Origin of the sequence: Bacillus sp. YKCMOAS1 (assembly GCF_030268125.1) — a bacterium.
Taxonomy (GTDB): domain Bacteria; phylum Bacillota; class Bacilli; order Bacillales; family Bacillaceae; genus Bacillus; species Bacillus safensis.
The window spans coordinates 57,672-114,309 of sequence record NZ_BSEI01000003.1; the positions used below are offsets into that span (position 1 = coordinate 57,672).

The 56,638-nt window shown below is 39.6% G+C and carries 62 protein-coding genes (1 of these 62 running past the window's edge); 24 read left to right on the top strand and 38 right to left on the bottom strand.

Translation table 11 applies throughout. The features are described from left to right. Positions 1 to 85: 85 nt before the first annotated feature. The 5 genes from rhaB to QSJ46_RS09365 all read left to right on the top strand — a co-directional run bounded on the left by rhaB (position 86) and on the right by QSJ46_RS09365 (position 5,948). The gene (rhaB, locus tag QSJ46_RS09345) at positions 86 to 1,504 is read left to right on the top strand and encodes a rhamnulokinase (RefSeq protein ID WP_212039896.1); all 1,419 of its coding nucleotides are present in this window, start codon (positions 86 to 88) and stop codon (positions 1,502 to 1,504) included. 21 nt (positions 1,505 to 1,525) lie between these two features. Then, positions 1,526 to 2,794: an L-rhamnose isomerase gene (gene rhaA / locus QSJ46_RS09350; protein ID WP_107163751.1), complete on the top strand. Its 1,269-nt coding sequence runs from the start codon at positions 1,526 to 1,528 to the stop codon at positions 2,792 to 2,794. A 280-nt stretch (positions 2,795 to 3,074) separates the two neighbouring features. Then, entirely contained in the window at positions 3,075 to 3,791 is a 717-nt protein-coding gene (locus QSJ46_RS09355; protein WP_285604634.1) for a (Fe-S)-binding protein, read from the top strand. A 19-nt stretch (positions 3,792 to 3,810) separates the two neighbouring features. Beyond that, entirely contained in the window at positions 3,811 to 5,235 is a 1,425-nt protein-coding gene (locus tag QSJ46_RS09360) for a LutB/LldF family L-lactate oxidation iron-sulfur protein (protein WP_285604635.1), read from the top strand. Next, positions 5,235 to 5,948: a LutC/YkgG family protein gene (locus QSJ46_RS09365; RefSeq protein WP_107163748.1), complete on the top strand. Its 714-nt coding sequence runs from the start codon at positions 5,235 to 5,237 to the stop codon at positions 5,946 to 5,948. The genes QSJ46_RS09360 and QSJ46_RS09365 overlap by 1 nt, the downstream gene beginning before the upstream one ends. A gap of 119 nt (positions 5,949 to 6,067) precedes the next feature. On the opposite strand, the gene QSJ46_RS09370 is transcribed toward QSJ46_RS09365, so the two are convergent. The 3 genes from QSJ46_RS09370 to QSJ46_RS09380 form a co-directional block, all read right to left on the bottom strand. Further along, the gene (locus QSJ46_RS09370; protein ID WP_107163747.1) at positions 6,068 to 7,339 is read right to left on the bottom strand and encodes an MFS transporter; all 1,272 of its coding nucleotides are present in this window, start codon (positions 7,337 to 7,339) and stop codon (positions 6,068 to 6,070) included. A gap of 73 nt (positions 7,340 to 7,412) precedes the next feature. Continuing rightward, positions 7,413 to 7,727, bottom strand: coding sequence for an L-rhamnose mutarotase (gene rhaM / locus QSJ46_RS09375; protein WP_285604636.1), 315 nt, complete (start codon positions 7,725 to 7,727; stop codon positions 7,413 to 7,415). Between the two features lie 310 nt (positions 7,728 to 8,037). After that, positions 8,038 to 8,829 (bottom strand): DeoR/GlpR family DNA-binding transcription regulator, encoded by a 792-nt coding sequence (locus tag QSJ46_RS09380; RefSeq protein WP_047203123.1) that lies wholly within the window; start codon positions 8,827 to 8,829, stop codon positions 8,038 to 8,040. A gap of 362 nt (positions 8,830 to 9,191) precedes the next feature. Between QSJ46_RS09380 and rhaD the strand changes: the two genes are divergently transcribed. Further along, positions 9,192 to 10,028, top strand: a complete 837-nt coding sequence (rhaD, locus tag QSJ46_RS09385; RefSeq protein ID WP_047203122.1) for a rhamnulose-1-phosphate aldolase — start codon at positions 9,192 to 9,194, stop codon at positions 10,026 to 10,028. 42 nt (positions 10,029 to 10,070) lie between these two features. After that, positions 10,071 to 11,537 (top strand): aldehyde dehydrogenase, encoded by a 1,467-nt coding sequence (aldA, locus tag QSJ46_RS09390; RefSeq protein ID WP_285604637.1) that lies wholly within the window; start codon positions 10,071 to 10,073, stop codon positions 11,535 to 11,537. Positions 11,538 to 11,660: 123 nt separating this feature from the next. On the opposite strand, the gene QSJ46_RS09395 is transcribed toward aldA, so the two are convergent. Beyond that, the gene (locus QSJ46_RS09395) at positions 11,661 to 12,005 is read right to left on the bottom strand and encodes a winged helix-turn-helix transcriptional regulator (RefSeq protein WP_285604638.1); all 345 of its coding nucleotides are present in this window, start codon (positions 12,003 to 12,005) and stop codon (positions 11,661 to 11,663) included. A 122-nt stretch (positions 12,006 to 12,127) separates the two neighbouring features. Between QSJ46_RS09395 and QSJ46_RS09400 the strand changes: the two genes are divergently transcribed. From QSJ46_RS09400 to QSJ46_RS09415, 4 genes are all read left to right on the top strand, one after another. Further along, entirely contained in the window at positions 12,128 to 12,709 is a 582-nt protein-coding gene (locus QSJ46_RS09400; RefSeq protein ID WP_047203119.1) for an NAD(P)H-dependent oxidoreductase, read from the top strand. Between the two features lie 622 nt (positions 12,710 to 13,331). Next, the gene (locus tag QSJ46_RS09405) at positions 13,332 to 14,495 is read left to right on the top strand and encodes an MFS transporter (protein ID WP_285604639.1); all 1,164 of its coding nucleotides are present in this window, start codon (positions 13,332 to 13,334) and stop codon (positions 14,493 to 14,495) included. Between the two features lie 194 nt (positions 14,496 to 14,689). Beyond that, positions 14,690 to 15,025: a hypothetical protein gene (locus QSJ46_RS09410; protein ID WP_285604640.1), complete on the top strand. Its 336-nt coding sequence runs from the start codon at positions 14,690 to 14,692 to the stop codon at positions 15,023 to 15,025. Positions 15,026 to 15,068: 43 nt separating this feature from the next. Further along, entirely contained in the window at positions 15,069 to 15,194 is a 126-nt protein-coding gene (locus QSJ46_RS09415; protein ID WP_254966705.1) for a hypothetical protein, read from the top strand. A gap of 54 nt (positions 15,195 to 15,248) precedes the next feature. Here QSJ46_RS09415 and parC read toward each other — a convergent pair whose 3' ends face one another. The 3 genes from parC to QSJ46_RS09430 form a co-directional block, all read right to left on the bottom strand. Then, positions 15,249 to 17,687 (bottom strand): DNA topoisomerase IV subunit A, encoded by a 2,439-nt coding sequence (parC, locus tag QSJ46_RS09420; protein WP_285604641.1) that lies wholly within the window; start codon positions 17,685 to 17,687, stop codon positions 15,249 to 15,251. 2 nt (positions 17,688 to 17,689) lie between these two features. Next, positions 17,690 to 19,657, bottom strand: coding sequence for a DNA topoisomerase IV subunit B (gene parE / locus QSJ46_RS09425; protein ID WP_048240238.1), 1,968 nt, complete (start codon positions 19,655 to 19,657; stop codon positions 17,690 to 17,692). 417 nt (positions 19,658 to 20,074) lie between these two features. After that, complete coding sequence (locus QSJ46_RS09430) at positions 20,075 to 20,488, bottom strand: CoA-binding protein (protein WP_285604642.1); 414 nt, start codon at positions 20,486 to 20,488, stop codon at positions 20,075 to 20,077. Between the two features lie 155 nt (positions 20,489 to 20,643). Here QSJ46_RS09430 and plsY point away from each other — a divergent pair, with 155 nt between their 5' ends. Both plsY and QSJ46_RS09440 read left to right on the top strand, forming a co-directional pair. Continuing rightward, positions 20,644 to 21,225 carry a glycerol-3-phosphate 1-O-acyltransferase PlsY gene (gene plsY / locus QSJ46_RS09435; RefSeq protein ID WP_285604643.1) on the top strand — a complete coding sequence of 194 codons (582 nt, stop codon included), beginning with the start codon at positions 20,644 to 20,646 and terminating at the stop codon, positions 21,223 to 21,225. A 97-nt stretch (positions 21,226 to 21,322) separates the two neighbouring features. Then, the gene (locus tag QSJ46_RS09440) at positions 21,323 to 21,610 is read left to right on the top strand and encodes a HesB/YadR/YfhF family protein (RefSeq protein ID WP_024425145.1); all 288 of its coding nucleotides are present in this window, start codon (positions 21,323 to 21,325) and stop codon (positions 21,608 to 21,610) included. Between the two features lie 39 nt (positions 21,611 to 21,649). Here the strand turns inward: QSJ46_RS09440 and QSJ46_RS09445 are convergent, their stop codons facing one another. From QSJ46_RS09445 to acnA, 7 genes are all read right to left on the bottom strand, one after another. Then, entirely contained in the window at positions 21,650 to 21,961 is a 312-nt protein-coding gene (locus QSJ46_RS09445; protein ID WP_039178934.1) for a hypothetical protein, read from the bottom strand. 3 nt (positions 21,962 to 21,964) lie between these two features. Next, on the bottom strand, positions 21,965 to 22,387 hold the full coding sequence (locus tag QSJ46_RS09450; RefSeq protein WP_024425143.1) for an acyl-CoA thioesterase: 423 nt from the start codon (positions 22,385 to 22,387) through the stop codon (positions 21,965 to 21,967). A gap of 107 nt (positions 22,388 to 22,494) precedes the next feature. After that, a complete protein-coding gene (gene tlp, locus QSJ46_RS09455; protein ID WP_024427090.1) occupies positions 22,495 to 22,737 on the bottom strand; it encodes a small acid-soluble spore protein Tlp in 243 nt (80 codons plus the stop codon). Positions 22,738 to 22,751: 14 nt separating this feature from the next. After that, the gene (locus tag QSJ46_RS09460; protein WP_008357830.1) at positions 22,752 to 22,895 is read right to left on the bottom strand and encodes an acid-soluble spore protein N; all 144 of its coding nucleotides are present in this window, start codon (positions 22,893 to 22,895) and stop codon (positions 22,752 to 22,754) included. A gap of 51 nt (positions 22,896 to 22,946) precedes the next feature. Beyond that, positions 22,947 to 23,072 carry an FbpB family small basic protein gene (locus tag QSJ46_RS09465; RefSeq protein ID WP_003211002.1) on the bottom strand — a complete coding sequence of 42 codons (126 nt, stop codon included), beginning with the start codon at positions 23,070 to 23,072 and terminating at the stop codon, positions 22,947 to 22,949. Positions 23,073 to 23,146: 74 nt separating this feature from the next. Next, complete coding sequence (locus tag QSJ46_RS09470) at positions 23,147 to 23,650, bottom strand: TlpA family protein disulfide reductase (RefSeq protein ID WP_047203113.1); 504 nt, start codon at positions 23,648 to 23,650, stop codon at positions 23,147 to 23,149. A 66-nt stretch (positions 23,651 to 23,716) separates the two neighbouring features. Beyond that, positions 23,717 to 26,446: an aconitate hydratase AcnA gene (gene acnA / locus QSJ46_RS09475; protein ID WP_039178925.1), complete on the bottom strand. Its 2,730-nt coding sequence runs from the start codon at positions 26,444 to 26,446 to the stop codon at positions 23,717 to 23,719. A gap of 220 nt (positions 26,447 to 26,666) precedes the next feature. Between acnA and sspO the strand changes: the two genes are divergently transcribed. The 4 genes from sspO (at position 26,667) to QSJ46_RS09495 (ending at position 28,171) form a co-directional block, all read left to right on the top strand. Beyond that, positions 26,667 to 26,813, top strand: coding sequence for a small acid-soluble spore protein O (gene sspO / locus QSJ46_RS09480; protein ID WP_047203112.1), 147 nt, complete (start codon positions 26,667 to 26,669; stop codon positions 26,811 to 26,813). A 16-nt stretch (positions 26,814 to 26,829) separates the two neighbouring features. After that, positions 26,830 to 26,976 carry a small acid-soluble spore protein P gene (locus QSJ46_RS09485; RefSeq protein ID WP_003211331.1) on the top strand — a complete coding sequence of 49 codons (147 nt, stop codon included), beginning with the start codon at positions 26,830 to 26,832 and terminating at the stop codon, positions 26,974 to 26,976. Positions 26,977 to 27,078: 102 nt separating this feature from the next. Next, positions 27,079 to 27,480 (top strand): Hsp20/alpha crystallin family protein, encoded by a 402-nt coding sequence (locus QSJ46_RS09490; RefSeq protein WP_047203111.1) that lies wholly within the window; start codon positions 27,079 to 27,081, stop codon positions 27,478 to 27,480. A 262-nt stretch (positions 27,481 to 27,742) separates the two neighbouring features. After that, complete coding sequence (locus QSJ46_RS09495; protein WP_024427086.1) at positions 27,743 to 28,171, top strand: DUF2621 domain-containing protein; 429 nt, start codon at positions 27,743 to 27,745, stop codon at positions 28,169 to 28,171. Between the two features lie 224 nt (positions 28,172 to 28,395). On the opposite strand, the gene QSJ46_RS09500 is transcribed toward QSJ46_RS09495, so the two are convergent. Next, the gene (locus QSJ46_RS09500) at positions 28,396 to 28,878 is read right to left on the bottom strand and encodes a CcdC family protein (RefSeq protein WP_285604644.1); all 483 of its coding nucleotides are present in this window, start codon (positions 28,876 to 28,878) and stop codon (positions 28,396 to 28,398) included. Between the two features lie 94 nt (positions 28,879 to 28,972). Continuing rightward, the gene (locus tag QSJ46_RS09505) at positions 28,973 to 29,680 is read right to left on the bottom strand and encodes a cytochrome c biogenesis CcdA family protein (protein WP_047203109.1); all 708 of its coding nucleotides are present in this window, start codon (positions 29,678 to 29,680) and stop codon (positions 28,973 to 28,975) included. A gap of 208 nt (positions 29,681 to 29,888) precedes the next feature. On the opposite strand from QSJ46_RS09505, the gene QSJ46_RS09510 reads away from it, so the two are divergent. Beyond that, complete coding sequence (locus QSJ46_RS09510; RefSeq protein WP_369810454.1) at positions 29,889 to 30,062, top strand: aspartyl-phosphate phosphatase Spo0E family protein; 174 nt, start codon at positions 29,889 to 29,891, stop codon at positions 30,060 to 30,062. Positions 30,063 to 30,323: 261 nt separating this feature from the next. On the opposite strand, the gene QSJ46_RS09515 is transcribed toward QSJ46_RS09510, so the two are convergent. From QSJ46_RS09515 to yneA, 6 genes are all read right to left on the bottom strand, one after another. Further along, the gene (locus QSJ46_RS09515) at positions 30,324 to 30,542 is read right to left on the bottom strand and encodes a YneF family protein (protein WP_003212379.1); all 219 of its coding nucleotides are present in this window, start codon (positions 30,540 to 30,542) and stop codon (positions 30,324 to 30,326) included. Between the two features lie 84 nt (positions 30,543 to 30,626). Then, the gene (gene sirA, locus QSJ46_RS09520) at positions 30,627 to 31,073 is read right to left on the bottom strand and encodes a sporulation inhibitor of replication protein SirA (protein ID WP_024425134.1); all 447 of its coding nucleotides are present in this window, start codon (positions 31,071 to 31,073) and stop codon (positions 30,627 to 30,629) included. Between the two features lie 198 nt (positions 31,074 to 31,271). Beyond that, entirely contained in the window at positions 31,272 to 33,275 is a 2,004-nt protein-coding gene (tkt, locus tag QSJ46_RS09525; RefSeq protein WP_039178912.1) for a transketolase, read from the bottom strand. A 187-nt stretch (positions 33,276 to 33,462) separates the two neighbouring features. Further along, positions 33,463 to 33,693 (bottom strand): DUF896 domain-containing protein, encoded by a 231-nt coding sequence (locus QSJ46_RS09530; RefSeq protein ID WP_024425132.1) that lies wholly within the window; start codon positions 33,691 to 33,693, stop codon positions 33,463 to 33,465. 69 nt (positions 33,694 to 33,762) lie between these two features. Then, positions 33,763 to 34,410 (bottom strand): YneB family resolvase-like protein, encoded by a 648-nt coding sequence (locus QSJ46_RS09535; protein WP_285604645.1) that lies wholly within the window; start codon positions 34,408 to 34,410, stop codon positions 33,763 to 33,765. Positions 34,411 to 34,427: 17 nt separating this feature from the next. After that, entirely contained in the window at positions 34,428 to 34,739 is a 312-nt protein-coding gene (gene yneA, locus QSJ46_RS09540; RefSeq protein ID WP_024425130.1) for a cell division suppressor protein YneA, read from the bottom strand. 159 nt (positions 34,740 to 34,898) lie between these two features. Here yneA and lexA point away from each other — a divergent pair, with 159 nt between their 5' ends. Continuing rightward, positions 34,899 to 35,519 carry a transcriptional repressor LexA gene (lexA, locus tag QSJ46_RS09545; RefSeq protein ID WP_024425129.1) on the top strand — a complete coding sequence of 207 codons (621 nt, stop codon included), beginning with the start codon at positions 34,899 to 34,901 and terminating at the stop codon, positions 35,517 to 35,519. A 45-nt stretch (positions 35,520 to 35,564) separates the two neighbouring features. Here lexA and QSJ46_RS09550 read toward each other — a convergent pair whose 3' ends face one another. Then, the gene (locus QSJ46_RS09550; protein WP_107163737.1) at positions 35,565 to 36,014 is read right to left on the bottom strand and encodes a hypothetical protein; all 450 of its coding nucleotides are present in this window, start codon (positions 36,012 to 36,014) and stop codon (positions 35,565 to 35,567) included. 296 nt (positions 36,015 to 36,310) lie between these two features. Between QSJ46_RS09550 and QSJ46_RS09555 the strand changes: the two genes are divergently transcribed. Beyond that, entirely contained in the window at positions 36,311 to 36,853 is a 543-nt protein-coding gene (locus QSJ46_RS09555; RefSeq protein ID WP_039178902.1) for an IseA DL-endopeptidase inhibitor family protein, read from the top strand. Between the two features lie 32 nt (positions 36,854 to 36,885). Here QSJ46_RS09555 and QSJ46_RS09560 read toward each other — a convergent pair whose 3' ends face one another. The 7 genes from QSJ46_RS09560 to QSJ46_RS09590 form a co-directional block, all read right to left on the bottom strand. Continuing rightward, positions 36,886 to 37,734: an STAS domain-containing protein gene (locus QSJ46_RS09560; protein WP_039178899.1), complete on the bottom strand. Its 849-nt coding sequence runs from the start codon at positions 37,732 to 37,734 to the stop codon at positions 36,886 to 36,888. Between the two features lie 147 nt (positions 37,735 to 37,881). After that, positions 37,882 to 38,262: a NucA/NucB deoxyribonuclease domain-containing protein gene (locus QSJ46_RS09565; RefSeq protein WP_285604789.1), complete on the bottom strand. Its 381-nt coding sequence runs from the start codon at positions 38,260 to 38,262 to the stop codon at positions 37,882 to 37,884. Between the two features lie 258 nt (positions 38,263 to 38,520). Next, positions 38,521 to 39,429: a trypsin-like serine peptidase gene (locus QSJ46_RS09570; protein WP_041085128.1), complete on the bottom strand. Its 909-nt coding sequence runs from the start codon at positions 39,427 to 39,429 to the stop codon at positions 38,521 to 38,523. A gap of 194 nt (positions 39,430 to 39,623) precedes the next feature. Then, positions 39,624 to 42,767 (bottom strand): bifunctional cytochrome P450/NADPH--P450 reductase, encoded by a 3,144-nt coding sequence (locus QSJ46_RS09575; protein ID WP_285604647.1) that lies wholly within the window; start codon positions 42,765 to 42,767, stop codon positions 39,624 to 39,626. Between the two features lie 21 nt (positions 42,768 to 42,788). Next, positions 42,789 to 43,367, bottom strand: coding sequence for a TetR/AcrR family transcriptional regulator (locus QSJ46_RS09580; protein WP_039178892.1), 579 nt, complete (start codon positions 43,365 to 43,367; stop codon positions 42,789 to 42,791). 226 nt (positions 43,368 to 43,593) lie between these two features. Then, positions 43,594 to 44,304, bottom strand: coding sequence for a DUF421 domain-containing protein (locus QSJ46_RS09585; RefSeq protein ID WP_107163734.1), 711 nt, complete (start codon positions 44,302 to 44,304; stop codon positions 43,594 to 43,596). 64 nt (positions 44,305 to 44,368) lie between these two features. After that, entirely contained in the window at positions 44,369 to 46,585 is a 2,217-nt protein-coding gene (locus tag QSJ46_RS09590) for an RNA ligase (protein WP_285604648.1), read from the bottom strand. A gap of 110 nt (positions 46,586 to 46,695) precedes the next feature. Between QSJ46_RS09590 and QSJ46_RS09595 the strand changes: the two genes are divergently transcribed. Further along, a complete protein-coding gene (locus QSJ46_RS09595) occupies positions 46,696 to 46,887 on the top strand; it encodes a hypothetical protein (RefSeq protein WP_285604649.1) in 192 nt (63 codons plus the stop codon). A gap of 12 nt (positions 46,888 to 46,899) precedes the next feature. On the opposite strand, the gene QSJ46_RS09600 is transcribed toward QSJ46_RS09595, so the two are convergent. From QSJ46_RS09600 to QSJ46_RS09615, 4 genes are all read right to left on the bottom strand, one after another. After that, complete coding sequence (locus QSJ46_RS09600; RefSeq protein ID WP_285604650.1) at positions 46,900 to 47,808, bottom strand: DMT family transporter; 909 nt, start codon at positions 47,806 to 47,808, stop codon at positions 46,900 to 46,902. Positions 47,809 to 47,962: 154 nt separating this feature from the next. Continuing rightward, positions 47,963 to 48,814 carry an SDR family oxidoreductase gene (locus QSJ46_RS09605; RefSeq protein WP_285604651.1) on the bottom strand — a complete coding sequence of 284 codons (852 nt, stop codon included), beginning with the start codon at positions 48,812 to 48,814 and terminating at the stop codon, positions 47,963 to 47,965. Positions 48,815 to 48,915: 101 nt separating this feature from the next. Beyond that, positions 48,916 to 49,329: an Rrf2 family transcriptional regulator gene (locus QSJ46_RS09610; protein WP_059375422.1), complete on the bottom strand. Its 414-nt coding sequence runs from the start codon at positions 49,327 to 49,329 to the stop codon at positions 48,916 to 48,918. Between the two features lie 48 nt (positions 49,330 to 49,377). Continuing rightward, complete coding sequence (locus QSJ46_RS09615) at positions 49,378 to 49,851, bottom strand: VOC family protein (RefSeq protein WP_052773114.1); 474 nt, start codon at positions 49,849 to 49,851, stop codon at positions 49,378 to 49,380. A 165-nt stretch (positions 49,852 to 50,016) separates the two neighbouring features. Between QSJ46_RS09615 and QSJ46_RS09620 the strand changes: the two genes are divergently transcribed. After that, the gene (locus QSJ46_RS09620; RefSeq protein WP_285604652.1) at positions 50,017 to 50,460 is read left to right on the top strand and encodes a DUF2188 domain-containing protein; all 444 of its coding nucleotides are present in this window, start codon (positions 50,017 to 50,019) and stop codon (positions 50,458 to 50,460) included. Positions 50,461 to 50,678: 218 nt separating this feature from the next. Here the strand turns inward: QSJ46_RS09620 and ku are convergent, their stop codons facing one another. Next, positions 50,679 to 51,527, bottom strand: coding sequence for a non-homologous end joining protein Ku (gene ku / locus QSJ46_RS09625; RefSeq protein WP_285604653.1), 849 nt, complete (start codon positions 51,525 to 51,527; stop codon positions 50,679 to 50,681). Positions 51,528 to 51,642: 115 nt separating this feature from the next. On the opposite strand from ku, the gene QSJ46_RS09630 reads away from it, so the two are divergent. Together QSJ46_RS09630 and QSJ46_RS09635 are read left to right on the top strand one after the other, a co-directional pair. Continuing rightward, entirely contained in the window at positions 51,643 to 53,475 is a 1,833-nt protein-coding gene (locus QSJ46_RS09630; RefSeq protein ID WP_285604654.1) for a DNA ligase D, read from the top strand. A 67-nt stretch (positions 53,476 to 53,542) separates the two neighbouring features. Next, a complete protein-coding gene (locus QSJ46_RS09635) occupies positions 53,543 to 54,238 on the top strand; it encodes a YoaK family protein (RefSeq protein ID WP_106025124.1) in 696 nt (231 codons plus the stop codon). A gap of 40 nt (positions 54,239 to 54,278) precedes the next feature. Here QSJ46_RS09635 and QSJ46_RS09640 read toward each other — a convergent pair whose 3' ends face one another. The 3 genes from QSJ46_RS09640 to QSJ46_RS09650 all read right to left on the bottom strand — a co-directional run. Continuing rightward, positions 54,279 to 54,512 (bottom strand): hypothetical protein, encoded by a 234-nt coding sequence (locus tag QSJ46_RS09640; protein ID WP_024425111.1) that lies wholly within the window; start codon positions 54,510 to 54,512, stop codon positions 54,279 to 54,281. Between the two features lie 455 nt (positions 54,513 to 54,967). Beyond that, positions 54,968 to 56,080, bottom strand: a complete 1,113-nt coding sequence (locus QSJ46_RS09645; RefSeq protein WP_047203094.1) for a response regulator aspartate phosphatase — start codon at positions 56,078 to 56,080, stop codon at positions 54,968 to 54,970. Between the two features lie 241 nt (positions 56,081 to 56,321). Then, positions 56,322 to 56,638, bottom strand: the 3' portion of a protein-coding gene (locus QSJ46_RS09650; protein WP_060697775.1) for a BclA C-terminal domain-containing protein. The gene runs 76 nt beyond the window's last position; 317 of the gene's 393 nt are visible here — the last part of the coding sequence; the start codon falls outside the window, past its right edge; the stop codon is at positions 56,322 to 56,324.

Below are 56,638 nucleotides of genomic sequence, written 5' to 3' on the forward strand. Positions count from 1 at the left end.
TAAATCATTTCAGACATTATTTTCTCCTTTTAGCTGGCTTAATATAAAGACATAAGCAAACGCTTTCATGAAAAGGGTGATTAAAATGAAGAAATGTTGTTTAGCGGTTGATATTGGTGCTTCTAGTGGAAGATTAATAGCGGGTCATCTTGAAGACGGACTTTTAAATCTAAAAGAAATCCACCGTTTCGAGAATAAAATGGTCCAAAAAAACGGACAGTTATGCTGGGAGCTTGATAGATTATTTGAAGAAATAAAAAAGGGAATTCATCAATGTAGTGAAATGGGATTATCTCCAGAAAGTATCGGTATTGATACATGGGCAGTAGACTTTGTTTTACTAGATGAATGGAACAAACCTTTAACAGAATTTGTTGCCTATCGCGATTCGAGAACAGACGGGATGATGGATGAGGTTTTTAAAACATTCATGAAGGAACGTCTGTATCTAGAGACAGGCATTCAATTTCAAAAATTTAATACGATTTATCAACTTTATTCAATCAAACAAAATCATCCGGAGATTTTAGAAAATGCAAAATCTTTTCTAATGGTTCCTGACTATTTTCATTATTTATTAACAGGAAAAAAGGCAAACGAATACACAAATGCCACTTCAACTCAGCTAGTTAATGCTTTCACAAAGAAATGGGATCATGAATTATTAAATCAATTAGGCATTAACAAAGAAATGTTTCAAGATATTCATACACCCAAAACCGTGTTGGGTACATTGACTGAAGATTTAATAGAGGAATTCGGCTTTAATATGAAGGTTATTCTGCCAGCCACTCACGATACTGGTTCAGCTGTTATTTCGGTTCCTGAGCAGGAAGAAACAATCTATATTAGTTCAGGAACTTGGTCTTTAGTTGGTGTAGAAAATCATTTTCCAATTTGTATTACAAAAGCTTTAGATTACAATTTCACCAATGAGGGCGGCATTGATTATCGCTATAGATTTTTAAAAAATATTATGGGGCTTTGGATGATACAAGAAGTGAAAAGAAATTTTAAAGATCAATTTTCTTTTGCAGAATTAGTCGCCTTAGCTGGCCAGGCTCAAGAATTTAAATCCATCGTTCATGTAGATGATCCACGGTTTTTAAAGCCAGAAAATATGATTCAAGAGATTCAAAGTTATTGTCAAGAAACAAACCAGCCAATTCCATCTAAACCTGGAGAAGTAGCAAAATGTGTGTTTGACAGTTTAGTATGCAGCTACCAACAAGCAATTAATCAAATTGAGGAAATTTTTGAAAGAACATTCAATCAAATTAATGTGATCGGAGGGGGTTGCCAAAATGAAATGTTAAATCAACTAATTGCTGACGCAACTAAAAAAGAAGTATACGCTGGTCCAGTTGAAGCAACCGCAATTGGAAATATTGTATCGCAGTTAATGGCAGTTGGAGAAATTGAAGATATAAAAGAAGCAAGAACAATCATTAAGAACTCTTTTAAGGTTAAAAAATACACACCTTTAACAGTAACGACACCGTAAAAAAGAAAGGAAGAATATCAAATGACAATGAGAGAAAATTATGAGATTGCGAAAAAAGAATATGAAAAATGGGGAATCAATGTTGATGAAGTATTGGAACAATTAAAAAACGTTCCGATTTCCATTCATTGCTGGCAGGGAGATGACATTGCTGGATTTGAAGTAAATAAAGGAGAATTGTCAGGTGGAATTGATGTAACGGGAAATTATCCTGGTAAAGCAACGACACCTCAAGAACTAAGAAGAGATTTAGAAAAAGCGCTGTCTTTAATTCCTGGAAAACATCGTGTGAACTTACATGCCATTTATGCGGAAACAAATGGAGAAGTCGTTGAAAGGGATCAATTAGAGCCAAGACACTTTGAAAACTGGGTGAAATGGGCTAAAGATCAAGGTGTAGGCTTAGATTTCAATCCTACATTATTCTCACATGAAAAAGCAGCAGATGGTCTAACGTTGTCTCATCCTGATGAACGAATCAGACAGTTTTGGATCAATCATTGTATCGCGAGCCGCAAAATTGGTGAGTATTTTGGGGAAGAATTAGGAACAGCATCCTTAACAAATATTTGGATTCCAGATGGTTATAAAGATATTCCAAGTGATCGACTAACGCCTCGTCAACGGTTAAAAGATTCGTTAGATAAGATTTTTGAAGAAGAGATCAATGAAAACTATAATCTTGATGCCGTTGAAAGTAAGTTATTCGGTATTGGTTCTGAATCTTATGTGGTTGGATCGCATGAATTTTATCTTGGATACGCATTAAAGAATAATAAACTATGTTTATTAGATACAGGACATTTCCACCCGACTGAAACCGTATCAAACAAAATTTCATCTATGCTGCTTTACAGTGACAAGCTTGCCCTTCATGTTTCTCGTCCTGTTCGCTGGGACAGTGATCATGTTGTGACGCTGGATGATGAGTTACGTGAAATTGGTCTCGAAATTGTTCGAAATCAAGCATTGGATAAAGTGATGATTGGCCTTGACTTCTTTGATGCAAGTATTAACCGTGTTGCAGCATGGACAATTGGAACAAGAAACATGATTAAATCATTACTATATGCAATGTTAGTACCAAATGAACATTTAAAACAGTTACAGGAAGATGGAAACTTTACAGAAAGATTAGCATTAATAGAGGAATTCAAAACGTATCCTTTCGGTGCAATCTGGGATTACTATTGTGAAAAAATGGACGTGCCTGTAAAAGAAACATGGTTGGAAGAAGTGAAACAATATGAGCAAGATGTATTAACAAAAAGAAACTCTGTTTTAGCCTAAAAAATCATGAAAGGCTAACTAGTAAATTTACAAAGAGATACAGTCAGGGGAAGGGTCTAATAGATCAATTCCCCTGTTTATATTACAAGGATTCCTTTTTAGATGAATAGGTTACAACTCAATGTTTTTTCCACTCTACGCGTGCTAATTGAAGGGAATCATATTCATCTCACATGGAGAATACACAATAAAATACTTATGAGAGAAGGGGCCTGCTTTTACTTTTCAGTCATCAGCCGACCAGGTAAATCTAAATATTCGTTATGAGGAGGTTTTAAAATTGAAAGTGAGCTTATTTATTACATGTTTAATTGATACTTTCCAGCCGAATGTCGGTAAGGCAACAGTTGAGATACTTGAACACCTTGGTTGTGAAGTATCATTTCCTACATCACAAGTATGTTGTGGCCAGCCCGCCTATAATAGTGGCTATGTTGCCGAAGCCAAGCAAGCAGCGAAAAATATGATTCAAACTTTTGAAGATGCAGAGTATATAGTAACTCCCTCTGGTTCTTGTGCAGCGATGTTCCACGAATATCCACATATATTCAAAGGAGATGTTCAATGGGAGAAGAGAGCTAGGCGTCTAGCTGAGAAAACGTATGAACTAACTCAATTTATCGTAGAGGTTTTAAAGGTTACAGATGTAGGGGCACGTTTAAAAGGGAAAGCGACCTATCATACATCTTGTCATATGACACGTTTGCTAGGTGTGAAGGAAGCACCTTTTACGCTGCTTTCTAATGTAAAAGAATTAGAAGTTGAGCATCTTCCCAACGCCCAAAATTGCTGTGGATTTGGTGGAACTTTTTCTGTGAAAATGATGCCAATATCTGAACAAATGGTAGATGAAAAAGTAGAAAGTGTTGAGCAGACAGGTGCGGACTATTTAATTAGTGCAGATTGTGGATGTTTGATGAATATTGGAGGACGAATAGAACGTTTAGGAAAATCAGCGCGAGTCCTGCATATTGCAGAGGTATTAAATAGCCGTTAATTCAAGGGGGGAACAAGGCATGAGCATGAAAATTAGTGATAAAAAATTTAATGAACGTATTGATAAAGGAATCCAAGATTCTACGATGCGTGAAGCTGTGTCTACAGCTCAAGAACGCCTGTATACACGTCGTTTGGCAGCTAGTGAAGAGCTTGGGAACTGGGAAGAATGGCGCGATTTAGGGGAGCAAATCCGTCAACACACGCTGGAGAATTTAGATTATTACTTAATGCAATTAAGTGAAAATGTTACAAAACGCGGGGGACATGTCTTTTTTGCGAAAACAAAAGAGGACGCTGCTCAATACATTAAGGAAGTTGCAGAAAAAAAACAAGCCAAGAAAGTCGTGAAATCCAAATCAATGGTAACCGAAGAAATCGAAATGAATAAAACTTTAGAAGACATAGGTTGTGAAGTGGTAGAAAGTGACCTTGGCGAATACATTTTGCAAGTTGATGATCATGAACCACCTTCCCACATCGTAGCGCCAGCTCTTCATATGAAAAAAGAACAAATTCGTGATGTATTTCAAGAGAAACTGGGTTATGGAAAGTCGGAGGATCCTTACGAGATGACAAAATTTGTTCGTAAAATCCTGCGCGAAAAATTTCTTGAAGCAGAAATCGGTGTCACCGGTTGCAACTTTGCCGTTGCAAATACAGGATCAATCTGTTTAGTGACCAATGAAGGAAATGCGGATCTTGTAACTGCTATTCCAAAAACACAAATCGCTGTAATGGGAATGGAACGTCTTGTACCAACAATGGAGGAGTTGGATGTACTCGTTGGATTGCTTTGCAGAAGTGCAGTAGGGCAAAAGCTAACGAGTTACATTACAACAGTAGGGCCTAAATATGAAGAAGAGGCAGATGGTCCAGAAGAATTTCACCTTGTTGTCGTTGATAACGGCCGTTCTGAAATCTTAGGGTCTGAGTTCCAACAAGTATTACAATGCATCCGTTGTGCAGCATGTATTAATGTATGTCCAGTATATCGTCATGTCGGAGGACATTCTTATGGCTCTATCTATCCGGGGCCAATTGGTGCAGTATTAAGTCCACTTTTAGGTGGATATGACGATTATAAAGAACTGCCATATGCATCAACTCTTTGTGCAGCATGTACTGATGCTTGTCCAGTTAAAATTCAGCTACACGAACTACTTTTAAAGCATCGTCAAGTAATTGTTGAAAAAGAAGGACGTGCTCCTCTAGGTGAGAAACTAGCGATGAAAATGTTTGGAATGGGAGCATCATCTGCTGCTCTATACAAACTAGGTACAAAAATGGCGCCTACAGCTATGAAGCCCATTGTAACAGGAGATCGAGTCTCCAAAGGAATTGGCCCATTAAAAAATTGGACTGAAATTCGAGAATTCCCAGCTCCAAGTAAAGAACGTTTTCGAGACTGGTTTGATGAGCATAAAAAAGGGGGGAGTAAATAATGAGAGGAACAGCTCAAAATCAGGAAGTTTTTTTAAATCATGTAGCTAAACAACTGGGACGCGAAAGACGAATAAGTGGTGTTGTGCGACCAGAATGGAAGAATAACGTAAACTGGGATGTAATGAAGGGTTATACAGAAAAGGAGTTAATCGCTACGTTCACAGAGCACTGCAGCAAAATTCATACTACTGTTTTTGAAACAACAAAAGATCACTTAGCTGAAGCTTTAAAGAAAATTGTTGCTGAACATGGCGGGGGGCCTGTAATGACAGCCCAAGATTCACGTTTCAAAGAATATGGCTTAACAGATTTACTTGAAAAAGAATGGCCGGAAGAAAATATAGAGGTACATGTATGGGATTCAAAAAAAGGACGTGAAGCGAATCATTCCCTCGCCGAAAAAGCCAATATTGGTATTACATTCAGTGACTATGCACTTGCCGAGTCAGGAACAATTGTTGTAAAAACTCATGAGGGACAAGGGCGGGCACTTCACTTTTTGCCGACTGTCTATGTCACGATTATCCCGCGTGAAACGATTGTGGCACGTATTACACAGGCTGTTTCTGACCTAAACCAACGTGTGGAAAAGGGAGAGGCTGTTGCTTCTTGTATTCACTTTATTTCTGGACCAAGTAATTCTGCAGATATCGAAATGAATTTGGTCGTAGGTGTGCATGGACCTTTAAAAGCTTTTTATTTCATTGTGTAAGGTTGGTTGATATAAAAAATAGAGTTTCCATTTGGAATCTCTATTTTTTATTGTAGTAAGGAGAGCAGGGGGGAGGCAGAAAAATAGCCAAGCTTCTCAAAGAAAGCTTGGCTATTTTTTTAAGCGCTGTATCGTTCCTTTTCAATTTCTTTTAATGACTTTCCTCTTGTTTCTGGTGCCATGACTAACCCAATAATTGCAGCAATTAGAAGGAACCCAATCATAATAGTACCTGATATTTTAAATCCTAATGTAGAAATCATCGTTGGAATCACAAGTGATATAAGGCCAACGGCTACACGTGCTGTACAAAAAAGGAATCCTTGTGCTTTTGCTCGGTATTTTGTATGAAATAACTCACTTGACCAAAGACCATAAAATGCTTGAGCCCCAAAGCCTGCTGCCGTTCCCCATAATACTACAAATATCAGCAGTTCAGTCATGCCCATTCCGCCGTACGTAAGAGTAGCCCAAGCAGCAATGCCCATTGCCGCTCCTATGCCATACAATACACGTCTGTTCACTTTATCACCTAGTTTAATAAAGACAAAGTACGTTCCTAAAACGGTCAAAATCCATAAAAACGCTTGTAATAAATTTGCTTGTGATGATGAAAGCCCTCCAACGGTCTGATAAATATACGGCATGAAGTATCCCATTACACCAGCTACTAAGTTCCAAAAGCAATAGATGCCTAGTAATAAAATAATGGCATGACGATTAGCTTTGACTGTGAATAATTCTTTGACTGGACTTTGTAATTTTTCACCTTTTGCTTTTTGATCCACTTCTTTTTGTTTTTCTTCTTCCCAGATTTTTGATTCATTAATTTGTTGTTGCATAATCCAAGTAATTAAAGCGATTACAAATAATTGACCAAAAATAATTCGGCTTCCTAAAAGACCTAACGGAGCCAAGGCAACAGAGAGGAGTAACGAAATAGCTGGACCAACCGACCACGCTAACTGTCCCCATCCTACACGAGATGCACGTTCATTTTCAGGCGCTTCTTCTGCTATATACGTCCAAGCAGCTGGAATAGCAGCTCCTACAGCTACTCCAGTAATAATGTATCCAGTTAACAACATCGGAAAGTTAAAAGACAACATCGTTAATAAGACACCAAACATATAAACCAATAAATCGTATTTATAAATTAACTTTCGGCCATATTTATCAACCAGAACGCCTCCTATTAGGGCTCCTGCTGCTGAAGCAAATCCATTAGCACTCAACGCTCCTAGTAATCCCAGTTTAAAATCATTTAAATTTAAATATTCCATCCAAAGTGTCAGGCCGCCAGCAGCAGCTACGATGGATGCTGCCTCCAAATAGTTTGACATTGCTACAGTAATAGTAGACTTTAAACCGCCTTTTGCATTACCAGCCATTTTGAAACTCCTCTCAAGTACATTCAAACAATGAATGTCTGTTATTTTTTGCTGACTGTGTTTTCCTAAAGGATTATGCTAAGTGAAACAATTCATTTAATTCTACAGAGCGTGGACTATTATCTGAATTTGTCTCCATGATAGGCGCCATGTAGTCCCACCATTTTTTACAAATATCACTTTTAGCCATCTGGTTCCATCTATCTTCATTTTCGATTTCCAAATAAGCAAACAATTGACCACTGTCTTTTTCTAAGAAAATAGAATAGTTATGAGCACCATGCTGTTTTAATGCCTCTACCATTTCGGGCCATATTTCATCATGTCGGCGTTTGTATTCATCAAATTGATCCTTGTGTACAAACATTATACTGGCTTTTCTTATCATCTCTTTCGCTCCTTGTACCGTAGAATAAATGAAAATAAAGAAAGCGTTTTCAAAATAGACGTTTTAATCTTTGAAATAAAATGACTTTTCGCCCTGGTTTCCTCACATTCTTTATTTTCCTTTGTTTATATGGTCATATTATTATAAAAACAAAAATAAAACAACATTTTTTTATCGTTATCTTTTGTTAGTGTTGATTATAAGGGTGATTCATCATAAATAAGAAAAAATTGCGGACATAAAAAAAGACAAACCTATATAGGTTTGTCTGGAAAATGTGTATACACAGGAGGGGACCTTAATTTTCTATTTAGATGGACTGTGAAGCAGATTCACTCATCAAGGCTGCAGAAGTCACAGGTATATTTTTATCTCGTAAAATGGTATGTGAATCCTTGTCTAGTTTATCGTCAACAATAATATGGCTAATATCACTTATTGAAGAGATATGAGAAAATTCACGGTACCCAAACTTACTTGAGTCGACCATTAAAATGGTTTTATGTGACCGTTCAATCATTTTTCTTTTTAAAAGAGCCTGCCACTCATTTGAATCACTTAAGCCACTATTTAAGTCAATACCCTTACACGATAAGAACACTTTATTCACATGATAATTTTCCAGTGAGCGCTCTGCTAAAGGTCCTACGTAAGACAACGATTTAGGAAGGAGAAGACCTCCTGTTGAGATAACCTGAATTTTTTCTTTCTTACTTAATTCTATGGCAACCTTAATGGAGTTGGTGATAACAGTCAAAGGAATATTCGGAAGGATTTTTGACATATACCATGCCGTTGTACTTGCATCAAGGATAATACGGTCACCTTCTTCAACTTGCTTCACAGCTTCACGTGCAATCACTTTCTTTTCTAATACATTAGTGATTTCTCGCTCTGAAAAATCAACTTCCGATTCTTTTTCCTCAATACTTACTGCTCCACCGTGGCTTCGACGCAGCTTATTTTCTTTCTCCAATTTTTCAAGATCACGGCGAATCGTTTCATCTGTCACAGAAAAAATGTCGCTTAATTCTGAGACACGAATGCTCGATCGTAGATTAACTAAATCTACTATTTTTTGATGCCTTTCAGCTAATAACATGTATAACTTCCTTTCGTTTAAATATGAATAAAAGAAAAACATCACAAAAATTGCATTTAAGATTGTTGTTTTGTTTTTATTTTTGTTTGTTTTTATCATAACATACTTATAACTTCAAAAAAACGCTCTTAAACAGCAGTAAGGTATAGTCATTAACATGAATGAAACAGCATTTTATAATTCATAAAATAACCACTTATCCCACAACTAAAACAAACACAAACAAAAATATAATGTTTGTTTGTGTTGACTCGATATATTTCTCAAAGTAATATAAAGATGTAAACGCTTTTGAATGAGAAAGGTATATCAATGTAAACCAAAATAAAAAGATAAAAATGAGCACAAGGGAGAAGATGGAGATGAAAGACCTTCTGACAAAGAAAGAAATACTAAAAGCACCTTTCCTTCAAGAAATGACAAAAACGACAGCAAACCTATATCGCTTAGGTTGGGATGAACGAAATGGCGGGAATATTAGTTATTTATTAAAAGAGGACGAAGTAGCAGAGTACCTTGACGTTCATGATGTAAAACGAACGGTGCCGATGATTTTTGATGGTGTTGAGTTAGCAGGGAAATATTTTATTGTGACGGGTTCGGGGAAATATTTTAAAAATGTAATAGATGATCCAGCCGCTAACCTTGGTATTATTCGTATAACTGAAGATGGTAAATCGCTTGATATTTTATGGGGGTTAGAAGAGGGAGGCGTTCCAACAAGTGAGCTTCCATCACATTTAATGAGCCATATTGAAAGATTAAAAGCAGATTCAAACCATCGTGTGATCATGCACTGTCATGCAACAAACCTTATTGGTATGACATTTACACACACCTTGGATGAAGCAGCATTTACAAAAACGTTATGGCAGATGTGCACAGAATGCATTGTTGTATTCCCAGAAGGAATTGGTATTATTCCATGGATGGTTCCAGGAACTGATTCAATTGGAAAGGCAACAGCTGAAAAAATGAAAGAGGTTCGTTCAGTTATTTGGCCACACCACGGAATTTTTGGTGCTGGAACAACAATGGATGAAACATTTGGGTTAATTGAAACAGCTGAAAAAGCTGCGGAAGTATACACCGTTGTGTGTGCACAGGGAAGCGTGAAACAAACCATTACAGATCAACAGCTTCAAGACTTGGCAAATGCATTTGGTGTTGTGCCAAGACAAGGAGTTTTAAATCTATAAAAATAGTCGTTCCTACAATCCAATATTAGGAGGTTTCAGTAAATGAACTCACAAACTAATGTTAAACAATTTCAAATGTACATTAATGGAGAATTTGTAAATGCTAGCTCGGGCGAAGTGATACAGGTGTTAAATCCGGCAACTGAAGAAGTGATTTCAGAAGTGCCAAGTTGTTCTAAAGAAGAGGTTCAAGAAGCGATTGAGTTTGCAGAAGCTGCACAAAAAGAATGGAAAAAGAAACCGGCTGCTGAGCGCGCAAATTATTTAACACGTTTAGCTGAAGAAATTCGAAAAAATAGAGATTTCCTTGCACGTGTCATTTCAGAAGAACAGGGAAAAGTACTTGCTCTCTCTACGACAGAAGTTGATTTTACTGCTGACTACATTGATTATATGGCAGGTTCAGCAAGGACGTACGAAGGGGAAATTCTTCAAAGTGACAGACCAAATGAAAATATAATGATCTTTAAAGAGCCAATCGGGGTTGTAGCTGGCTTTTTACCATGGAATTTCCCATTCTTCCTTGTAGCGAGAAAGGCTGCGCCTGCATTGGTAACAGGGAATACCATTGTCATTAAACCTAGTAGTGATACGCCAAATAATGCAATAGAATTTGCAAAATTAGTAGATAAAGTGGGTATTCCAAAAGGGGTATTCAATCTTGTAACAGGGCGCGGGGGTACAGTGGGAGACGAACTTGCTTCAAATGAAAAGATTGGTTTAGTCAGTTTAACAGGGAGCGTGGATGCAGGTGTAAGTGTCATGAAAGCTGCAGCTCAAAATGTAACAAAAGTCAGTTTAGAGCTTGGCGGTAAAGCACCAGCTATTGTAGCAGAAGATGCAGACATTGATTTAGCCGTGAAAGCAATTGTCGACTCACGTATCATTAATACGGGACAAGTATGTAACTGTGCTGAACGCGTGTATGTTCATGAAAGTATCGCCGATCCATTTATCAAAAAAATGGTCACATCAATGAAAAATGTGAAATATGGCAATCCTCTCGAAGATGAAGGTTTAGATATGGGACCACTTACAAATAAGCAAGCAATAGAATCAATTGAAGCGATGGTAAACCGAGCTGTTGAAGAAGGGGCCCAAGTGTTAACTGGTGGAAAACGTGCAGATGTGACACCTGGATATTACTATGAACCAACGGTCCTCGTGAATGTAAAACAAGATTCAGAAATTGTACAGGAAGAAGTATTTGGACCGGTTCTCCCGATTATGACGTTTAAAGATTTAGATGAAGCAATTGAGCTTGCGAATGATTGCCAATATGGATTAACATCATCTATCTTTACACAGAATTTAGATACTGCGATGCGTGCTGCAAATGAGTTACTATTTGGAGAAACGTACATTAACCGTGAAAACTTTGAAGCCATTCAAGGATTCCACTCAGGTCGTAAGAAATCTGGAATTGGCGGAGCAGATGGTAAACATGGTTTAGAAGAATTTTTACAAACTCATGTTGTTTATTTGCAGCATAACTCAAACAAAAGATAAGAGAAAGCCAACTTAATATTCCATGAGATTTATCAATGTTCTAAGAGTATCTCAAGAGAGATGCTCTTTTTCTTGACTGAATGTACAATCCCTTTTGCCTAAAAGTACAATTTCACTCAACGTCTAACTATTTTTCATTTGTTCTTCCCCCCAATAGCAAATCGCATCTAATACAGGTATCAATGATAATCCCTTTTCCGATAAACTATATTCTACTTTTGGAGGCACTTGAGGATATTCTTTACGATTAATTAATTGATCCGCTTCAAGTTCTTTTAGTGTATTGGTTAATGTTTTAAAAGAGATAACCCCAAGCATTCGTTTCAACTGATTATAGCGAATAGGACCATTGTTTGCATATAAAGCATACAGTACCGTCATCTTATATTTCCCACCAATTAATGATAAAGTGTACCCAAATCCAGTTTCTTTTAGATCAACATGAGCAGTAAAGGATTCTTTAGTCATTTTACACTCTCCTTTAGGTTAGTATCGCACTTTAATTACCGTACTTGTAGTACGTTATAGCATACAATAAAATGAATGTACATCAAAATATGATGAAAATAACAAAAAAGGGTGAATGAATAATGAAAACGATTGTCTATGCACATCCTTGGGATGGAAGCTATAATCATGCTATTTTGACTTCCATTACAGAAAATCTAGAAACAAACAGAGAACCATTTCAAGTGATCGATTTATATAAAGATGGGTTTAATCCCGTTTTTTCAGCTGAAGAATTGAAGTATTTTCATAAAGGAGAAACGCCTGATCAATTAGTTAAGGATTATCAAAAGAAATTAAGTCAGTCAACTGAATTAATATTTATATTTCCTGTCTGGTGGTGGGATTTACCTGCTATTTTAAAAGGATTCATTGATAAAGTGATGTTAAGAGGTTTCGCATTCTTGGAAGATAAAAATACCGGTGCTTTGAAGGGCTTATTGACAAATATAAAAAAAACAACCGTGATCTCGACATCTACAACAGATAAGGATTATATAGAATCTGAAGCTGGAAATGCGATTCAAAGCGTTTTTATTAACAGAACTCTTGCTGACTTGGGACTTAAAAATGAAGACACCAAATGGATTCATTTTTCGAGAGTTAACTTAACAACAGATGAAAAGAGGAAGATGTTTTTAAAAGAAATAGCCCAAAGTATTTAATTTACTGTAGCAGTCAATAAGGAAAGACACAACCTTTACGACTGATTTAATTTATTGAGAAGGTGGTAGAGGTTGTGAAATTAAATATCGACACTCAAATATGCGTTCTCATTCATTAGTTTACATAATATATATTCTAGGAAGTTAAACAACAAACGAATTTCCTTTGTCTCAAAACTAAGTATACTTATCTTATTGAGACAAAAAAAGAAAAAATCAATTTTAAATTGATTCATCTAAATGCTTTGATGATATTCGCGGGATTTCACAACCATAACCAATTCGTTACAACGTTTTTTGTCACAACAACGCCAGATGCTATGAGCTTTGCTATCAAACGTTCAATTATAGCTCAGTCCAGTTGGTGTTCGATTGTGTCTGTTTACCAAATCAATGCTTTTTACGTTCTAATATGTCAAAACATCTAGTCCAACATTACACTTGAAAAATGCTCATTAATCATTGTGTATCCATTAATTTCACCTCTCACCAAAAGAAATTTCTTTTGACTAACATTTTTTCATCACGTTCCTCCCTCCTATTATTTACGAATCAGCAAGTCTCATTTATAATCGAGTAGATTTGTTCAATAACATATATATCTTTAAATGTGAGGGATTAGATGGAATTAAAGTGGTATAAGGCAATTATTGTGATCTTTACGATGTCTGGAATCTCCATTTCTACATGGTTTTCACGGACACCGGAAGTTAGAGATTTATTACAAGCAAACACAGGAACAATGGGACTTATTTTACTCGGTTTATCTGTTGGCTCAATTGTTGGGCTTGTTCTTTCAAATGTATTCGTCCGCAAAAAAGGCGGTCGAGTGGCGATTGTGATCAGTGCTTTTTTGATGTTCCTTGGATTCACTACTCTTGCCATTGGTTCAACGCTCTCTTCTATCTTTGTCGTCACTTCTGGTCTTTTTCTTTTTGGAGCAGGCTCTGGCATGTGTAATGTAGCGATGAACTTAGAAGGAACAGAGATTGAGTACAGCATCAAGAAAACCATTCTGCCTATATTGCACGCTTCCTTTAGCATTGGGACGTTAATTGGAGCAGGTGCTGGTATTCTTTTTATCCATCTAGGGGTTTCTGTATTGATGCACCTTCTCGCTATTGCCCTTCTATTCTTCCTTAGCATATTGGTTTGTACACGGTTTATCCCGCATGGGACAGGAAAAGATCAGCATGAGAAGCAGTCTGAGCCTACTCAAACAGCATGGCTGAACAAACGAACGATATCTCTTGCGATGATCGCCTTATGCCTTGCGTTTGTCGAAGGCTCGGCCAATGATTGGATTCCACTTGCAATGGTGGATGGCTATCAAGTTTCACATTCCATGAGTACGGTCATCTATGCTTTATTTTTGTGTGGCATGATTAGCGGCAGACTGATCAGCCGACGATTGATTGATCGTTTTGGCAGAGTGTTATTGCTAAGAGTGGCCATTTTATCAGCAGCTACCGGACTATTCTTAGTCATTTTAAAAATTTCACTTGTTGTATGTATGATATCGATCTTTTTATGGGGACTTGGCGCATCTTTAGGCTTTCCGCTGACCATTTCTGCAGCTGGCGATGATAGCCGGTACGCTGTCAAACGCGTCAGTATTGTGACCTTATCTGGTTACACAGCCTCCCTTTCCGGCCCTCCTATTTTAGGGCTGCTTGCTAATCAAGTTGGACTGCTTCATGCCTTTATCTTTGTTCTATTTGCCATATGTATTGCAGGAATCTTTACTAAAGCTGTAGCAAAACCACATTCATTACAAACTCACTAAACGTGTCTGATCCTTGATCATGGCACTTTTTTTAAATTTAAAAAATAAAATTGAAACCTTTCATGAAGTGAAACAGTCCTATAGATGTCCTGATGTTTATCGCTTTTTTAAAGAGGGAAAGTAAAAAAATAAGACTTTTCAAATAACTGAAAACGTGGTAAGATCATGAAAATAACCAGGAAGGGGTGAGAAAAATGAAAAAAGATATGCTATTAAAATTAGGTGTTTTGTGCATAGCACTTGCAAGTTTTCATTTGTTCTCAATGCCTCATTCCGTTCAGGTGTACCATCATGCGAAGGTGGTTGCCGATCAAGAATCACATGAAATGAAAATCGTCCAGACAATGGGCGATGAAAAGAAACAAAAACATGTGAGCGCAGTATTTGCCGCATTTACAGCACTGCTGATTATTGGCAGTATGACAGCTGGATTTGCGCGCATCACTCATACTGATCGATTTGACCGGAAAAAGAAGCATTTACTTGCAGTGTTCTATCAATCTTCTTATTTCCGACAAGCTCGTGTTTAACCCAACCATCTAAATCAAAACAAAAATTGGGAGGTTTTACACGATGTTATTTTTCTTAAGAATTTTCATTCTAGGTCTATTCTCTGTCACTTCACTTTCTCTTTTCGTTTACCAAGGAATTGAAGTAGTTCATGCCATTACAAGCATGTTTGGCAACCACGAGAGCTAATTCACCTGTATATAAAAAGAAACCCCCTGCCAATCGCAGGGGGTTTTCGTTTGCTTATTTATTATCATCTGGTGCACGTTCAGGTGTCAAAAGGACATGAGTCACTTCTCCCTGCTCTTCCTCATCTACAATAAATGACCCATTGCTATAGCGGTCATTCGCTCTTAAAGTAGAAATATCTAGTGGAATCGTTGTGCCTTTTTCGGTATCTATCTCAAGTGTATCGTGCAACGCTGCAGCGATCACAGCCACAATACGGTGCGGGTTTTTCTTTAACTCTCTCAGCATAAGAACTCCGCGTTTCGCTCTTGATGTTTTATCAAATTCAGAGAGGTTCATTCGCTTTACAGCCCCTCTTTGTGTCGTGAGCACAAGCACATCGTTCTTCGGATCAATGATCTGGCCAGAGACTACCTCGTCCCCTTCCTTCAAGTTGATACCTTTGACACCTGCCGCTCTCGGTCCAACAACACTTACTTCTTCTTCATCAAACCATAAACCGTAACCATTTTTCGTTGCAATAAACAATTCCTGCTGTCCTGATGTGACATGAACATCTACGAGTTCATCGTCACCTTTTAGATTCAAGGCGACAAGCGGTTTCGAATAACGCTGCGCTTTATATTGAAGAAGCTCTGTTTTCTTCACCATTCCACCTTTCGTAAAGAATAAAAGATATGACGTTTCATCAAATTCTTTTATTGGAATGGCTTTTTGGATTGATTCCTCGCGATCAATCGAAATGATATTCGTAATATGCTGTCCCATGTCTTTCCAGCGTATATCTGGCAGCTGGTGAACAGGACAATAAATGTAGCTTCCTTTATTCGTAAACAGCAGAAGAACATCCGTTGTATTCATTTCAAACTGATGAATCAAACGGTCAGTATCTTTCATGCCAAAGTCCTTACCATTAGATGCAGCATAGGAGCGCTGGCTTGTTCGTTTGATGTAACCATCCTTCGTGACTGTCACGTAAACATCCTCAGATGCGATCATCACTTCAAGGTTAATCTTAATTTCTTCGATTTTTTCCTCAATCACGGATCTTCTCTCATCAGCATATGTCTTTTTAAGCTTTTTCAAGTAGTTTGTAATGACCTTCAGCAGCTTTTTCTCGTTCGCTAAAATGTCTTCAAGTTCTGCGATGCGCACATCAAGCTCTCTTGCTTCGTCTCTTAATTGCGTAATATCTGTATTCGTTAAACGATATAACTGGAGTGAAACAATCGCTTCTGATTGTGCTTCTGTAAAATCATATTTCGCCATCAAGTTGTTCTTGGCATCTCGCTTATCATTAGAGGAGCGGATTGTAGCAATGACTTCATCTAAGATGGAAAGTGCCTTAATTAAACCGTCGACAATATGGTGGCGTTCCTTCGCTTTTCGAAGCTCGTACGCTGAGCGGTTCGTCACCACTTCCTTTTGATGGGCAATATACGCATCTAGTACAGTTGTGAGCGTCATTAAGGTCGGTCTTCGATTATGTATCGCTACCATATTAAAGTTATACGGGATTTGCAGATCTGAGTTTTTATATAAGAAATTCAGCACACCATTTGCATCTGCTTCTTTTTTCAGCTCTACTACGATTCGAAGCCCAGTACGGTCTGTTTCATCTCGGACCTCTGAAATACCTTCTACTTTTCTTTCAATTCGGAACTCGTCCATCTTTTTGACAAGGTTGGCTTTATTCACTTCGTAAGGAATTTCTGTGATCACGATTTGCTGGCGTCCGCCGCGGATGGTTTCAATCTCCGCTTTTCCGCGAATCATAATCTTCCCTTTTCCTGTTTCATACGCCTTCTTAATACCGTCGACACCTTGGATGATACCGCCTGTTGGGAAATCCGGCCCCTTAATGACCGTCATTAAATCCTCAACCGTACAATGCGGCTGTTCAATTCGTTTAATGACACCATCAATGACCTCTCCCAAGTGATGCGGCGGGATATCAGTGGCATACCCAGCTGAAATCCCTGTTGATCCATTCACAAGAAGGTTTGGGAACATCGCTGGTAATACAACTGGCTCTTTGCTTGTATCATCAAAGTTTGCAACGAATTCGACTGTTTCCTTGTCTAGGTCCTTTAAAAGCTCTGAAGCAATGGCAGACAGCCTTGCTTCCGTATAACGCATGGCAGCAGGCGGATCTCCATCGATACTCCCGTTATTCCCGTGCATCTCAATCAGCACATTTCGTACTTTCCATTCCTGACTCATTCTCACCATCGCTTCATAGACAGATGAGTCTCCGTGCGGATGATAGTTACCAATCACATTACCAACTGTTTTAGCGGCTTTACGGAAGTTTTTATCCTGCGTATTTCCTTCTGCGTACATCGCATATAAAATTCTTCGTTGTACAGGTTTTAGTCCATCACGTGCATCTGGAAGTGCACGGTCTTGGATAATATATTTACTATAGCGGCCAAACCGGTCGCCGATTACTTCTTCTAATGGTAAATCATGAAATCGTTCTTGTTGTGCCATGTTTAAACCTCCTCAGCTAGCGACAAGTTTTCATTTTCAAGAATGTTGCTTTCCTCATCAAGTCCAAAGGCGACATTCTTTTCAATCCATTTACGGCGTGGTTCTACTTTGTCCCCCATAAGAGTTGTGACGCGGCGTTCCACACGTGCAGCATCATCAATTTTGACCCTGACAAGTGTTCTCGATTCTGGATTCATTGTCGTTTCCCATAGCTGGTCGGCATTCATTTCACCTAACCCTTTGTAGCGCTGAATCGTGTACCCTTTTCCAACTTTCTTCAATACGTCATCCATTTCTTCATCAGACCATGCGTACTCAATAATCTCTTTTTTCCCTGAGCCTTTGCTGACTTTATATAAAGGCGGAAGTGCAATAAACACTTTGCCATGCTCAATCAGCGGTTTCATATAGCGGTAGAAGAATGTCAAGAGAAGTACTTGAATATGCGCTCCATCCGTATCCGCATCTGTCATGATCACGATTTTGTCATAATTGATGTCTTCTACATTAAAATCGACACCAACGCCTCCACCGATTGCATGAATAATGGTGTTGATTTCTTCGTTTTTGAAAATATCAGCAAGCTTTGCTTTTTCTGTATTGATGACCTTTCCGCGCAGCGGCAGCACCGCTTGAAATTTACGGTCACGCCCCTGTTTTGCTGACCCGCCCGCTGAGTCACCCTCTACTAGATATAGTTCGTTTCTTGCCGGGTTTCTAGATTGAGCAGGTGTTAATTTTCCGCTTAGTGTTGCTTCAGACTTTTTCCGTTTCTTGCCGCTCCTCGCTTCTTCACGGGCTTTTCTAGCAGCTTCTCTTGCCTGCTGCGCTTTAATCGCTTTTTTCACAAGAAGAGTGGCTGTTTCACGGTTTTCTTCAAGGAAATACGCAAGCTTTTCAGAAATAACAGCGTCAACAGCTGAGCGAGCCTCACTTGTCCCAAGCTTTCCTTTTGTCTGTCCTTCAAATTGAAGCAGCTCTTCAGGAATTCTGACAGAAATAATAGCAGACAGTCCTTCACGAATGTCAGTGCCTTCTAAATTTTTGTCTTTTTCTTTTAAAAGAACTACTTTACGTGCATATTCGTTAAAGGCTCTCGTCATGGCCGTTTTGGCACCAGACTCATGTGTTCCGCCATCTTTTGTTCTGACGTTATTGACGAAGGAAAGGATATTCTCCGAGTAGCCATCGTTAAATTGAAAAGCAAAATCTACTTCAATGGACTGATGCTCTCCTTCAAATGAGACGACTTCACTTAGAACATCTTTTTCTTCATTTAGATAAGCAACAAAGGCTTCAATGCCTGTCTCATAATAAAACGTTTCTTGTACATCATGCCGTTCATCGATCAGCTCTATTTTTAACCCTTTTAATAAAAAGGCAGATTCTCTTAAACGCTCTGATAATGTATCGAAATTATAGGTCGTGACACTGAACATGGTAGGGTCCGGCTTAAAATGAATCAGTGTTCCCGTTTTTTTCGTTTTTCCGACTTTTTCAAGTGATGTGACAGGTTTACCGCCGTTTTCAAAACGCTGTTGATAAATAAACCCGTCACGTTCAATCGTGACAGTAAGCCATTCTGACAGCGCGTTCACAACCGATGCCCCAACTCCGTGAAGTCCACCACTTGTTTTATATCCGCCTTGACCAAATTTTCCGCCTGCGTGCAGGACCGTTAAAATGATCTCAGGTGTCGGTTTTCCAAGCTTATGCATACCAGTAGGCATTCCTCGTCCTTTATCTTGGACAGAAATGCTGTTATCTTTATGTATTTTGACAATGATATGATCTCCATGGCCAGCGAGTACTTCATCGACAGAGTTGTCTACAATCTCATAGACAAGGTGATGAAGACCGCGTGAATCCGTAGACCCAATATACATCCCTGGACGTTTACGGACCGCTTCAAGTCCCTCTAGCACCTGAATAGAATCATCGTTATAATCTACTTGCTGCTTTTTAACCAAATGCTTAATCCCCTTTCACTAACAAACATAACCGGCTAATCATCAAATGATCTCTCTAGATTTTAATGATGATCATGCTGCTCATTACTGTCCACTTTAATAAGCTGCATCATCACCATGCATGTGTGATTCACCAATACATGCTCTTTTGCACAGCTATGAGAATCATTCTACATTCTGCAATCAGAACTAGAAGTCCATTATAAACAAGACTGTTTCATAAGCCAAATGCAATCATATGATGGTTTTAGCAAAACAGAACAAGTGTTCTATATTTATCTTATCGCTCTTTTTCTCGATATGCAAGGCCGCCGATATGTCCCTGTCGCCTTATTTTATCGCTTTCTTCTAGAATCGCAAATATATTTCTGCAACAAAAAAGCAAAAATCCTTGAAAAACCAAGGATTTTTGACGAATTAATGAGTTTTTGTCATTGCATGAGCCACCTTGATACATAAATCCATGATGGCGACCTTGCCATTTTCCTCAATCAGCCTTTTCGCTTCATCGTGATATATGCCTTGCTGCGCCCAAAAAACAGGTGCGTCTATTTGGAGAAACTCTTCTGCCACCTCTGGCAAAAACTCTGAACGTCTAAAGACATTGACGATATCAACAGGCTCTTTTATGTCTTTTAAAGAAGCGACTGCTTTCACACCGAGTGCTTCATTGATTGTTGGATTCACTGGGATGATTTCATAACCGGCATTCTGCATCGCTTTAGACACCATATAAGACGTCCGGTGCGGTTGATCTGATAATCCAACAACAGCAATTCGTTTACTGCTCTTTAATATACGGCCAATTTCTTCTTTCGTAGGATTGTTCATCCAGACACTCCCTTTTCCTCTATTTTAGCGAATTTCTGCTTAAAAACAAAGCTGAATCCATCTGCTTTCGATTTTTTCAAAAAAAGTTCCCCATGTTTTTCACAAGATCATGTTAAAATGTAAGACAAGAGGGAGAATATAAAGGAGTTATGCAGATGTTAATTGCTTTGATGTTTATTTTGGCTTATCTTCTCGGCAGTATTCCATCCGGTCTCATTGTCGGGAAAGCTGCAAAGGGAATCGATATCCGTGAACATGGCAGCGGAAATCTAGGTGCAACGAATGCATTTCGTACACTCGGCGTAAAAGCAGGGTCTATTGTGATTACTGCTGATATCCTAAAAGGGACGCTTGCTTCAGCTTTACCGTTTTTCATGCAGCTGGACATCCATCCCTTATTAGCAGGAGTTGCTGCTGTTATCGGTCACAGCTTTCCTGTCTTTGCAAAATTTAAAGGGGGAAAGGCAGTCGCTACATCAGGCGGTGTGCTGCTATATTATGCCCCATTCCTATTTATCACGATGATCGCTGCTTTTTTCTTATTTTTATACATTAGTAAATATGTTTCACTATCATCTATGCTGACCGGTATCTATACATTCATTTACAGCATATTCACCAAAGACCTATTCTTAATCATTGTTGTTGCCGTTCTTGCTGGCTTTGTGATTTACAGACACATCGCCAACCTCAAACGAATTCTCAACAAAACTGAACCGAAAATCAAATGGCTCTAGCCGTTTCATCCATTTAAATATGTGGTAAAAGTAAAGAAAAGCTGTTTTTGCATCCTGCATTTTAAAAACAGCATGACTTCAAAAAGGGGCGATCACATTGAAATTAACAATAAAAGAAGATGCACTCAATTGGTACAAGGATGAATTAGATTTAGAAAAAGGTGATCAAGTTCGCTTTTTTGTGAGATATGGCGGGTGCAGTAATGTACAAAAAGGCTTTTCTCTCGGCGTCGCAAAAGATGAACCTCAAAATGCCGGCGCAACCGCTGAAATAGAAGGTATTACTTTCTTTATTGAGGAAAGTGATATTTGGTACTTTGACAACCATGATCTGCATATTGATTATAACGAGTCCGTGAAAGAACCAGAATTTCATTATGAATAAACAAAAAAGATACCTCATCCCTCGGGTATCTTTTTTGTTTTACACTTCAATATATAGCCCATACTCTTGAATGTTTCCTAAAGACCGTTCCTTTTGCAGAATTCTTTTTTGCGGCTCACCGATCAAGTCAAAGTGAGGAAACCCTTCGCGGTCATGAATCCATTCTTTTTTTAGTCCATGTCTTTCTCCCCACTCAACTAACCGCTTCATATCCTGACAGGCTGCTTTTGTGACGGTATTGGCATTTGGAAAACGGTCATCGAGCCAGTAGTGTGTTAAAAAAGCAACTTTTCCTTCCTGGACAGCTGTTTTCCAAGCGTTTAAATCGCTTCGTTTAATACCAAAAGCCATAAATTAAACCTGCTTCTTCGACTGTTCATATACTTTATGCCAAGCAGGAAAGGCTTTTCTAAATTGAATAGGTCTAAAGGTGTCTTTATCTACACAAATATGTGAGGTTGTCCCTGTAATCGCTGTTTGTCCATCAGGTTTTTGAATTTCATAGCCATACACCGTTTTGACACCATTATATTCTTCAATCCATGTATGAACGGTTGCTGTTTCACCATACAACAATGGTTTTTTATATTGAACCTGCAAGTCTATAACAGGTGCAAGAGCACCGTCTGCTTCTAGCTGCGCATAGGAAAAACCTAATTCTTTAATCAATGCTGTTCTGCCGACTTCCATCCAGATTAAATAATTGGCATGATATACGATGCCCATTTGATCTGTTTCTGCATAACGGACTTCTATTTCTTTTTTGGATACATACACGTTTTCATCGCTCTCCTATCAAAACCTAAGGTCTGTCTCTGCCATTTTACCACATTCCAAATGGTTCTTCTAAAAAGAGGCAATAAAATAAACCAGGAATCCCTGGTTTATTCAGTATAGCCATTCTTTCTTGCTGCTTCTTCGTCTTTGATCTCAGAACGCATCGCGTCAATACTCATTTTGCGGTTTTCGTTTTTTTGTTTGATCATTTGCTTTTCTGTCTCTGTCGAAACGGACATCGCTGCTTCAGATTCATCGATATTGTCAAGTGTGTTCTCGATCATATCTTGCAGCTTTTCAACATTATCAGATCGATCATCTGGATTGGATTGATATGACTCGTTATTCATGATGATTCCCCTCCTTATTCGCCCTTTGTCTGTATCACATCTGGCTGTTCATTTGATTTATTATGCATCTTTTTACCTTTATTCCGTTTGTATGCTACAGGTTTTGTCCCTAAATGGTCTGGTGTAAACTGCGCTTGTTTATCATGCTCTCTACCCATTATTCATCCCTCCCTCTTCTTTAGGATGAACGAAAACGGATAATTCATGACTTATTTTTGTCTAAATCGTTCTTCCAACTTTTCTTCGAGCTGGTTTAAAAATTCCTCATTGCTTAATAATTCTTTTTTATTTTCAAGCACAAGCTCTTCAAATGTGCGTCGTTTTCTTCTTCTCATTCCACTCACCTCCATATATGTATGATTACATTTTCGCCAAAACATTTGGAAAATAAGCAAAAAGAGCTGAATCATTATAGATCCAGCTCTTTTTCAATTTCTTTTTTTGTCAGCATTTGATGCTTCACAGACATGATACGTCCTTTTTCATCTAATATGTAGGTCGTTGGGTATGAAAGAACCTGATATCTTGCTTGAATGCCTTTTTGGTCCAATAAAACAGGAAAGCTCAGCTTTAATTCTTTTGTGAATGCTGCCACATGATCCACACTCTTTTCAGTGGTCGTCAAATTCACCGCTAGTACTTCAACTTGGTCATTTTCGCTCCTAATTGCGTCTAGATCCGGCATTTCTGTCCTGCACGGCTTACACCATGTCGCCCAGAAATTGACGAGCACCTTTTTCCCTCGGTAATCAGATAACGAGGCGGTTTTGCCGTCAAGGGTTTTTAGTTCGAAATCAGGGGCTTGATCCCCTTTTTCAAGACCGATTGCGGGCTCTTTTGGCCCAAATAAATTCCACGCAAGTAAACCAATCAACACAAGTAAAACAGCGCTTGCCATTCCTTTTTTCCACATGATTGATCCTCCACTATTTTAAAAAAGAAGAGAAAGCTGTTGAATCGCCTTCTCTTCTTTGCTGTATTAGTTGCTTGCCAATTTTTCGCGAAGTACCATTTGAAGGATACCGCCATGACGATAGTAGTCAATTTCAACTTCACTGTCAAAGCGAACGACCACTTCAAATGTTTTCTCGTTGCCATCTGTGTCAATTGCTTTCACAGTGACGAGATCACGCGGACGAACTGTTTCGTCAACATGAACTTCAAATGTTTCTGTTCCTGTTAGACCATGAGTTTCTGCACTTTCTCCGTCTTTAAACTGCAAAGGAAGTACGCCCATGAAGACAAGGTTACTTCTGTGGATACGCTCAAAGCTTTCAGCTAGAACAAATTTAATTCCAAGAAGGTTTGTTCCTTTTGCAGCCCAGTCACGTGAAGAACCCATTCCGTAATCTTTACCTGCTAAGATCGCAAGACCTGTTCCATCTTCTTTATAGCGCATGCATGCATCATAAATGGATGTCACTTCACCAGTTGGCCAGTAAGTTGTATAGCCGCCTTCTGTTCCTGGTGCAATTTGGTTCTTAATACGGATGTTTGCAAAAGTACCTCTCATCATGACATGGTGGTTACCACGGCGAGATCCATATGAGTTAAAGTCTCTAGGCGACACGCCTCTTTCTTGCAAGTATTTGCCCGCCGGTGTGTCCTTACCAATCGCTCCAGCAGGAGAAATATGGTCAGTTGTAACAGAGTCACCGAACTTCGCAACTACGCGCAAGCCTTTAAGTGGTTCAACTTTACCAGGTTCAACTGATAGGTTTTCAAAGAATGGCGGGTTATCAATGTATGTGGAATTTTCATCCCATTTGTACAATGCATCATCCGTCGTTTTAATTTCATTCCAGCGGTCATTGTTGTCAAAAACAGTTTCATACTCTGAACGGAATAGCTCAGGTGTGACAGTGCTTTTAACGACGCTGTTGATTTCGTCCATTGATGGCCAAATGTCATTGAAATAAACGTTTTCGCCATTTTTATCGACACCGATAGGATCTTTTGTTAAATCAATATTCACCGTACCTGCAAGTGCATAAGCCACAACTAATGGTGGAGATGCAAGGTAGTTCCCTTTCACAAGTGGATGGATACGACCTTCAAAGTTACGGTTACCTGATAAAACAGAAGTGATCAGCAGATCATTTTCAGAGACAGCATCTTCAATTTCTTTCTCAAGCGGTCCTGAGTTTCCGATACAAGTTGTACAGCCATACCCTACAATGTTAAATCCGAGGTCTCTTAAATATGGAAGAAGTCCTGAATTCACAAGGTATCCTGTTACAACTTTAGAACCCGGCGCTAGTGACGTTTTCACGTAGTTTGGCACTTTCATACCAAGCTCACTTGCTTTCTTCGCGACAAGACCTGCTCCGATTAACACGTATGGGTTCGATGTATTCGTACAGCTCGTAATGGCTGCAATCGCAATCGCACCTGTCTTCATCACAGCTTTTTCACCGTTTGCAAGATCAAATTCGATTTGTTTATCAAGCTCTGATTTATCTAAGCCAAACCCTTGGTTACCAGCTGGGCTTTCGATGTGTTTATGGAACGTCTCTTTCATTTGAGAAAGTGGAATCAAATCTTGTGGACGTTTAGGACCAGATAAGTTTGACTCAATTTTAGAAAGATCAATTTCCACAACATCAGTAAAAATTGGTTCTTCTGCATCTGGCGTATAGAATAAGCCATTTGCACGAGAATATTCTTCAACGATATTAATTTGCTCTTCATCACGTCCAGTAAGGCGAAGGTAAGCAAGCGCTTCTTCATCTACTGGGAAGAATCCACAAGTAGCACCGTATTCTGGCGCCATGTTCGCAATTGTTGCACGATCTGCTAATGGCAATTGAGCAACACCCGGTCCGAAGAACTCAACGAACTTGTTTACTACGCCTTTTTCACGAAGGACTTGTGTGACTTTTAATGCAAGGTCAGTTGCAGTCGTTCCGTTTGGAAGCTCTCCAACTAATTTAGCACCAATAACTTCTGGTACTGGGAAGTATGAAGGCTGACCAAGCATACCAGCTTCCGCTTCGATACCGCCAACGCCCCATCCAAGTACACCGATACCGTTAATCATCGTTGTATGAGAGTCAGTTCCAACTAATGTATCTGGGTATGTGATGATCTCGCCATCTTCTTCAATTGCATGAACAACACTTGCAAGATACTCTAAGTTCACTTGGTGAACAATTCCTGTTGCAGGCGGAACAGCTTGGTAGTTGTTAAACGCTTTCTTTGCCCAGCTAAGGAAGTTATAACGCTCTGCGTTACGTTCGAATTCTAAATCCATGTTAATGTTTAATGCATCTTCAGTTCCAGCTTTATCAACTTGTACTGAGTGGTCAATAACAAGGTCAACTGGAATTTCAGGGTTAATTTTATCCGGATCCCCACCTACATCTGCCATTGCTTTTCTTAAAGAAGCAAGGTCAACGACGGCTGGTACACCCGTGAAGTCTTGTAAAATAACACGAGAAGGTTTAAATGGAACATCAATTTCTTTTACCTCGGCAGTTCCCCATTTTGCCAAGTTTTCAACGTGTTCCTTCTTGATCACTCTACCGTCTACTTGGCGAAGCACTGATTCTAAAAGTACCTTAATGGAATAAGGCAGCTTAGAAACATTTCCGATTCCTTGTTTCTCTAGTGCTTCTAACGAATAATAGTGATACGTTTTCCCATTTGTCGAAAACGTTTTTCTAGATTGAAAAGCGTCTTGTTTAGCGACTTGCTGCTGTTTCGACATGTCCAAAATCCCCCTTTTGATGATCAAGATCAATTTCAATTCTCAGAAAAATCGTCGTATTTCACCACAATTTTCTCACAATTTCATCTTAAAACAAATTCATACATAAGTAAATAACAATGCTTTTATTAAATTCAATAAGTTTAACTTATCATTAGGAAATGATTACTCTTCATAAACGAAGCGCAGCGGGTTCATACTACAAATGAGGTGAAAGAACATGACAAAACGTAAAGCAAATCATGTCATTGAAGGCATGAACGCAGCCAAAAGCCAAGGTAATGGCGCAGGCTATACGGAAGATGATCAACTCGTTTTAACAGAAGAACAAAGACAAAACAATAAAAAACGCAAAAAGAATCAATAAGAAGGAGCCAAACATCATGACGAATAAAAACACAGGGAAAGACATCCGTCAAAACTCTCCTAAGGAGCATCAAGGCGGTCAGCCTGAGCCGTTATCAGGCAGTAAAAAAGTGAAAAACCGCAACCATACGAGACAAAAGCACAATTCTCATCATGATATGTAATCTTTCCCCTCTCATCCCGTGACCACACGGGATGTTTTAGGTCTTTCACACATTTCCATTTTCATCATATGATTTATTATGAGATGTGATGGAGGAGTGTTTATGGAGAATGAAAAGCAATCGAATTCCTCTGATTTCCTTGAAATAGATGATTGGCTCAATGTTTTAATGGATGATCCATTTGCCTGGTATGATGAACACCTCCCAATTGATCTTTATGAAACAAGCCGTGATTATATTATCGAAATCGATGTCTCCACCTTATCGATCACTGATGTAAAGCTGACCTTCGCTGGACATGAGCTGACGTTGACTTACACAGTACAAAAGCCAAACGGTGAAGGCGAACAGCCAATTGAAAAAAGCGTGATGCTCCCTTTTTATTTAAACGACAAAGACATTGAAACAGATTATGAAAACCAAATCATATCGATAAAAATTAAAAAATGTTCCGACCATCCAAGCGGTGCATTTTCCTTTCAAATCCCGCACTTCAAACATTAAGAGCCCACCTTCATATAGGTGGGCTCTCTTCCCGTTCGTTTCAAGTCAATACCTTTTGCGAACCACCATGGCCAAATAGTAGAATCGCTATATGATAATGTATTCTTTTTCTACTAATCGGTTTGGGTCATTCTAGTAAATGGGCGGCTATCAATGAAAAAGGGCGTTTATAGAGATAATAGACATACATTTTTGTTATTTTCTTCTATCCTCTCTTCATGTAATATAAAATAGAGAGATAAGGGGTATAAGGAGTGAGAACATGTTAAGCGGCTGGTTTTTGTGGTTCATTTTATTTTGGGGTACAGTGATGATCGGATTACTCGCAATCGGTGGCTTTTTTATGTTTCGCAAATTTTTAAAACGATTGCCAAAGGAAGATGGGAAATCAGAGCTTGATTGGCAGGATGAATATATTCAAAAGAGCCTTCACCTATGGCGGGATGAGGACAAACAGCTGTTAAATGAACTCGTATTACCTGTTCCAGAGCTGTTTAGAGATGTTGCTAAAGAGAAAATTGCGGGTAAAATTGGCGAGCTGGCATTAAAAGAACAGGCTGCCAGCATTAATTTAGACTTAATCATTCGCGGCTACATTATGGCTACACCAAAGCGGGATCATAAGTTTTTATTGAAGCGCCTTCAAGAAAAAAACATCGATCACTCGCCATATGAATCGTTATTAAAATAACCTCCTTTATTAAAAGGAGGTTTCAGCGTGTAGACAAACCCTCGCATTCGGTGTCAGGTCTGCGCGCCGATGCTCACGAATGTCAAATTCGCTCCGCTTCGGTGCTGGTCCTTCCTAGACTGCAAAGGTTTTCTATCACGCTGAAAAGAAGACAAAGGGCTAAAATAAAAGATCATTTTAGCCCTTTGTCAACAATATGTAACCTCCTTTTTTAAAAAGGAGGTTTAATTCATTTGAATCTGCTGCGGATCTAATTGTTTAGACAGCTTTCTAAACGACAAATACATAGCAACCCGCCAAGGCACGATCATGCCAAAGGCAAGAATCCAAAACATTCCGCTTAATGAACCATAATTAATAGAAGAACTTAGGATGGTCTTCATTCCGATACGAAGGACAAGAAGTCCAATGAGAATAAACACAAATGCTTTTGACCGCTTTAAGTAAATGTCATTGCCTCTAATTTCAAACTTCGATGTTTTAATTAAAAATATAGAGAAAAACATCCCCACTGTGATCGCTTCTAGAAATTCAGCTCCAGTTACCCGAAACATAGGAACAAAAAACATCAGTGCGCCAGTGCTCATGAAAATAGGAGGTAAAATAATTTTTTTCGCAGTTGCAGGTTTTGCAGATGACTTAATGCGAATAAACATGACGGCCACCGCCATACATATCGCTATTATAGAAGAGATCAAGATCATCATATCAAATCATTCCTTTATTCTTTAAGGTCAGCCTATGTATAATATACTCCAATTGACGAAAAAAAACCATTCGCCGCGACTGTAGAAAACGATTTCAAAAGCCTGTAAAGCCGCCAAACAATGATGAGAACATGATGATAATCCATGTGAGAAGATCAAAGAACAGCAAAATCCCTACCACGATCATAATGATCCCGCCGATTCGCATGATAAGCTGCTGACGCTTTCTGATCCATCCCATTTTCGTAATGAAAAAGGAGAGAATAAAAAACGGGACGGCAAATCCCAATATATACGCAATCATATACATGACCGCCGACTCAGGATTGTTACTTGCCAGTGTGATGACAGCGGATAAAATAGGTCCAGTACAAGGTGTCCATCCAGCGGCAAAGCCCATTCCGATGAGAATGGATCCAAAAAAACCAGCAGGACGATTTTTGAACTGTATTCTCTTTTCGCCCATGAGGAAAGAGGGCTTAAATACGCCAAGAGTCATAAAACCAAAGAAAATAATGAGGATGGCTCCAATTTGACGAATCGCTTGATGATAATCATTAAAAAACTTCCCGACAAACGATGTCCCAAAGCCTATCGCAATAAATATAATAGAGAACCCAACTAAAAAGAATAATGTGTGAAGCAGACTTCTTCTTCTCAGCATCACCTTCTCAGATTTCACTTCATCTATACTAACGCCCGTAATATACGATAAAAACGCTGGATAAAGCGGCAGACAGCAAGGTGAAATAAAAGAAAGAAATCCTGCTCCAAATGCTAAAAAGTAATTCAAATCTGTCAAAAGAACACCCCCTTCTTACAATATACAATAAGAGATGACAAAATCATTTCATTTTTTTTACATCACCTCAATAAAGATGGTCTATTCTCTTAAAACCTTATATAATTTAATTTGACATCAAGATAATGAATCCTTTAAATTTGAAAATAAACCTTAAAATGGATATAATAGAATCGATTCTTTTTATCAAGATTTGCATGAAAGGAACATGACTTTGGTAAAAACATCATTATTAACTCAAATCGAAGAAAAAAGAGAAGAGCTGATGAAAGTTGTCTTGCACAATGGGATGACATCAACAGTGACCATTGAGCATAGCCAGCAGCTAGATCATCTCCTCTTACAATATCAACGACACTTACACTCAAACTCAGCCAACTAATCATACTTCATGATATCAATCATGCCGCACAATTATTAGAACAGTTGATATGGTGACCATAAACGAAACAAAAACCTCTGACATAGGGGTTTTTTGTTTTTTACAAGCTGCTTGACGCCATAATAAAAACCACCTTCCCTGCTTCATTCATGCAAGTACAGTGGTTTTAAGCGTCTGATGAAGGTGAATTGAATAAAGAAAGGACAACGCTTGTCCATTCTTTATAACCATGTTCCATCTATGATCATAATATCGTACGTATTATTTCGCTTGGTTGTTCATGGCTTTCATCATTTGATTGATTTTCTTCTGGGACGGTTTCATGCCCATTTGCATCATCATCATTCGAAGCATTTGTTCATTAATCGGTGGATTCTTTTTCAAATAGCTCATCATATACTTACGAGCAATAAAGAATCCGAGTGCAACTCCTGCAAGCAGTGCAACAACGCCTACAAGGATGACAACCCATAAATCCATAATTCTTCCTCCTTCATGTTGTCTCGTATAAAGTGTACTAAACAAAAGGCTATTATACAACATTTCACGTTCAATTTTATTTTTTTAAACAAAATTCCTCACTTTTACTGGATTAAGCCACCCGTGCTTCTTTGAACTAAAGTCCATCGCAAGAAAACAAGGGCTGATTTTTCTCAGCACTTCAAAAAACACCGCTTCTGCCTCATAACTACCAGTCGCAGACATTTGGATATACCGGTCTTTAATAATAAATGCTGCGGTTCCTTTTCCATCTGGTAAGGAAGCGCTGTAAATCGAGCCTATTTGTGTATAGTGAATGTTCGTTAAGTTATTCATGAGACGCTGGTGCATATGAAAAGCAGGGATTCGTTTCGTCACATAATCCACTTGCTTCACAAGCATAACTAACTCATCGTCGGTGCGATTCGTCCAGTGTAACGACTCAAACAAATGAAACAAAATAGATTCCCTGCCAAAATAGTGATGTGCAAATTCATCCTCAATCCAATAAATATAATAATGGCGTTCCATGTCTATCCCTTCCTTTCACATTTCGTCAATCTCGTTTATTGCTTGTATTATACAAAAATGTGAAAGAAAGAATTGTCTATATATGAAGCAAGAAGAAACTAGTTTTGTCAAAAAAACAAGAAAAAAGAAAAAAGTTTGCAGAGCGGATGAAAATGCTCTGCAAACAGATAGCAAAAAAGCATGATGCTTGGAGTTCGTTTATTTATTCAGCTTCGCTTTCACACGGCTGACTACATTGCTGACAGTAAATCCGTATTTCTCGATAATGGTTTCACCTGGTGCAGAAGCGCCAAATTTATCAATTGCAATCACGTCACCGTCAAGGCCAGTGTAACGCTCCCAGCCAAGTGACGCACCCATTTCAATCGCAATACGTGCACGTACTGCTTTAGGAAGAACGGATTCTTTGTATTCGTCTGACTGCTGATCGAAGCGATCCCATGCAGGAAGGCTGACAACAGATGCGCGGATACCCTCTTTTTCAAGTGCCTTTTGCGCTTCAATGGCTAAACCAACCTCAGATCCTGAAGCGAGTAGAAGTGCTTCTGGCTGTGCATCAGCTGCTTCAACCACAACGTATCCACCCTTTTCTACTCCCTCATATGCCTTCTCTGGTGCCTGGTCAATCGTTGGAAGGTTTTGACGAGTAAGAACTAGTGCAGTCGGTTTATCCGTTGAAGATACAGCTAGTTTCCACGCTGCAGCTGTTTCATTTCCATCTGCTGGGCGAATAACGGAAAGGTTAGGCATCGCACGCAGTGAAGCAAGCTGTTCAACCGGTTCATGTGTTGGACCATCTTCACCAACAGCGATACTATCATGAGTAAAGACGTATGTGACTGGAAGTCCCATTAAGGCAGCAAGACGAATCGCTGGTCTTAAGTAATCTGAGAAAACAAAGAACGTTCCGCCGAATACACGAAGACCGCCGTGAAGTGCCATACCGTTGAGCGCCGCACCCATTGCAAATTCTCTCACACCGAACCAAATGTTTTTGCCGGCATAATTATTTTTACCGAAATCATCCGTGTTTTTAATCGTTGTTTTGTTTGATCCAGCAAGGTCAGCAGACCCGCCAATAAAGAAAGGTACTTGCTTTGCAATACCATTTAACACTTCGCCTGAAGAAGCGCGGGAGGCAAGGCTTGAACCTGCTTCATAAACAGGAACCTCTTGGTCCCAATTTTCAGGAAGCTTTCCTTCAATCGCAAGCTTCAGCTGTGCTGCCAGCTCTGGATATTCTTTTTCGTATTGCGCAAACAGCTCATTCCAAGCTGCTTCTTTTTTCTGACCAGCGTCTTTGACAGCTTCTTTGAAATGATCGTACACTTCAGAAGGTACATGGAAATCTTCTTCAAACGTCCAAGAGTAAGCATCCTTCGTCAGCTTAGCTTCCTCGCTGCCAAGAGGTGCACCATGCACACCAGACGTTCCCGCACGGTTTGGCGAACCGAAACCGATTGTTGTTTTCACTTCGATTAAAGTAGGTCTGTCTGTGCTTTGTTTCGCCTTTTCAATAGCAGCTGTTACTTCTTCGATGTTGTTGCCGTCTTTCACGTAAAGAACTTCCCAGTTCATCGCTTCAAAACGATTCTTCACATTTTCAGAGAATGAACGATCTAAGTCGCCATCTAAAGAAATGTCATTTGAATCGTAAAGAACGATTAAACGGCCTAAGCCTAAATGACCAGCAAGTGAAGCAGCTTCAGAGGAAATCCCCTCCATTAAGTCTCCATCTCCGCAAATGCTGTATGTATAGTGATCTACAACCTGAAAGTTGTCTTTGTTATACGTTTCCGCAAGATGTCTTTCTGCAAGTGCCATCCCTACTGCCATAGCAATTCCCTGGCCTAAAGGACCTGTTGTGGCATCTACGCCTTCTGTGTGTCCAAATTCAGGATGTCCAGGTGTTTTGCTTCCCCATTGGCGGAATTGTTTTAGATCATCGATGCTCAGATTGTATCCGCTTAAATGAAGCATGCTGTATAGAAGCATAGAACCATGTCCCGCAGATAAAACAAAGCGGTCTCTGTTAAACCAATTTGGATTTTGCGGACTTACGTTTAAGTGATTCGTCCATAAAGCGTACGCCATTGGTGCAGCACCCATCGGCATTCCTGGGTGACCGGAATTCGCTTTTTCAATTGCGTCTATGGAGAGAGTACGTATTGTTGCAATAGATTTCAATTCAATCGTTTCCATATAAATCCCCTTCCGTATCTTGTGTACACCATTATCATAAATCTACTGTCCTTTTTTCACAACTATTTCACGCTGAAAAAGAAGGATTTTGTCACATTTAGTTTATCGATCACCTAAAAAGTTATGCAAATATGAAAAAAGACGAGAATAATCTTCCCATCTTTTCAAAATTCAAGAAATCAAAGCCTTAATGAAGGTTCTGATCTTTTTCTCTTTTTAATTTTTCTGGTGTGACATCGTTTCCTTCAGGATCAACAATCTTGACAGTTTTAAGTGTATTTTTCATAGAAGAACGAAAAGCTTTCAAATACTCTTCTCTCAACTGCTTTTGTTCTGTTTTTTCAGCGTCTGATAAACCGGTCTCTTTCGACTTTTTTGAAAGCTCATTTATTCTTGCAAGCTGTTCTTTAGAAATCATGACAAACTCCTTTAAAGCATTTTCTCTACATACTACTAAATATCAATCATTTTGACAACAAATCACGCTTTAGGTTATAAGACCTTTTTCATATTCTTGATACCTTCTATGCACCGTTGCTTTTGAAATGTCAAAACCTAATGCCTGAAGAGTTGCGGCAATTTCGGCGAATGTCATGTTGTTTTTTCTTAATCGAACAATTTCTGAAATCGGCACTTCAATACGCTCACGGCCAGGTGCATGGTCCTGCTGCCTTAAATTCAGTTCAGGCTGATATCCGCGCTCAACTGCCCTTTTCATTCCCCGCTTGATTTTCAGGTTATGAATTTTCCGTTGATACTCTTCGACGACTCCTACAATCTCAATGACCATTTCATCTGCTTCTGAAAGCTCAAGCTCTCCTCTATGAAACACGCTGTATACCTTTACGCTCTCTTTAAATAGACAATGAAGGAGCGCAATTTTTGCTTGTCCTCTTCCAAGACGTGTTTCATCCTGGATCAGAACGGCATCGATTGACTCTTCCTTCAGTGTAGCAAGCATTTCAAACACACCATCACGATCTAAATCATATCCACTTGCTTTTTCTTTGATGACTTTGACCACATTCATCTTGTGCATGGCAGCTAACGCCAGCAGTTCTTCTTCTTGTCTTTTCAGCGAGGTTTCCTGCTCCTCTTTGACAGTGCTTACTCTCGCATAAATGATTGCGTTCATGTCTCAAATCGACCTTTCTATTGTACTGTTGCAAGCTGATATACGACTGGATGCTCTTTTTTGACGGGTATGACAAGAATGTCGCCAGGCTGGATTTCAGTTGAAGCAAGATCATTGTGTTCAGTAACCCAGTCAATAAATGCATTTTTGTCGATTGATTTGCTGTCGTTTACTTGATCAGCTAATCCCCAAAGAGTATCACCTGATTGAACCTCTATTTTAACATACTGATTTGAATCATTATGGCTTGTGACTGCAATAAGTGAGAGAAATATGCCAACGATGAATGAGAATACCCCAATAAAAATAATAGATTCTTTTAACCTCATAATGTCATCTCTCCTAATAGAATATGTGTTCGCTCTTTCTGTCACTCATTATAAATACGAACAAACGTTTCTGTCAAACGTTTTTTTCGAACCTATGTTTGTACTGTTAGGAAAAACATGCTATAATTTCTTTAAAATTGACGTTTTGAGGTGCAAAAGATGACGAAGCTATCAAAAAGACAACTCGATATCCTGAAATTCATCAAAGATGAAGTAAAAAGCAAGGGCTATCCCCCATCCGTCCGTGAAATTGGAGAAGCTGTCGGTCTAGCATCCAGTTCAACGGTCCATGGACATTTAGCTAGACTAGAAACAAAGGGCTTAATTAGAAGAGACCCGACAAAACCTAGAGCGATCGAAGTACTAGATGAAGAGGAAATGAATATTCCAAAGAGTGCTGTAATGAACGTTCCAGTCATCGGAAAAGTAACGGCCGGTCTTCCTATCACCGCTGTTGAAAATGTAGAAGAATACTTCCCTCTTCCAGAGACTTTTGCAGCACCAGATGAACAAGTGTTTATGCTTGAAATTATGGGAGAAAGTATGATTGATGCAGGTATTTTGGACAAGGACTATGTCATTGTGCGTCAGCAAAGCACCGCTAACAATGGAGATATTGTGGTCGCCATGACAGAGGAAGATGAAGCGACAGTGAAACGCTTTTATAAAGAAGATACACACTTTAGATTACAGCCAGAGAACCCATCAATGGAACCGATTATTTTACAGAATGTGAGTATACTAGGTAAAGTGATTGGCGTATTTCGAAATATTCATTAAAAAAAGCCGGTATTTCATCAGCTGCTGATGAGAACCGGCTTTTTCTTATGCACAAGAATAGGCAAGAATACTTGAACTTGGGAAGGAACCAAATGTAAAGTTCGGCCATATAAAGCCAGTGGTTCGGCCAAATGGCTGTGAGGAAAGGATATACATCAAAAATACTTGACCGTTTCTCAAAAACACAATTGTCCATCTTCTATTACATCCCGCTGCAAATTGTACAGTTTGATGGCCTCCGCCAACACCGTGCCCAGATATAAGCGACTGCATACTCTGTGGCTGCGAGAGTGCTTGCTGATACTGCGAAATGATATGCTGCGGCGGTGCCGGCGGGGCTGAGTGTCCGCCTGAACCTTGCCCTGGCCAAGTACCTCCTCCTCCAGTCGGAAATCCAGGAAACCCTCCACCTGAAGGAATACCAACAGATGGAAACCCCTGCATCTGCCTATCATATGAGTACCCATTCCACACACCTTCATACGGATGATACATATTAAACACCACTTTCTTTAGACATTCATCACGACAGTATATGTCATAAATAAAAAAAGTGTGTTAAACGTCTAAATAGAAATTTTTCCAAAAGACGTTTCGTTCTTCTTTAGAACGGTTAAATAATCATTAAGAAGAAAAATAAAAAAAATGAAAACTTTTTGTCTCCCTCAAACGTTATATTATTAGAAACAAAAGAAATAAAAAACATTTAGATTTAATACTTGTAATATCACTGTAATTATTGTAACATTTGTAACATAAGAAGTTTTCATTGAGAAAAGGAGGCAATTGCCTTGAAAAAATTATTTGTTTTATTAACTGCTATTATGCTTATGATCTCATTACAAACAACAACATTGGCCGCTTCCAAGAAATCAGCCGCTTTGACAAATAAAGAAGCGTTACATATTGCCCTTGATGCAAGAGAACATTTTTGGAGTGCAATGTCAGGCTACAAAATTAAAGAACATTCTAATTACAAATTAAAATCATTTACCTATAAAGATATGACATACAACTATCTTTCTAAAACATTTGATACAAAGAAAAAATTAAACAGCTACCTATCTCAAGTGTTCACTCAAGATGCCATCAAACATGGTTTAAAAGATTATCAGTTTATTGTTCATAAAGGCAAAATGGCTGTTCCAGTCGGTGACGGAGACAACATGCTCAATTGGGAAAAAGCCACACCTAAACTTGTTTCTAAAAAACAAACAGTCCGCACATATGAATTTACTGTCCCAACACTTGATGGACGCAAAGTAAAACGAACTGTTACGTACGAAAAAGTACAAAAAGATTGGAAAGTCACACAAATTGACGCTGTCATCTAAATAAAAAACCAGGCCTCTCATCGGCCTGGTTTTTATATTGGAGAAAATTCAGTCATGCGGTCCAGCGCGTGAGCAAGTGATGATGCCGTGCGAAATTCATTAAATGGAAGCCCGAGCTGTACTGCTGTTTGAGCAATTTCTGGTCTAATTCCTGAAATGGTCGTCTCTACTCCAATTAATCGAAGTGACGTGACAAGATCAAAGATTTGATGAGCCACCATTGTATCAATAATGACAACACCAGATAGATCAATACATAAATGCTGAACCCCTTTTTGCGAGCACTGTTTTAGCGTATTTTCTAAAATAATCTTTGCTCTCGCTGTGTCAATATCACCTACTAAAGGCAACAACGCAATCTGGCTTTTTAAAACAATCACCGGTGAACTCAATTCATAAATCATATCTCTTTGAGCCACAAGCTTCTTCGTTGTATTTTTCACATATTGCTGGATAAACACATGGATTGATATATTAAACGCTTCGGAAATTAAATCATACCAATAAAAAATGCGATCAATATCAATGTCACCTTGACGCTGTTTAATAAATTCTTTTAAGTAATGCAGAACGACTCTTTGATTGGACATGTATTCTCTTACGACATAATCTAATGGTGTATTTAAATGCTTCGGATCACTGGCTAAATCCTCAGACCATTTTTTAAATTCAGTATGTAAATATGTCTTGTCTTCAATAATAGCTCGTATAAAGTGCTGGTAATAATCTTGATTCTGCCGTTTTAGCTCTGCAATGATGCTGGAATCTGTTGAACGATATATCGATTCTGGATCATCGTCCTCAATTGATTCATACCATGTTTCAGTCAGCTTCTCTGCATGCTGCATAAAAAAATCGTATAATGCACGGTTCTTATCCATAAGCAAATGTCCCTTCACATTTTCTTCTTGTCAGTCTTTGTACCTTATAGATTGATTGTACCACTGAATCTTTTTTTCCTGCCAGCTCGGATACGCTCTGATCATATACAAAAAAGCACCCGATTGAGGGGTGCCTTTTCCTCAGATTTATTTCACAATGAATAATATTCTTTTCCCATCAGGAAATCCGCTGATTTGGTGCCCGACCCATGAGCCTGCTCCCCTATTATCAGATGGACTGACATATTGAACGCTTGCGCCTTTTCCTCCCTCAAGACAAACCGCCATCGGCCATTCATCCCGGTCAAAGCCAGGTTTTGTCGGAATCCCTTTTAATGATTCTTGCCTGCGGGCATCTGCTCCATTCCTGTCAATGGTACACACATCTGAATGCCCTTTTCGAATGGCTTCTTGAATATGACTGCCTGTTTCAGGGTACCTTTCCTTTGGAAATTGAACGACATGATCATATCGATCAGCCCCTTTTGCTGCCTTCTTCTCTCCAAATCCACCTGACAACATGCCCATCCATATCACAAAACATAAGGCGACAGCAGCGATCCAGAATCTTTTCATCTTCAAAAGCGCGTGACCTCCTCATCCATCTCAAGCATGATTTTGACTTAAAGGAAATGTGACATTTTAATGTATGAGTGGTTCGCGGATGACATGTGAAAAAATTGATGAAGCTCTCAATCTCAAATCCATAGGTTAAAAAATGAACCCTCTATTAAATGAATTCATACAAAAAAGCTTGTCTCCTATGAAGGAAACAAGCTCTATTTTTTATTGCGCTTTTGCATAGTTTATAAACTCAACAAAGGCAGCTGTCGCTTTTGGACCGCCATTCATCGTTCCGTTTGAATACCCAGCGTTATGAACTCCAACGATTTGCTGGTTCTGATCTAGCATGGCAGAACCTGAATTTCCGCTGAATGTATCAATCGTATAGTATGCTAGATTCGTATCTTCTCTCGTCACAGGACCTGACATCTCCCATTGTGACACCTTGCCAGTCGATCTCATTTTATCACCAGGATATCCTGAGATTTTAATGGTTGTCCCAGTCAAGTTTGTCACCTGGCGGATGGATCGGTAGCCGACCGTATTGCCAATATTCGTATCGGTTTTGATTACGGCAAAGTCATATTGGCTTGCACCAGTATTAATATACCCGCTTGGCACATAGAACTCAGTCATTTTTGCTGAACCGTTCACCGCAGTACTATCATTCATACCTGGATATACGGTTCCTTTTTCACTATAGCTTCTCGATGCCGTATTGTACACGCAGTGTCCGTTTGTCAAAATTTTATTAGGAGCAATGAGTGTCCCTGTACAGCTGGAGCCGCCAAATGTAATATAAGCAATCGAATTGTATGGTGCTACTCTTGTATTTGCTACTTTGGTTCTACCATCGTCTCCAATGACGACTTTTGTTTGAAAATCTTTTAAATATTTTGATAGTGGTTTTACTTTTTCGCCAACAGTAGAAGAAAGATCATCCACTTTGTCAAAGGATGAGGGGGCTTTCGTATCATTGTGGAAATCACTTGAAGAAATCACTTTTCCATCAGAAGTCACCATGTCATAATCAGACGTTAGTACTGAATCTGATGTGGCATGGGCAAAACTAGGCACACTTAAAGCACCAAAAACGAGAAGAGAAGGGAGTAACATTTTCACCTTTTTCATCATATTCCTCCTTTATGTCCTATATCAAAAATCATACGATTGTTTCATATTGGAGTAAATGAGAGAATATTCTTATTTTTTACAAAATATTTCATTTTTAAATTAGGTGTTTTGTATCTTCCCAACCTTCATTCTATCGATCTCTTACTATATGAACAGAAAAAAACCGCCTAATTGGCGGTCTTTCCTCTTTGTCAGCTCCACACATCTTTTACATATCTATTGTCATTTGCAAGGGCTGTCAGCCAATTTTCAGCTGTTTCCTTCGAGCATTGTTTCTCTTTTTGATAGAGATCGATTAGTGTAGCCTCTACATCTGGGGCCATGACTTTTCCGTCTCCGCACACGTACAGATAAGCTTCTTGATCAAGCAATTCGATGAGCATGCCTCCGTCTTCTTTCAACAAATGCTGGACATATACTTTTTGCTCATCGTAACGAGAATAAGCACGATGGATATGGACAACTCCGTTTTGTGCGGCAAGCTGCATTTCATCAAAATATAGATCATCTTCCTCAGGGTGACGGCAGCCAAAATATAAGTGGGCTTCGCCTAGCTGCTTTCCTTCTTTCTGCCACACTTCTCTTGCCTGAACAAATCCTCTAAATGGAGCAATTCCTGTACCTGGTCCGATCATGATCATCGGCACTTCTGATGAAGGAGGCAGCTGGAATCCGTCTTGCGCTTCATGCAGGAAGCAGGCTACTTCTTCTCCTTCTTTTAGACCACATAAATAGGTTGAGGCAACTCCGGCATATTCTCCTCTGCCACTCCACGCTTTATCTTTTACAACTGCTACTGTGATACTGACTTTTTCTTCATCTACCTTAGGCGAGCTAGAGATCGAATAATAACGCGGTTTCAAACCTGGTAAAAGCGCCAAAAAGTGTACAAACGGTAGCTCGCACGCTTCATATTGATCTAATAAATCCAGCATGGTTACTCGTTTCTTTAAAATGGCTTCTTGATATGCTTCACCAGCCATTTGTTCAAGCTCCACGCGGTGAGGCGGACATACCGTATGTGCTGCGAGCTCTCTTAGCTGTGTACGTGTAGCAGGCTCTTGAAGCTCAACATGTGAGGCGAGTAATTCTTTGATTGGAATCGGCTGATCTAATGGTAAATGACTTGCCTCTTTCTCAGATGAAAGCTTGATGTGCTGCTCTGGATTTAGTTTAAAACGGCGGGTCACACGCTGAACGAGTGCATCACTATTTTTCGGTACAATCCCGATATGATCCCCTTCTTTGTATGCTTTTTCAGCAGGCAATTTCAATTCAATATGTCTTGTCTGCCTCGTGCTTGTTTCTGATTGTAATTCTTCATTTTTCAATACAACAGCTGAAAAGGCATCATATATTTTAGCTACAGGACGCTCCACTAGCTCATTCGTATAAGCAACTGATAGGTTTGGTTTTTCCTTCCCCTTTTCTTGGAAGGTGAGCTTAAATTCTTTTGCAAGCTGTTCAAAGACAGTTTTCTGGAAGATTTCTTTATCCTCATCCATATCACCGCCTGCATCACCTTCTCCTAAATCAGCTACACGTTTGGCACCTTTTCTTTCAAGGGCCTCATCAATCAAACGGGGGATTCGCTGGTACGTACTCGCCCAGTTTCGATCTCCGCATCCAAAGACCGCAAATGTCACGTTTGATAAATCCTGCTCCTCATCCTGCGCCAGCCAATCCACAAATTGCTTCGCATTGTCAGGCGGATATCCGTTGTATGAAGCGGTCACGATGAGGACAGCACCTGTATCTGGCAATTGGCGTGTATATTCATCAAGCGGCGCAGTGGTCACTTCGAATCCTTTTGCTTTCCCGTCTTCCGCCAATTCGTTCGCTATTTGCTTTGCTGTGCCAAGATTCGATCCGTACAAAACTAGCAGCGGTGTACCGTGACTCGGCACTTTTGACTCACCAGATTTGGTGCTTTTCTTCGGTTCTTCTTTCGGTGGTGCCATAAAGAATTGCTGCTTCCTTGGCCGCACCTTGATTTTGAAATCGTTTGGTTTAATCGTCAGAGATTCTTTTAAATCAAGCTCATAAGATGTGTGATCAATTAACTCTAAATTATGCAGAACCATCGCGAGAACCATCGTAGCTTCATGCAGGGCAAACTGCATACCGATACATGCACGCTGTCCATTCCCAAAAGGCTTGTAAGCATGCTGCGGGATTTTCTCAGGATTCGTAAACCGCTCTGGTTTAAATTCTTCAGCATCCTCGCCCCATACCGCTGGATCCCGGTGTAATTTAGGGAGCAGAACAGAGACACTTTGATTCTTGTGAATCGGATATTTCCCCCCGATTACTGTATCCTCTTTCGCATAAAGAGAGAACGTAGGCGCGGTTGGCCAGAGGCGAAGGGCTTCATTTAATACCATACGAGTGTAGCTTAGCTTTTGCACCTGTTTAAATGTCGGCAATCCGCCTTGCAGCACCTCATCTGCTTCTTGGACAGCTTTCTTTAATTTCTCTGGATTCTTTAGTAAGAAATAAATCGCAAAGGATAGCAGGCCGCTTGTTGTTTCGTGCCCTGCAATTAAGAAGGTGATGATTTGATAACGGATATTTTCATCAGATAAACGTTCACCTGTTTCAGGGTCCTCTGCATGCAGCATAAGTGACAGTAAATCATCGCCTGTTTTATCTTGTTTTCTTCGCTCCTGTATAATGTCATCTACTAATTGCTTCATAAAATCGACATGCTGATCAAATTCTTTTCTTCTTTTGATCATGAGTTTATCTGCAATCGGCAATCGGCCCGACTGCTCCATTGCTTCATTTAAGCCTTTCAGCATGCTTTCAATGAATGGATGCTGGTTTTCTTTATAAAAACTGTTAAAGCGAAAATCAAAACCGCAAAGACCGATCGTATCTAAAGTCAGCTTTGTCATATCCTCAGCTACTTCAATTTCTTCATCGCGGCCTGTTCTTTGCCATTTTTGCACGAGTTGTGTGGCAATATCGAGCATCATCTCATGATAGCCCTTCATGGCCTGCTGGCTGAATGCTGGCATCAAAATTTGATGAGCCTTTCTCCAGTTCGGTTCTTCTGTCCAGCTCGTAAATAACCCATCTCCTGCAAAGGCTCTTACTTTACTGAGACTAGTCCCAATAAATTTATCAAAACGGCTCTCATCAAATACTTCTTGGACAAGTTCATGGCTGGAAACAAAAATACTTGTTGCATTTGAAAATTCAAACTGAAAAATCGGTCCTAATTCGTCTGCCAGCCGCCAAAAAGTTTGAGAAAGCTCCCCCTTTTTTATATGGGGAATATTTTTAAAAGGTCCGTATGTTTTTGGTTTTGGAATGATTGATGTTTGCTTCATATGTCCACTCCCTTTATCTCTTTATGATGCAACGCTGATGGCGCGCCATAAACATTGCTCAATCTCCTCTAAAAATTCTATTGTTGGCTCTATTTCTTCTGCAAGAATTTGTTTATGCAGCTGCACAAAAGCACCAAATACAATCGATAAAATGGTTCTGCCTGAGAGGTTTGGATGAATTCCATCCTTTTTCCCTTCTTCAAAGATAAGGAACAGCTCATGTAACAAATGCTGCATTTTCTCTTTGCTCGTTTCGTCTAAGTAATGGGACCGTTTATCAATCTCTAAAAAATACAGCCCGCTTGGATTCTCCTTTGTAAACAAAACCAAGCAATAAAATACATGCTTAAAGTACGCACGAATACTTACCTTTGGATCTGGACTGTTTGTGTTCATTTTTTCGATAAATGCTGAGAGGCTGCGCTGGTACAAAATATTGACGAGTGCCTCTTTGCTGTCGAAATAACGGTAAATGGTGCCCGCTCCGACGTTTGCTCTTTTTGAAATCATCGGCATTGTGGTGCCATCAAAGCCTCGTTCTATAAATAGTTCCAGCGAAGCTTTCATGATCTGTTCTTGTTTATCAGTCACTGCTGGCATTTCATCCCCTCCTTAAAAATATAGGAATGAACGTTCATTCCGCTTGCGGTATGTTATATTAATATTTCAATTTCATCTATTTATACTTAAACACACTTATTTTACTCCGTCACCACATTTTCTGAAAATAATAATAATTGAGAAATGATACCTAGGCACAAGACATCCAAAGGACTTATAAAGATTGTCAAATGTGTGTCATGCAGGTGTCATCAGCACTACACATTCATTCCTGATCGATTGGTGACTGAATGTGGTCTTCATATGTATCAATATATAAGCTTCCATTACTTGAACGGACAGCATAAACAATGTCCTTTAAGGACAGCTGCCTTTTTTTAAGCTCTTCTTCTATCCATTGCTCTGTTAAATGATTTTCATGTATGTTTTTTTGGATGAGTTTCCCGTCCATGATGACTTCAATCGGCATGTAACGCTCTGCCTTCATGAATAATTGAAGGTCCTTCCGTGTGACATTTTCAAACGAAGGGTATTTTTTCACTGACATATGCCCATCTGTTTCAATCATGGCAAATTCAACTTCACTAATATCAAAGATGTCTTTTTCTCTCAGCTGCTGATTTAAATAATCAAGGGTATATCTCATCCCCTTCATATTTCCTTCAAGAATTTTTCCATTTTGTATGACAAGAGTTGGTTTACCAGCCATCAGCCCTCTCATCTTTCGGCTTCTTAATGCAAGCAGGGAAATCACATAAATAATCATGACAAGTGACACAAAGGAAATCGTTGTGTGCTGAAGCGGGAGCGTTGTATTAAACGCCAGGTTTGCTGCAATTGAACCTAAGCTGATGGCTGCAATAAAATCAAAAATATTCATCTGCGCAATGGTTTGTTTTCCTAGAAGACGTGCTCCTCCAAATAAAATCGCAAAAGCAAACATCGTTCGAAGAATCACTTCAATATGGTCAGACATGCAAGTATCCACCTTTCATTTGCATCAAAAAAAGCCTTTTCCTTAGAAAAGACTCTTTGTTAGACTATGCATTTATTTCATCATTATTCAATTGGGCAGTACTGCTTTGTTCAAATTGTGATCGCAGTTCAATAATTGAGCTATTCCTCACATGATCTGCTTCTTGCTCAAGAAGCCATGTATAGAACCTAGCTTGCTCCGCTGTTTGCAAAGCATTCATATATTTTTGCGAGGAACGCTTCTCTGCAACGCGCTGCTTGATCCCGCGCATCTGCTTCCAGAATTGATAATAAGGGAGCTTGAGTTTGGTCATAAAGCCGCGAGCGTCCTCCATGACATATCCCTCTTCTTTAATTGTGTCATCATGAGAGACCGCTTGATACCATTTATAAAAAGACGTCCAATCATGGAAAACAGCCACTTCCTGCTTGCTGGATATTCCAAGCTGCTTTCTTAATCTTTTCACTTCAGCGAATGGTGCTTTTTCGTAGCTTAACTGCCGCTTCACTATATCGAGTAAAATGAGTTGATCTTGTTCATATGTGATAATATGTGGATCTTTTTCTGGCAAAATGACTTCAAACACCAGAGATACATGCTGGTCACGGACGTATGATTTGATGTAGTCAGCCTGCACGTCATCGAAGGTCTTATAAAATAGCTCTTCGACCCAGGAAGCATGCTGATTTTGTTTCACATGTGATGTATACGATTTGGACGTAAACACCAATTCATCTTCCATTTCATTATACCCAACAGTTCCTAAGTATCCATTTGCTTTATCATATACGGTGACAGGGAATTGTAGATGGTTCACTAAATGCTGCATTCTTGTCTCTGGACGCTCATCAATGTTAAAAAATTTATTGTAGCTTCTAGACACAATCTGCTTTGAAACCATGTTGACAAACAAACCTCTTGCCTTCACATTCACATCGTCCCATTGCCGCTCACTAAAAGCCTTTTTCGTAAAATTAAAGGATGAAATATGGTGCGGAAGCTTTAATTCCTGTACATATTCATGCTGATCTAAATGAGCTAAAAAATCATCCAGTGAAATATCTGGCTGAACAGCAGCTGATTGTTTTTTCTCAGAGGCCCTGTAGACTGGATTGTCAATTTCATGAGTCTCAATCCCTTCAGCCGTGATTTTCAACACCCGCAGCTGCCCCCCAAATTCAACCTGACCTTCTAGGTTATAAGATCTTTCCGCTGCGTGAATTGGCAGTCTGTATAAATTGCGATGACCGTGAATTTGGATGACATCCAGCCCAGCCGTGTTTTGAACAAACAAGTGATCAATGTCATCTGAATATTCTCCTACGCCGTGAATGAGCTGCTGTGTTGAGACATGCAGAAGCTCTTCTGGCAAATGAGCAAGCCCCCCGTGGGTAACAAGAAATGTCTGGCCATGGTATGTAAAATACGTAAGCTGGTGAAATGTTCTAACAAACTTTCGTACTTCTTTTAAATCAAAATCAGCTGCTTCGATTTCAGGCGCAGTATGACGATTAAACATATTGCTTTTGACCTTTTCACCATGCGCAAACCGGTATAAATGCTGATCATGATTGCCTTCAATGACGATGACATTCCGGCATTCTCTATGGGCGAGCATCCATTCTAATACTTCTTTGTTTTCTATCCCTCTATCAAGAAGGTCACCTGCAAAGATATAAAGTTCGTTTTCTTTGATATCTCCTTGCAAATAGGTGGTAAGTGCGGTGTAACAACCGTGAATATCTCCGAAAACATGAATGGCCTCATATTGATCAAAGGATCGAGGCTGATAGGTCATCACTTGCGGATATTCCTCCGGCTTCAAAACAGTCACCCATGATGGGACCTTTTCTGTTTTTAACCGCTCGTTCATTTGATACAAAACAGATTCCCGCACCACTTTGTGAGATTCACGTGAGCGATTTTGTAAAAGAGCTGTTTCAAGGGGCACCTGCGTGAAATCGACGACATACACCCTGTAACGATAAGATGTCGCTAAAGACTTATATTGAGAAATTGATTTGCTTGAATTATGTGTCGCATCAATCACAGTAAAGTCTCCTCGGTCCATACGGGCTGTGAGTAAATCGAATAATAAAGACCAAACTTTGTGGTCATGCTTGCTTGAAATGTCTAGTTTCCCATTGACTGATAGCTGCGGTGGCTGGGTTAACAGCCGGATTTGATCCGCTGATAAAGTGTAAGGCTCTAAGCCTTGTTCTTTGATCCATGTTGATTTACCTGCGCCTGGGAGACCTCGTAAAAGGACTAAAGTTCTCATATTGGTTCTCCTTTAATGAGTGATATTTTACCTATTATAGATAAATTATGGATAAATCTCAATCTTTTATTGATTATGGTAATATATAGATAGAAAGGGAGGTTTTATGTATGTCTAATGGAGAGAATATGGCATTCAATATGGGAGATCTTCTATTTCAAATGTTCTCTCTTCTGTTCATTGCCTTTATTGTGACAATCATTGTCATCGCATTTCGCATGATTAGAAGAAAACGAATGGAATTGAAAAAAATCGAGGCAAGATTAAACAAAGTAATTGAAAAAAACGATCTAAAAGAGTAAAAAATCCGGGAGCTAACCGGATTTTTTTGTTTTCATCACGATTCCTTGACGCTGCTGCATCAAAAAGAAAAAAACACCTAAAAGAACAAGCAGACCGCCAAGCATTTGGAGCAGCGTGACTTTCTCTCCAAGCAGCCATACAGCAAGGATCGTTGCCCCAACAGGTTCTCCAAGTATACTCATTGAAATGGTTGTCGCATTAACATAAGTTAAAAGCCAATTATTAATGACATGAGACATAGTGGGAATGATAGCGAGCAAAAAAAAGATTCCCCATTCTTTAGCCGGATAGCCTATAAAAGGGGTTTGCTGAATCAGATTGAATAAAATTAAAAAAAGACCGGCAAAACCAAATACACAAAAACTATAAATCCAATGAGATATTTTTCTGACAGCCTGTTGACCTATTAACAAGTAACAAACAACAGCGATCACACTCAAAAAGGATAAAATATCTCCTAAGATGGCTTCCTTGCTATGACCAATATCTCCCCAGCCTATCATAAGGGCACCAACAATCGCTGCACACATCGTCAATAGAGCAGACATCGTCGTTCGTTCACGGAAAATGAGGAATCCGCCTAATAAGGACACCATCGGTTGTAGAGCGATAATAATGGTAGAGCTTGCCACTGTCGTCAGCTTTAGTGAGCCAAACCACAGCACAAAATGGAGGCCTAAAAAGAAGCCTGACATACATAAGAAAAACCAGTCTCTGCGTTTTATTGAGAGAAATTCTTTTTTTCTTGGCAGGATAAATGGCAGCATGAAAGCCGCCGCAAAGATCATTCGATACATACTTAAAATAGCAGCAGGTGCATTTGACCATTTCACAATGATTGCAGAAAACGAAATAGCAATTATCGAAATCACAAGTGGCAGTGCAATTGATTTCGTTTGAGCAGTTGTCTTGATTTCCATTAGCAGCTTCCTTTACATCAGCAGTAGATGAGCAGTTCATCTTATATGTCGTCATCTTACTATGTCCATTCACCTAGTGGCAAGATGATTTTTTAATCTGGCGTCAGCTTGTTGGATGAAAAAAACACCCTTTTCATAGGGCGTTTTTTGATGTTTATTTTGAAATCAATTCACGAATTCTTTCTTCAATAGGTGTTAACGGCCGGCCTAGTAATGTTTCGAAATCTTGGCTTTCGACAGCTAATGCACCATCGCGAATGCCGCTTTGAATGGCTTTGACAAATGGCACTGCTTCTTTTGGTACACCATTTGAAGCTAAAAATTCTCCAAATGTATCTACATCTATTTTTTCTACTTTGATTTCTTTTCCGCTCACCTTGCTGACAATTTGTGCAAGTTCACTATGCGTCCGAAGAGGTCCTGACAGTTCATATATCTCCTGATCATGTACTGGAAGTGATAACGCATTTGCTGCCGCTTCTGCGTAGTCATTTCTTGCTGCCCAGCCAACCTTTCCTTCGCCAATAGGGCTTAAAAATGGTGCGCCGCTGACTGACGCCAGAATCGTATCTTTTTCGTTTTCAACATACCAGTTGTTTCTTAAAAATACATGAGGAATGCCAGAGGCCAAAATGGCTTCTTCTGTTTTGGCATGGTCATTTGCAAGGACAAGCTGACTCTCTCTTGCATTGACAACACTTGTATAAGCAATAAAACTCACATTTGCTGCTTTCGCCGCTTCGATTGCCGCTTTATGCTGCTGCACGCGGTCTCCATCCGCCGTTGAAATGATCAACAGACGGTCAATGCCCTCAAATGCTGATGTCAGGGTGTCTGGCTGAGTAAAATCTCCACGGCGTACATCCACCCCAGCATCCTTCAAATGTGCTGCTTTTTGCGGATTTCGAACACTGACTGCAATTTGTTCAGCCGGTACTTTTGTGAGCAAATGCTTGACGACGAGCGATCCAAGTTGTCCTGTTGCACCTGTTACTAATAATTTCATTTGTTTGACCTCCTCATTTTTCGTTCAACGGTGATGTGCATTCGTTATAATCGAAATGGTTACAACAAAGGTGTAAAAAAAGCTCCCATGTACGAGCTTTTTTATTCCGCCTCTGTTAATAATTGCTGAATTGTCACTTGCTTTAGGTGATTCTCAAGTGCAGCTTGTGCTTCTTTTAGTTCATGCCGAAGTCTCGTGTCCATCGCTTGACCAATCGGGCATGCGATGACGGGCTGATGAAAGTTAAACAATTCTTCATCCTCGCTTACATCCACAGCACGATACACATCTAACAGCGTAATATCCCCAGCCGCTCTTTTTAAATAAGCACCGCCTACTCCGCGGCGAATCTCAATGAGACCCGCCCGTTTGAGCATTGCCATCATTTTTCGAACAATGGCTGGATTTGAATTCACGCTCTCTGCAATAAAATCACTAGTACACTCTTTTGGAACACCTGCAATAAATGACACAATATGAACAGCAATCGGATACCTGCTGCTAATTTGTTTCACAATCTTTCACCACCGTTGTAATCAATATAGTTACAATAAGTGATTTTGTCAATCAATAAACGGATTTTTCTTTCGTTCCCAATCCTCATACGTCATGATATCGTAGTCTTCTCCTGTATCAAGTTCAAGCGGAGCAATGCATTCAAGCAGATTCTCATCTGGGTCAAGAAAATAGATCGCTGCATGAAATTGCGGCGGATTATCGAGAACTAAAGGCTGCTTTTCTTCTGAAAAACCAAACATTGGATGAATGCTGATGCCTCTTTCGATCAGCCAGGATTTGATCTGTTCGATGCTGGATGTTTTAATTTGGAAGGCTAAATGTCGAGTTGCTACGTGATATGGAATAGTGGACATATCTGCTTTCCATATGCCAAGCCAGCTCTTTCCTTTCTCAATCCATAAAAAGGCTACTCTTTCATTCTCATGAGCAAGTGTCAATCCCAATTTTTCATAAAACGCAATAGATGTCTTCAAGTCACTCACAGGTAAATGTGCTTCATACAGTCCTTTTATCATCATCAAAATCACTCCTTTTCTACCTTCTATTCTGCGGGAGTTGATGAAATTCTGCCTCAGCAAAACGATGTATTTTAGCTCTAACATTGGTTTGAGAGACATTGTATGTTTGACCCTTTGCAGATGGGGGAAGGTGTTCAAATAAAATAACAGAAAGGAGCGGTTTATATGCCTTGGACGATGAACGATTATCCAGCTTCATTTCAATCATTAGACAACGTCATTCGAAAAAAAGCGCTTGAGATTGCCAATAAGATGATTCAGGAAGGCTATGAGGAAAATAGAGCCATTCCAATTGCAATCAGTCAAGCGAAAGAGTGGAAAAAGAATGCCACAGAGAAAGAGATAGAAAATTTCTCATCTCATGGTTCTGTCAAACCTTCTGAAGGCAGCAGCTCTTCGAGACCAGAGCTCATGGATCATGCGCAGCATGTAGTAAAACACGAGGAAGGCTGGGCGGTTCAAACAGAGAAAGCGAAACAAGCAAGTGATGTCAAAGAAACAAAACAAGAAGCAATTGACCGGGCAAAGGAGATTTCAGCTAATAAAGGAACATCTGTTGTCATTCACCGAAAAGATGGGACGATTCAGGATGTGTTAAAGCCGCAATAAGACCGCTCGTCAGCGGTCTTAGCGTGTAGACAAACCCTCGCATTCGGTGTCAGTCCTGCGTGCCGGTGCTCACGAATGTTAAATTCGCTCCGCTCCGGTACTCGTTCCTTCCTAGACTGCAAAGGTTTTCTATCACGCTGAAGGAAAACAAAAGGCTAAAATAAAGATCATTTTAGTCTTTTGTCAACAATTTAAGACCGCTTGTCAGCGGTCTTATTTTATGCATTCTTTTCTTTTTTCGCTGGTGTTTTTCTTTTCTTAGGTGCTGCTTTTTTCGCTTTGGCTGGTTTTGATCGGTCGATTGATGCCTGTAGTGCGGCCATCAAATCAGTCACATTGGATGCAGGATCTTTTTTGCCTGTCGTTTCTGGCTGAACGGTATGTTCTCCAGATATTTTATCGCCAATTAAATTCATCAGCTGTTCTCTGTATTCATCCTGATATGCCGCTGGATCGAATGTTGTGGTCAGCTGCTCGATTAAAAGGAGCGCTGTATCTAACTCTTTCTTGACAATGTTCTCCTCTTGGGGGATATTCGGTACATCTGATACTTGTCTAATTTCGTCAGGGAAATGAATGGTTTCCATCAGCAAAATATGTTCATAGCACCTAACGATCGCTAATTGCTCCTTTGAGCGGATCATAATTTTTGCCACACCAATTTTCCCAGATTCCTCTAGAGCTTTTCTTAATAATGAATAAGCCTTCGCTCCCCCGGTATCCGGTGATAAGAAGTAACTTCTTTCATAATAGATGGGATCAATCTCTTCAATCTTCACAAAATCAATGATTTCAACGGCTTTTTCTTCATTTTCTTTTCGCAGTTTTTCTAGCTCTTCATCGTCCAATTCAATAAATTTATTTTTCGCATATTCATACGCCTTCACGATTTGTTCCGGCGCTACCTCTTCACCGCAATGGGCACACACTTTCTTGTAGTTAATGGGCGTGTGACACTCTTTATGCAGCTGTCTTAATTTAATGTCTTTGTTCTCTGTAGCGGTAAACAGCTTGACTGGAATATTGACCAATCCGAAACTAATGCCGCCTTTCCAAACTGTATGCATCGTGCTTCCTCCGTTCTTTTCTCCTTACTATGTAATGTTTTCATCAGACTTATGTATGTGATTGAAAATTTCATCCCACTCTAAGAACACATGATATAAGGAAGTGACATGCACAATGAAACCTATGCGATTAACACCTGCACATGATATACCTGCCGGTGCAGACTGGGTGTATGAATTAAAATATGATGGCTTTCGGGCTATTCTTGTATGGGAAGAAGACGAGATTCGTTTAGAAAGCAGGGCCGGAAAACGGCTAAATGAGCAGTTTCCTGAAGTGATGGAGCAGTGCGAACAATTAAGAGACCAATTTGCTCCCTTTTTACCGCTGACGCTTGACGGAGAATTGGTCTTTTTACTGAGTGAACAGCAAAGCGAGTTCGCGAAGGTTCAGCAAAGAGGCAGGCTGAAAAACAAAGAAGCCATTCAACGACAGGCTGAACGATTTCCATGTCATTTCATTGCGTTTGATCTATTAAGATGTAAAGGGAAACCTCTCGTTGATTTACCGTTGACGGAAAGAAAAAATCAGCTGCAACAAGTTTTCCAAGACGCAAAACTCCCTTCATCAGTTCAGCTGGAGCACCCTTCCCTTCTGCAGGTCATTCATACAGACCCAGACTCTGAATACATGAAAAACTTGATGACGATGTATTTAGCAGAAGGATTAGTAGCGAAAAAAAAGACGAGTAAATGGTATGACAATACTCGTTCAAAAGAATGGCTAAAAATGAAAAACTGGCGGTATGTGTCTGTCATTGTAACCCGTTTTGACAAAGAAAATGGCTATTTCCAAGGCTCCATTTATCAAGATTCGGCTCTCATCGAGGTTGTCCAATTCAAGCATGGATTTTCTAAAGAAGAAGAACAAACACTGCGCACGCTATTCCAGACAAAGGGCCAGTTAACAGGAGGATCAACATATGAAATCCCTCCTTCTATTGTTGCCAGCATTGCGTGTATATCCTTTGATGGTTCGGCGTTAAGAGAGCCGCGTTTTTCTTCCTTTTTACTAGATGCGGATCCAGCAGCATGTACAATTCAGCAAATGCTCAAACAGCTGTATCCACTCCCTATTGTTATAGACGTCACTCACCCTGAGAAACCTATTGTCCCGGCCCTTCAACTGAACAAGGCAGATTACTTACTTTATTTAAGACAAGTGGCTCCCTATCTTTTGCCCTTTTTACGTGAAAGGCGTCTTACTTTAATTCGGTATCCGCACGGCAGTAGAGACGAATTCTTTTATCAAAAGTCAACTCCTGATTATGCGCCGGATTTTGTTTTGACAGATGAAGTTGATGGTATTTCTTACACGGTCTGTAATGATCCTCGTACGCTTCTTTGGCTTGGCAACCAGCTGGCGATGGAATTTCATATCCCTTTTGAAACAAGAGATACGGATCGGCCGACAGAAATCGTCTTTGATCTGGACCCGCCATCTGTAAATGAATTTCATCTAGCCATCGAAGCTGCTAAACGAATCAAAGCGCTTTTAGACGGACTTTTTCTCACAGCCTTTATTAAGACAAGCGGAGGCAAAGGGCTTCAAGTCTATATTCCTTTAAAGAAAAATGCCTTCACATACGAAGAAACAAGACAATTCACTTCGTTTATATGCCAATTTTTATGTGAGCAAGCACCGGATCTATTTACTCTGGAACGTCTTAAGAAAAATCGCGGCAATCGCTTGTATTTAGACTACATTCAGCATGATGCTGGAAAAACAATTATCGCTCCATATTCCCCGAGAGGAAATGAGCTTGGACTTGTTGCGACACCGCTTGAATGGGACGAACTCTATCATGATGAGCTTCATCCTACTCTTTTTACGATGCCAGCTGTTATAGAGCGTTTAAAGGAAAAAGGCGATCCGTTCCGCCGCATGAGGCACCTTGTGAATGATGATGCTTTTAGACAAGTCTTACATCAGCTTGCACACATGTGACCTTCTCATCAGATGGACATCCGCGGTCATGAAGCGTTACACTTATTCATTAGAGAGGAAGAAAGGGATGACGATTTTGACCGCACATTCATTTCGTAACACAGCTTTGATTTTCTTATGTCTTTCCGCAGGAATTGTGGATGTAATTGGATATTTAAGCCTAGGGCATGTGTTTACAGCCAATATGACAGGTAATATTGTGCTGCTCGGCATTGCAGCAGGAAGCTCCTTGCAGCTAACGGCCCTGCATTCCATCATTGCTCTAAGTGGATTCGTTTTAGGGGTTTTACTTGCAGTTGTGGTAGGCGGGAAGCATGAGAAAGCGTTTTGGCCAAAAGCCGTGACACGCATTTTTATCATAGAAGTGATGATTTTGCTTCTATTTGCTTTCATGACCATTTTCCCTTATACACAAGGTGCTTACTTTATGCTGATCATCCTTTTAAGTATGGCCATGGGCATGCAGACAGCAGCCGCTCGTAAATTGAATGTTGCTGGCATTTCTACAACTGTTCTCACGAGTACACTCGCTAATCTATTTGAAGATGCAGCTCAGCGCATATCATACAGGGAAAAAAGAAAAGCCCCTATTCAGCATGTGAGCTTGCTGCGAATTGGATCTATTGTCTTTTACTGCCTAGGTGCGGCTATTGCTGCATACACAGATCGTTACGACCCGTTTATCATCATTTGGTTGCCGATCATCATCCTAGGAATCATTGTGATAACAGCTGGATTGAAGCACTTTCACCAATTGAAATAGCCTCTCTTTAGAAGGCTATTTCAATGATTGTGATCTTACACTAATAACTCCTTACATAAAAACCAGGAGGGCGTCCCATGATGAACGTAGAACCATATGGATATCCAGAAAATGTCCCGAATCCTCCGTACCCGGGAAAACCGCCTAAGCCAGAGAATACACCAGGGCTCAAATAATATCCGCCAAAGCCGATATGGGAACCAACTGGCCCAATATGTGCCCCGCCTCCGCTAAAACCGCCTCCATGAAAACCACCATAAACCCGTGGATACATACAATCACCTGCCTTCAAATCAGACCTTATCTCATCATATGCATGACAAAAGGGGCGGTGCTCCTGCTTTTTCTTTTCCTTCTATGTACATTAGACCAATTTGATAAAATTTGAATGAAAAGTCCTGCAAAAAATTAAATTAAGCAAAGAAAAGTGACCTTTTTAACTTGTTGCTCTGCCCTATGTTTATTTAGAATAATGGAGCAGGTAATAAATTTGCACACCCCCTTTGTTGCGAATTCTTCTTATTAAACGTTCTTGTAGCGTTTAATAAGAAGAGCCTATTAAAACACAAAAAACCCTTGCTGACGATATCAACAAGGGCGAGAGATACATGGTATTAACCACCAATGATTTTTTCTGCAACTTCGAATGAACCCGCAACGTTTTGCGATAGAACAGTCGCAGCGACCGCTAAACCGACAACAAATAATACTTTTAATCCTGTTTTCATCTTAAATCAACCCCATTCTTTTCATATGTAAATCCGCTTCTAAACTTTTGTTCAAGTAAAAAACAGACTGCTCATAAAGTGCTTGCTTTTCACAATATTTTGCTGCAAATTGTGATAGCTCTTTTACTTCATGATATTCATTCTTCTCTTCTAACTTTCTTAATTTCTCATCAATTTGCTGAAATCTTTGTGGCGCATGCGTTAAGTAAAGATCATGTACGATGCCTATTTTTAGCTGAAACACTTCATGAGAAGCATCCTTTATTCTGGCATATGCAGCCTCTATATATTGGCTTGCACGCTGCTTTTCACCAATCACACAGAGTTCCCGGCTGATCAGATACGTAGAATGGAAAAAGAAATCTGAATCATAGTACTCTTGATGGGACATTGCTTTTTCAAGATGACGTATCGATTCCTTCGGTTTGTTCCAAAATGAATATAAAATGGCCACATTGTGATGAAGCTGAGCCAGCATAAAATCATCCTGCTCACTTGTCAAAACTTCTTCTGCCAGACGATAATTCTCAAGCGCCTCTTCATACCGGCCGATCTCTGTTAGATTCGCTGCTATAAGAGAGTATGAAAGGGCTGTTCTTCTTTCATACTGCTTGTGCCGCTTATAGACGTGGAGCGCTCTGCGGATATAGCTTAATGAGAGCATGATATGACTAAGCCGGTAGTAAAGCCATGCCACTTTAAAATCGAAATCAGCACGTTCTATCTCACTTGGAATTTTATCTAAGAGCTTTTCAGCACTTTGATACATTTGCAATGCAACCTCATAATTACCTTGATGCTGCTCATACACACCCTCATAGAAATCGAAATAATAGGCAAGACGATTAGACAGGTCATCTTCTTTTTTTCCATAATGACCCTCTATACTTTTCGTTGAAACGTTGCCCTTTTGCCCTCTTAAATTGTACATAAGAATGTGATGTCTTTTCTCAAGAAGAGAATAGTATATGAGGATATCCGCATCGTCAATTTCCTCTACTGCTTGTTTCGCTTTGGCAAATAACCGTTCTGCCTCATCTGCATGATCTTTTTTGATTTCCATGTTCCAGTCATTTAATAATGATGCCAATTCCGCAACAGGAACTTTGCTCATTCTACACCCCCAATCACCTTCAGCTGCAGCACATGATTTCACTAAATATGGAACTTCTATTAGCAATTGCTAATTAGTCCATTTGACATCATTTTAATATGAATCACTTGAATCTTCAATAACCGTTTCCATTGAAAGTGCGTTTCTTTCTTCTAGTCAATGATATTTGCCTAAAAATTTAGCCTTTTTTTAAAAAAGAACATCTCAAAATGAAAAAAGCCCTTTTTGGGGCTTTTTGATCTTATTCCAATCGTATGATGGTTAATGCCGCTCCAACCGATCCTCCTCCAAGTAAGACAACTGTTGCGACCACTCCGAAAATTTGGAGAGAAATTTGGTTACCTGCTGTAAGCGTTGTAATAAGTGATACATTGTAGGTAGATGCCGATAAAGCGGGTGATAAAATAGAGCCTGGAATGGCAGATCCGCTGTTGACAATCCTCGTTCCAGCAAGCAGTGCTACGCTTGTGTTCACTTGATACGTGATGAAATAGCGACCTGAGACTGGCACTGTAAATACCGTATTTCCACCACTTGCCGTAAAACCATCTAAAGTCT

Excerpts from the sequence above, each read along its gene's own strand:
- rhaB (WP_212039896.1), top strand. The coding sequence starts at position 86 with ATGAAGAAATGTTGTTTAGCGGTTGATATTGGTGCTTCTAGTGGAAGA.
- rhaA (WP_107163751.1), top strand. The coding sequence starts at position 1,526 with ATGACAATGAGAGAAAATTATGAGATTGCGAAAAAAGAATATGAAAAA.
- QSJ46_RS09360 (WP_285604635.1), top strand. The coding sequence starts at position 3,811 with ATGAGCATGAAAATTAGTGATAAAAAATTTAATGAACGTATTGATAAA.
- QSJ46_RS09365 (WP_107163748.1), top strand. The coding sequence starts at position 5,235 with ATGAGAGGAACAGCTCAAAATCAGGAAGTTTTTTTAAATCATGTAGCT.
- QSJ46_RS09370 (WP_107163747.1), bottom strand. The coding sequence starts at position 7,339 with ATGGCTGGTAATGCAAAAGGCGGTTTAAAGTCTACTATTACTGTAGCA.
- rhaM (WP_285604636.1), bottom strand. The coding sequence starts at position 7,727 with ATGATAAGAAAAGCCAGTATAATGTTTGTACACAAGGATCAATTTGAT.
- QSJ46_RS09380 (WP_047203123.1), bottom strand. The coding sequence starts at position 8,829 with ATGTTATTAGCTGAAAGGCATCAAAAAATAGTAGATTTAGTTAATCTA.
- rhaD (WP_047203122.1), top strand. The coding sequence starts at position 9,192 with ATGAAAGACCTTCTGACAAAGAAAGAAATACTAAAAGCACCTTTCCTT.
- aldA (WP_285604637.1), top strand. The coding sequence starts at position 10,071 with ATGAACTCACAAACTAATGTTAAACAATTTCAAATGTACATTAATGGA.
- QSJ46_RS09395 (WP_285604638.1), bottom strand. The coding sequence starts at position 12,005 with ATGACTAAAGAATCCTTTACTGCTCATGTTGATCTAAAAGAAACTGGA.
- QSJ46_RS09400 (WP_047203119.1), top strand. The coding sequence starts at position 12,128 with ATGAAAACGATTGTCTATGCACATCCTTGGGATGGAAGCTATAATCAT.
- QSJ46_RS09405 (WP_285604639.1), top strand. The coding sequence starts at position 13,332 with ATGGAATTAAAGTGGTATAAGGCAATTATTGTGATCTTTACGATGTCT.
- QSJ46_RS09410 (WP_285604640.1), top strand. The coding sequence starts at position 14,690 with ATGAAAAAAGATATGCTATTAAAATTAGGTGTTTTGTGCATAGCACTT.
- QSJ46_RS09415 (WP_254966705.1), top strand. The coding sequence starts at position 15,069 with ATGTTATTTTTCTTAAGAATTTTCATTCTAGGTCTATTCTCTGTCACT.
- parC (WP_285604641.1), bottom strand. The coding sequence starts at position 17,687 with ATGGCACAACAAGAACGATTTCATGATTTACCATTAGAAGAAGTAATC.
- QSJ46_RS09430 (WP_285604642.1), bottom strand. The coding sequence starts at position 20,488 with ATGAACAATCCTACGAAAGAAGAAATTGGCCGTATATTAAAGAGCAGT.
- plsY (WP_285604643.1), top strand. The coding sequence starts at position 20,644 with ATGTTAATTGCTTTGATGTTTATTTTGGCTTATCTTCTCGGCAGTATT.
- QSJ46_RS09445 (WP_039178934.1), bottom strand. The coding sequence starts at position 21,961 with ATGGCTTTTGGTATTAAACGAAGCGATTTAAACGCTTGGAAAACAGCT.
- tlp (WP_024427090.1), bottom strand. The coding sequence starts at position 22,737 with ATGAATAACGAGTCATATCAATCCAATCCAGATGATCGATCTGATAAT.
- QSJ46_RS09460 (WP_008357830.1), bottom strand. The coding sequence starts at position 22,895 with ATGGGTAGAGAGCATGATAAACAAGCGCAGTTTACACCAGACCATTTA.
- QSJ46_RS09465 (WP_003211002.1), bottom strand. The coding sequence starts at position 23,072 with ATGAGAAGAAGAAAACGACGCACATTTGAAGAGCTTGTGCTTGAAAAT.
- QSJ46_RS09470 (WP_047203113.1), bottom strand. The coding sequence starts at position 23,650 with ATGTGGAAAAAAGGAATGGCAAGCGCTGTTTTACTTGTGTTGATTGGT.
- acnA (WP_039178925.1), bottom strand. The coding sequence starts at position 26,446 with ATGTCGAAACAGCAGCAAGTCGCTAAACAAGACGCTTTTCAATCTAGA.
- sspO (WP_047203112.1), top strand. The coding sequence starts at position 26,667 with ATGACAAAACGTAAAGCAAATCATGTCATTGAAGGCATGAACGCAGCC.
- QSJ46_RS09485 (WP_003211331.1), top strand. The coding sequence starts at position 26,830 with ATGACGAATAAAAACACAGGGAAAGACATCCGTCAAAACTCTCCTAAG.
- QSJ46_RS09490 (WP_047203111.1), top strand. The coding sequence starts at position 27,079 with ATGGAGAATGAAAAGCAATCGAATTCCTCTGATTTCCTTGAAATAGAT.
- QSJ46_RS09495 (WP_024427086.1), top strand. The coding sequence starts at position 27,743 with ATGTTAAGCGGCTGGTTTTTGTGGTTCATTTTATTTTGGGGTACAGTG.
- QSJ46_RS09500 (WP_285604644.1), bottom strand. The coding sequence starts at position 28,878 with ATGATGATCTTGATCTCTTCTATAATAGCGATATGTATGGCGGTGGCC.
- QSJ46_RS09510 (WP_369810454.1), top strand. The coding sequence starts at position 29,889 with ATGACTTTGGTAAAAACATCATTATTAACTCAAATCGAAGAAAAAAGA.
- QSJ46_RS09515 (WP_003212379.1), bottom strand. The coding sequence starts at position 30,542 with ATGGATTTATGGGTTGTCATCCTTGTAGGCGTTGTTGCACTGCTTGCA.
- sirA (WP_024425134.1), bottom strand. The coding sequence starts at position 31,073 with ATGGAACGCCATTATTATATTTATTGGATTGAGGATGAATTTGCACAT.
- tkt (WP_039178912.1), bottom strand. The coding sequence starts at position 33,275 with ATGGAAACGATTGAATTGAAATCTATTGCAACAATACGTACTCTCTCC.
- QSJ46_RS09530 (WP_024425132.1), bottom strand. The coding sequence starts at position 33,693 with ATGATTTCTAAAGAACAGCTTGCAAGAATAAATGAGCTTTCAAAAAAG.
- QSJ46_RS09535 (WP_285604645.1), bottom strand. The coding sequence starts at position 34,410 with ATGAACGCAATCATTTATGCGAGAGTAAGCACTGTCAAAGAGGAGCAG.
- yneA (WP_024425130.1), bottom strand. The coding sequence starts at position 34,739 with ATGAGGTTAAAAGAATCTATTATTTTTATTGGGGTATTCTCATTCATC.
- lexA (WP_024425129.1), top strand. The coding sequence starts at position 34,899 with ATGACGAAGCTATCAAAAAGACAACTCGATATCCTGAAATTCATCAAA.
- QSJ46_RS09550 (WP_107163737.1), bottom strand. The coding sequence starts at position 36,014 with ATGTATCATCCGTATGAAGGTGTGTGGAATGGGTACTCATATGATAGG.
- QSJ46_RS09560 (WP_039178899.1), bottom strand. The coding sequence starts at position 37,734 with ATGGATAAGAACCGTGCATTATACGATTTTTTTATGCAGCATGCAGAG.
- QSJ46_RS09565 (WP_285604789.1), bottom strand. The coding sequence starts at position 38,262 with ATGGGCATGTTGTCAGGTGGATTTGGAGAGAAGAAGGCAGCAAAAGGG.
- QSJ46_RS09570 (WP_041085128.1), bottom strand. The coding sequence starts at position 39,429 with ATGAAAAAGGTGAAAATGTTACTCCCTTCTCTTCTCGTTTTTGGTGCT.
- QSJ46_RS09575 (WP_285604647.1), bottom strand. The coding sequence starts at position 42,767 with ATGAAGCAAACATCAATCATTCCAAAACCAAAAACATACGGACCTTTT.
- QSJ46_RS09580 (WP_039178892.1), bottom strand. The coding sequence starts at position 43,367 with ATGCCAGCAGTGACTGATAAACAAGAACAGATCATGAAAGCTTCGCTG.
- QSJ46_RS09585 (WP_107163734.1), bottom strand. The coding sequence starts at position 44,304 with ATGTCTGACCATATTGAAGTGATTCTTCGAACGATGTTTGCTTTTGCG.
- QSJ46_RS09590 (WP_285604648.1), bottom strand. The coding sequence starts at position 46,585 with ATGAGAACTTTAGTCCTTTTACGAGGTCTCCCAGGCGCAGGTAAATCA.
- QSJ46_RS09595 (WP_285604649.1), top strand. The coding sequence starts at position 46,696 with ATGTCTAATGGAGAGAATATGGCATTCAATATGGGAGATCTTCTATTT.
- QSJ46_RS09600 (WP_285604650.1), bottom strand. The coding sequence starts at position 47,808 with ATGGAAATCAAGACAACTGCTCAAACGAAATCAATTGCACTGCCACTT.
- QSJ46_RS09605 (WP_285604651.1), bottom strand. The coding sequence starts at position 48,814 with ATGAAATTATTAGTAACAGGTGCAACAGGACAACTTGGATCGCTCGTC.
- QSJ46_RS09615 (WP_052773114.1), bottom strand. The coding sequence starts at position 49,851 with ATGATGATAAAAGGACTGTATGAAGCACATTTACCTGTGAGTGACTTG.
- QSJ46_RS09620 (WP_285604652.1), top strand. The coding sequence starts at position 50,017 with ATGCCTTGGACGATGAACGATTATCCAGCTTCATTTCAATCATTAGAC.
- ku (WP_285604653.1), bottom strand. The coding sequence starts at position 51,527 with ATGCATACAGTTTGGAAAGGCGGCATTAGTTTCGGATTGGTCAATATT.
- QSJ46_RS09630 (WP_285604654.1), top strand. The coding sequence starts at position 51,643 with ATGAAACCTATGCGATTAACACCTGCACATGATATACCTGCCGGTGCA.
- QSJ46_RS09635 (WP_106025124.1), top strand. The coding sequence starts at position 53,543 with ATGACGATTTTGACCGCACATTCATTTCGTAACACAGCTTTGATTTTC.
- QSJ46_RS09640 (WP_024425111.1), bottom strand. The coding sequence starts at position 54,512 with ATGTATCCACGGGTTTATGGTGGTTTTCATGGAGGCGGTTTTAGCGGA.
- QSJ46_RS09645 (WP_047203094.1), bottom strand. The coding sequence starts at position 56,080 with ATGAGCAAAGTTCCTGTTGCGGAATTGGCATCATTATTAAATGACTGG.